This window comes from Alteromonas sp. KC3, from assembly GCF_016756315.1.
Lineage (GTDB): Bacteria > Pseudomonadota > Gammaproteobacteria > Enterobacterales > Alteromonadaceae > Alteromonas.
The window spans coordinates 1,614,804-1,672,474 of the sequence record NZ_AP024235.1 but is presented as its reverse complement, the minus strand read 5'-3'; the positions used below and the strand labels follow the sequence as shown (position 1 = coordinate 1,672,474).

Below are 57,671 nucleotides of genomic sequence, written 5' to 3'. Positions count from 1 at the left end.
CATCGACAAGGCATTGTGCACCGTGATATTCGACCAGAGAATATTATTATCAACCCAGAAGGCCATTGCACACTTATCGACCTCGGTGCAGCCTGCCTATTGCAAGCCCCGTCTCTTTATCATAGGCAAGGCATTCCTGGTACAGCACTATATGCTGCCCCCGAGTATTTTTTGGGGGAAGCGGGCTCAGTACAGTCTGATCAATATTCACTCGCGGTGCTTTGCTACGTAATGCTTTGTGGCCGCTATCCGTACAATAACAAGGTTGCCCATGGCAATACCTATGCAGCCCAATACAAATTGAAGTACCAAAGTGTGCTAGACGCAAAGCGCCCTATTCCTAATTGGGTCGATATGACACTTCGCCGCGCGTTGCACATCAACCCTACGAAACGCTTTGCTGCACTATCAGAATTTGTACATGCCCTTCGCTACCCCACCGTTAATCAACAGTCTCAACCTGTACCATTAGTAAGACGCAGCCCATTAGCGTTTTATCAGGCCCTTTCACTTGCACTTGTAATAAGCAACTTAATTACGCTTGTTCTTATTTATTCAACTTAACAGAGGAATCAACATGATTACATCTCGCACTCAAGTTACAGACATGATCCAATCGTCAAAAATTTTAAAAGGTATCTCATGGCGACAAATCGCTGAAGTTATTGGCCAATCTAAAGAGTGGAGTACCGCAGCGTGTTTAGGCCAAATGGCCATGACCAAGCAACAAGCTGAAAACGTCGGTTCACTGCTCGAACTCAGTGATGAAGCCATTGCATGGTTGCAAATTGTACCCTACAAAGGCTCACTCCCGACTGAAGTACCAACCGACCCACTTATTTACCGTTGGTATGAGTTGGTAAGCGTGTACGGTACAACACTTAAAGAACTCATCCATGAGGAATTTGGTGATGGCATTATGAGCGCCATCGACTTTTCTATGGACTTACAACGTGAAAACGATCCCAAAGGCGACAGAGTTAGCGTTGTTATGTCAGGTAAGTTTTTGCCCTACAAAATGTATTAATGGTATTTGAGATGGTCGGTAAATAACTTACCGACCACTAATGATAAACCTTCACCTTCCATTCACCTTAACCACTTTACCCTTTCTCGCATACACAGTTCGTTTTTTTAACATTACGTAAGAGAGGGATATATGAACAAGGCAATATTATCGCGACTTGGATTGTCACTATTAGCTGCATCAGTCATTGCAGGTTGCGGTTCAAGCAACGATCCAATTAACATTAATCCTACAGCATCGCTCGAAGATCCCATTTCTGAGGAATATCAGGGGAATTGGATTGCACCTGGCTATGGTCTTAGCATTGCAATAGGTAACGATTCAGCAGCAATTTATCAATATACCAGCGACTACTGTTTTGTTATGGGCATAGAAACTGAAGTTGACACCCTGTCTCTTGAGCGACTTTTGAGAAAAACGGACAGTGCAAATACGCTTGAATGGTATTCAGGTACCGGTACGGATACTTTTGGCCCTCCTGGCTATCGGTTTAATAAAGCCGACTCATTGCCGCAAGCATGTGAAACAGGCCCAATCACCATTGATGAGAATTACGAAAGTAGTTTCGATAGCGTAGAGCTATTTGCTATGTACACCCAGATCTTTGAAGAATATTACGTAGATTTCGAACGTATGGGGGTTAATTGGTCCGATGTTGTTCAAACGACAGGCGCTGAGTTAACAACAAATTCAAATAGTGAAGCGCTGTTCACGGCAATGGCCTACGCCCTTGAGCCACTGGCCGACGGCCATAACTATGTGATTTCGCCACAAGGTTTAGAGTACAAAGTTACTACCAAGCAAACTATGCTTGAACGTCTTGTTGAAGAGTTCGCCAATGACAATAGCTTAAGCTATCCCATTTCTGGCGATGACGTGACCACTGCACTATTGGAACAGCTTGAAAGCTACATTCTGAATAATTTAACACTACAGTGGCAAATAGTGACTAACTACGCACAAGACTCAAGTGATGTTAAGTCTACTGAAAACGATGCCATCCGATGGTTTCAAAACGAAGGATTAGGGTATCTTTTTATTGGCTCTATGCACGGATTTGCTGAAAGTACCGATGACGAGCTCACCTTTAATCGCAATACACTTGCAGCTGTAGATGCGGCGTTAGATGAAGCCCTAACCGATCTCAAAGATGTTGAAGGTCTAATCATTGATGTGAGAACCAATGACGGTGGATTCGATTATGTTAGCATGGCTATCGCCAGTCGTTTTGCTCAAGAAGAGTTTCACGCGTTTAGCAAACAAGCTCGTGATGGCAATAATAGGACTGAACTATTGGACATCATTATAGCGCCCCGCTCAGAGATTAATTACCTTGGACCTATTGTTGTTTTAACAAGTGCTAGTACGGTATCGGCAGCAGAAACGTTTACGATGATTATGGACGAAATGCCAAACGTTACACTTATTGGTGAAGCGACACATGGTGCATTTTCAAACGTATTGGAGTGGACGCTTCCCAACGGTTTCAATATCGGTATGTCAAATGAGTTTTACCTTACACCAAACGGCGTATGGTATGAGGGAGAAGGCATTCCGGTTGATATCGAGGTCCCATTCTTTACGCGTGAACAGCGCGAACAAGGAGTTGATTTAGGTATCGAAGCTGCCGCGGCTTATCTACTAAACTAAGTAGTGTTTACACTTTCGCCGCTTTGTGTGCTAACTGCACAAAGTGGCGCTTTAACTCCAACGCTTAATTGCATCTAGTGAATCATAAGGTAAGGAGTTAAATGCAATTTTTGCTTTAGGTGCATTGGCATGAACAATATTTATTACCTGTTCAAACAAAAGGAAATGGTCTGGGTCCGTTCTTACACCTGCGCCAATTAAAACGATATCCGGCTTTTCCTTTGCTAATGCCTCTTCCACCTGCTGCGCAGCGGTCTCCCCTTGGTCGGTTAAGCACCACAATGAATCATAGCCATTATTGTTTAATTCGCTTACCACTTGTTCGAAAGCCGCATCGAGTTTTTCCTTCGATAACTGAGGCCATTTTTCATAGTTTACGCTGTCTGACCGCAGTCCGATTAACAAAACCTTTTTAGACATCGATTTATTCCCTCTGTGTTTCTTCTATCGATACTCTTTCATTGTAGACTAAAACGATAAACATCTGAGCATTTACTCTTAGTGGCACAGCGTATTGTTTTGACAGGCACAAAAAAGCCGGTCATTAAGACCGGCTTTTAAATTTCGAAGCTGTTAGTTAACTAACAGTCACGCAAGCGTCAATTACTTAGCTGCTTTACGTGCTTTTGCTTCTTCAATTACTTTGTCAGCTACGTTCTGAGGACATGCTGAGTAGTGGCTGAATTCCATAGAGAACTGACCACGACCAGATGTAATAGTACGTAGGTGACCGATGTAACCAAACATCTCAGATAGAGGTACGTCAGCCTTGATGCGAACGCCAGTAGCGCCAGCTTCTTGGTCTTTGATCATACCACGACGACGGTTAAGGTCACCGATTACGTCACCAACGTTGTCTTCTGGGCTGAATACGTCAACTTTCATCACAGGCTCAAGAATCTGAGGACCTGCTTTTGGCATTGACTGACGGAATGCACCTTTCGCTGCAATTTCGAACGCGATTGCTGATGAGTCAACTGCGTGGAAACCACCGTCGAATAGTTCAACTTCAACGTCTAGTACTGGGTAACCAGCAAGAGGACCTACTTCCATCATACCTGCGAAACCTTTTTCGATTGCAGGGAAGAATTCTTTAGGTACGTTACCGCCCACAACAGTAGATGTGAACTTGAAGCCAGAGTTAGTTTCGCCCGGACGGATGCGGTAATCAATCTTACCGAACTGACCAGAACCACCAGACTGCTTCTTGTGCGTGTAGCTGTCTTCAACCGCTTGCGTGATAGTTTCACGGTACGCAACCTGAGGCTGACCAACTTCTAGCTCAACGCCGTATGTACGCTTCAAGATATCAACTTTGATGTCTAGGTGAAGCTCACCCATACCTTTAAGGATGGTTTCGCCTGAATCTTCGTCAGTTTCAACTTGGAAAGATGGATCTTCTGCTACTAGTTTACCGATAGCGATAGACATCTTTTCGTTAGCGCCTTTATCTTTTGGCTTAACAGCAATCGAGATTACTGGCTCAGGGAAGATCATTGGCTCTAGTGTACAAGGGTGCTTAGGATCACATAGCGTGTGACCTGTTTGAACGTTCTTCATACCAACAACAGCTAGGATATCACCCGCTTGTGCTGAAGTAAGTTCAGTACGTTCGTCAGCGTGCATCTCAACCATACGGCCGATACGCTCAGTCTTACCAGTTGCACTGTTAAGAATAGTGTCGCCTTTGTTAAGTTTACCAGAGTAAATACGGATAAACGTAAGGGCACCGAAACGGTCGTCCATGATTTTGAACGCAAGCGCACGGAACGGCTCGTCAACAGATACTGTTGCAACTTCACCTGTAGGCTCACCAGTTTCTTCGTCAGTTAGATCTTGTGGATCAACTTCTGTAGGAGAAGGTAGGAAGTCTACAACTGCGTCAAGAACTAGCTGAATACCTTTGTTCTTAAATGCAGAACCACAGTATGTTGGGAAGAACGCTAGGTCACGAGTACCTTTACGGATACAACGCTTGATGTCTTCTAGAGACGGCTCTTCACCATCCATGTAAGCCATCATTAGGTCGTCGTCTTGCTCAACAGCAGTTTCGATTAGTTGCTCACGGTACTCGTTAGCCTTTTCAACCATATCTGCTGGAATATCTACAACTTCGTAGTTCTCAGGAAGACCTGAATCGTCCCAGATGTACGCTTTCATGTCTAGAAGGTTAACAACACCTTTGAAGTCGTCTTCGATACCGATTGGAAGTGTCATTACTAGTGGGTTAGCAGCAAGTACTTTCTTAACTTGGCCAACAACACGGTAGAAGTCTGCACCCATGCGGTCTAGTTTGTTTACGAAGATTACACGTGCAACTTCTGATTCGTTAGCATAACGCCAGTTAGTTTCTGACTGAGGTTCAACACCGCCAGAACCACAGAATACACCGATACCGCCGTCTAGTACTTTAAGTGAACGATATACTTCAACTGTAAAGTCAACGTGTCCCGGAGTATCGATGATGTTCATGCGGTGATCTTTCCAGAAACAGGTAGTAGCCGCTGACTGGATAGTAATACCACGTTCAGCTTCCTGCTCCATGAAGTCAGTAGTTGATTCACCATCGTGAACCTCACCAGTTTTATGGATTTTACCAGTAAGCTTCAAGATACGTTCTGTTGTGGTAGTTTTACCCGCGTCTACGTGGGCGAAAATACCAATGTTTCTGTATAAAGATAAGTCTGACATTAGTTCACTTTCATTGGTTCAGAGTAAAAAAACGGCCGGATTATAAAGGATTTTTGTACCAGATTTACACCTTTTTTAGCATAAACCTCAAATTCGTTTGCTAAAATCCGCACCACCATCAATTCTTTTCTATAAGTATCAACAACTTAAAAGCTTATGACACTTTTTTGAAAAATAACAAAATCACACCTCATCTTTTGAAGTGCGAACAATTGTTACTGTAACTTCATCTCTGTCGTGGTAGAGATGCCTCACCTTTACCGCAAATGCATCTTCTAACGCATTTAAACGGCTTTTTAGCAACGTCATGGCTTCAATCACAGTTTCATAACGCTGTTTCATAGGTAGCTTCAAGTTGAAAATCGCGTGCGTTGCCCAGTGTTTAACCAGCCAGTCACCCATCAACTTTGCTACCCTATCGGGTTGCTCTATCATATCACATACAAGTAAATCTACACGACCAAATTGTGGCCGATATGTAAATCCGTCTGCTGCATGATGCTCAACTAACCCTGTACTCATTAAACTGTCTGCCACAAGACCATTATCGATAGCCTCTACGTACATTCCACGCTTAACGAGTTGATAGGTCCACCCGCCCGGGCACGCCCCTAAGTCAACCGCACGTCCGCCCGTTCGAAGCACTTGTTCCTGCTGTTTTGCGCTTAGCATATTCACTAATGCGTCTTCGAGTTTAAGGGTAGACCGACTTGGCGCATCACTTGGAAATTTTAGACGACAAATTCCCAGATGATCAGTACTGCCATAATCGGGCAATGTATAGCCAATATGGCAAATTTCAAATGATTCAAAGAAAATATGTAGTTTGGGCTTTCCTGCGTTTTCCTTTGCAGTGAGCCAATTGGCTTTTCGAAGCGCTTGTCGCAAAGGAACCGTAAACTTTCTACAAAACTTTGCTAGGGTCTTCCCTTCTTCGGTATCAGGATATTCAACATCGACTGCGCCAAATATTGCAAACGGCTTTTCTATGTCGCTCAGCGCATCTAATACCTGCCCTACTCTATCCTCTTTTTCGATGTCCACCATGTTTGCAAACACCGCAACAAGTTGTCGGGGAAAAATACTCTCACTAACCGCGAACTGACTCACTGTGTCCTCTAGCTGAGCAGCATCGTATAAATGATAGTGAACAAAGCCATTATTTTTCTTCGATACTGGGTAACCATAGCACCCTGCTTCACCATAACGCGTTGTTAATTCGTTGGCGGTGTCACTCTCATAACCCGGCCTACAATACGCTAAAATACTAGTTGTCATTACTTACCTTAATGGCGCGCTGGCCACGTACTAGAGTGAAAGCAAGCACTGCCCACCCCATAATGAAGAGTAGGCCGCCCAAAGGTGTTACCGGCCCAAACCATTTTATGCCAGTGAGGGCCAATGCATATAAACTTCCCGAAAACAAAACGCCGCCCACCACGAAACACATCGCTGCGCGATTAAGCCATTTAACTTCTGCATAATTGGATAAAGCTGGCAGTACTAGGATAGCAAGGCCATGATACATTTGGTAACGAACGCCAATCTCAAAAGTATTTAGCATCTGAGCAGATAAAAAGCTTTTTAGTCCGTGAGCCCCAAATGCGCCAAGCATAACACTTGTTCCGGCAAATATAGCACCAGCTGCAAGCAGCATGGGAGCCATGGACGATGTATTGTAATTTGTTGAACTCATTTGACACTCTTTTAGCGCTAAACGCTAACGTTTACTCGGTAAAGAATAATGTTGTAAGGCGATGACAGCGTTAATGTTAAATCGTATTTTTGATAAAGGCTTCTATCAGCGTTGAAGCACGCTCAATGTGTTCTTGATGTGTTTTTCCACTGGCCTTTCGCGGTTTTAGACTATGGTCACCGTCTACAAGAAACTCACATTGAATCGAAGATGAAAGCGTATACGCTTCTACTTCGTTTTGTGTACCAAATGTGTCGCGCTCTCCTTGCACAATCAGTATGGGTTTCGCGGTTGTTTCGAGGTGCTCTGTTCTTGTCTTTTCCGGTTTTCCTGGCGGATGAAAAGGGTAACCAAGAATTGCCGCACCTTTTACGCTTTCAATGTCGTCTACCAACATTGTGGCCATTCGCCCACCCATCGACTTCCCACCAATAAAAGTAGGCAGTGATTGACGCGTTTGAGAAACGTGATCAATAACGTCTGAAAAATGCGCGAGCAGCTTTTCAGCTTTATCCGGCGGGCGACGCTTTCCTGTCTCTTTAATAACTTGCATATAGGGGAAGTTAAACAAAACAACCTCGATACTATGTGCATTTAACGCTTGTGTCACTGCCTGCATAAACTCATGCTCTTTGCCCGCACCTGCACCATGAGCCAGTATAAGCCTAGCCGCTGGGTTGGTGGCACTGTGCACTTCAATATCAAACATCGTCTTGCTCTTCCTCGACTAACGCTAAAATCCAATCTCTAAAGGCGGCAATTTTGCCTAACTCTGCTTGTGATTCCTCGCACACTAAATAGAAAGCATCCCGACTTTCTACACGCTCTTCAAATGGCATCACGAGTCGCCCTGCTTCAATCTCAGGACGCGCAAGCACAGTATTGCCCAAGGCAATACCCTGCCCCAGTGCAGCAGCTTGAAGCACTAACATTGAGTGACTAAATACCGGCCCCTGATTTACATTCACGCCCACAACACCAACCGTTTTAAGCCAGTTTTTCCACGCTGCCCGACTGAGATCGTGAAGCAATACATGATGACGCAAATCAGATAAATCATTTAGCGGTTTAGGTCCTTGGAACAACAATGGCGAGCACAAAGGCGTAAGAAACTCTCGATGTAATTGGTCGGCTTGTAACCCCGCCCATCGCCCTTTTCCGTAATAAATAGCAACGTCCACGTCGTCTTCTAAAAAGCCTTCGTCAAAATCCACCGCTTTGATTCGAACATCGATATCTGGGTGCGCAAGACTAAATTTATGAATACGGGGTACCAGCCATTGGCTTGCAAAACTCGGTGGCATCGCCACGGTAATTGCGCCTTTGCTCCCCTTTGCTAATAACCGCTCTGTCGCTTCTTGGAGATGCTTAAATATATCTTTAAGCTCCAAAAAATACGCCTGTCCTTCTTCAGTCAGCAGCAAAGTTCGATTTCGACGAAGAAACAACTTCATCGATAAAAAATCTTCTAACGCTTTTATCTGGTGACTCACCGCAGCTTGAGTCACAAAAAGCTCATCGGCGGCTTTTGTAAAACTCAAGTGTCTCGCTGCTGCCTCAAAGGCTTTGAGCGCATTTAAGGGGGGTAAACGTCGATGCATATAAACTTTTCAACCCAGTGTGACCAAAGCATGACAAAAGCATTAGTTTTTCTAATGACCACCCATACTTTAACTCGTTTTATTTTTAACCCAATACTGACTACTATTTACCCGAAATTTAAAAAGAACTTTGAATTTCAGCGTTTTATACAGCTTACTTGTTAATCATTTTAACAAAAAGCAACATATTTTTAATTATTTTTATTAGGTGTGAAAATGAAAAAACTACTACTAGCTAGCGTGTCTGTAATGGCATTCGCAAGTGCCGCTGCAAATGCTAACGCACAACCAGAAAAGATCAATCTTCAATCATTAATTAACACTGCAATGACCAGCGTTAAAATGGCAGATGTACTGCCTGAAAATGACGCACACATTCTTGTTAGAAAGCAGTCAAAAGCAATTTTGGCAGAAGCTGTGCAGATAAAACTGCATGAAAATCTAATTGCTATGAGCAAACGTGAAGAGCGCGTGACCGTCGCAGAAAGCGAATAAGCCACTCTCACACCTGATACGCATGCCGGTGCACGCACCGGCATACGCCATCAACCTTACAAGATAACTAACGTCACTTATCGCTTAGGTATTACTGGTATCTAACGCATCAAAGCCTTTTACAAGTTCATCTAACGCTTTCATTTGCTGTAAATAAGGCTCTAGCTTAGCCAACGGCAATGCACACGGTCCATCGCATTTTGCCTCGTCTGGATTAGGATGTGCTTCAATGAACAAACCTGCAAGGCCAAGTGCCATGCCACTTCTAGCTAATTGCGCAGCCTGTGCTCGACGGCCGTCAGCTGATGTTGCACGCCCACCAGGCATTTGTAATGCGTGAGTTGCATCAAATATAACTGGCGCATATTCCTTCATCGCGTCCATACCCAGCATGTCTACCACAAGGTTGTTATATCCAAAGCAACTGCCGCGCTCGCATAAAATAACATTGTCGTTACCCGCCTCGCTTAGCTTGCCCATTATATGTCGCATCTCATGAGGGGCTAAAAACTGAGGCTTCTTAACATTAATTACATTACCGGTTTTCGCCATAGCAACCACCAAATCTGTTTGACGTGCTAAGAAAGCCGGAAGCTGAATAACGTCTACCACTTCTGCCACTGGGGCTGCTTGATGGGGCTCATGAACGTCAGTAATTAACGGGACGTTAAACGTCGACTTAATTTCTTCGAAAATGCGCAAGCCTTCTTCCATTCCTGGTCCGCGATAAGACGTTACCGAAGAACGATTCGCTTTGTCGAAAGACGCTTTAAATACATAAGGAATATTCAGCTTTTGCGTAACTTCAACATAATGTTCTGCAATACGCATTGCTAAGTCTCTCGACTCTAAAACGTTCATTCCGCCAAACAATACAAAAGGAAGATGGTTAGCGACTTCAACGTCACCAACGCGAATAATCTGTTGAGATTCAGACATGTTTATATCCAATATTAACTAAAAGAGGGGTTGCTTGGTGACTGCCACCATCGCTGTCGCCATAAGCACAGCTAACGCAGCAACAAAAAAGCACCAACGTGCGACAGAGGTCTTGGCTTTCTTTAGCGCAAATAGGCCGAACACAATATAAAGCACAACGCCTATGACTTTGAATGTTAGCCATGCATTAACCAAGGGGTATTGAGATAGAATAACACAAAGCCAAATTGCACTTGCAAGTAATACTGTATCGATAATGTGGGGCAGAATTTTTACCCATTTTTTGGTGAGCGCATTTGCATCAAACTGAAACCAAATAAATCTAAAAACGAAAAAAAGGATACTTAGTGCAACAGCCGTCAAATGAAGATGTTTTGCCATCATGTACATGGTCAATGTCTCGCTTATTGTTGTTATGGTTGTAAAAAAATACAGGTGCAAAAGCACCTGTAATTATCGTTGATTTAATTCGAAAAGTGTTACGCTTTTATGTGATATTCAAACTAAATGCCCAAATATCAATCACGACAGCTTCGCTGAATTATTTTGTGTCATCAGGGTATTGCGCCTGAATCGCTAAAAATGCAGGTAAGTCGCTTAAAAGCAAAGACACTAACTCAGGGTCGAAATGCTTCCCACTTTCTTCGCGGATCACCGCTTCCACTTTATCGATAGTCCATGCTGGCTTGTACGGACGTTCGTTAATCAATGCATCAAACACGTCTACAAGCGTTGCTATGCGGCTTTCGATTTGAATGCCATCTTGCGCTTTACCATCAGGATAACCGCGCCCATCCCAGCGCTCATGATGCTCTTTGGCCAATGTTGCAGCTAACTGAATAGTGGGTCGACTTGAATTCTTCAGTATTTGGTAACCGAACTCGGCGTGTTTTCGAATTTCAAAAATCTCATCTTCAGTGAGAGGCGTAGATTTGTGCAAAATCGATTTTGGCACAAAAGAGGTACCGATATCATGAAGAGGAATGGCGAGTTTAAGCGCGTTAACATCTTTTTCTTTTAGCCCTGCTTTTTGCGCAAGCAGTACTGACATCTCAATCATGCGTTTAATGTGATTTGATGACTCGTTTTCGTGCTCAAGCACCTTACCAAGTCGCTCAATAATTTCACGCTGAGTTGCTTCGACATCTACCGTTTTAAGTACATTATCAAACGCGAGTTGTACACTATCAGAAAAACGCTTTACGAGGTGTCTATCGCTCTCGCCGATTCTTCTAGGTAAACCAGAAAGATATAACAACGCCCCTTTATGTGACTTGCTATTACAATAGGCTACGACATGGTCTTCAGCGTAAACTATTTGTTTTTCGCGCATAGCTTTGGCGCACAAAGCGTATTCTTGGGGGCTGATTGCCTCTTTTAGCGCTACACCTTCCTTACTTGCATACTCGCCGTTGCCAGCAAAAACATAGAGCTCGTCTTTACCCATTGAGGATTTGACATTGCTTGGTGAATTAACCGTGTTTAACGTACGTGACGTTGTCGCTACCGCTGTCGTAATGTAGGCTGCATCTTTAGAGCACCCTAATATTGAGGCTAGCTGCTGGATTATGCCCTGCATAAATTTTTCAAGGGAACGAGAGGAAAACAAGTCAACCGAGGCGTCAATTATCTTTTCTAAGCCACGTCGGTTTTCTTCGATAACGATAATGTCTCTGTAGGAACGTAGCGCAGCGATGATAACGGTAAACAGTTTTTGAGCCGTTAATTCAGTTTTTGATTTATAGTCGTTTATATCGTAATTGATAATAACGTCTTTCTCTGGGGCTTGACCGGGTTGCCCTGTGCGCAGAATAATGCGGGTGAAGTGGTTATCGAGTTCGTTGCGAATATACTCGGCCACTTTTAACCCAGCGTCATCCGTTTCCATTACGACATCAAGTAAAACTACTGCAATATCGTCGTGGTCTCTAAAGCAATTTTTGGCTTCCTCACCGCTGTAAGCACTGACAAATTCAAGGGTTTTACCATTTAAGCTAAAGTCGTTCAGTGCAAGTTTGGTAACGGCATGTACTTCAGGTTCATCGTCAACAATAAGTACTTTCCAACTACCCAGATCGTCATATTCATTTTCGTCATCGTCTTCTGCGAATAGAAAGTCGTCATTCATCTGGTACATCCTGTAAGGTAAAAGATTGTTAAGCTTTACACTTTTTATTTTTATAGTGCGTCACAAAGATACTAATGCAAAACAGAATATAAGCAAACTTGCACGTTTTTCAACCACTAATTACACCAAATGTCACTCTGTCGTTTCCTCCGTAATCTTTAACCGATTTAACATCGCTAAATCCAGCTTCAAGCAGCAATGCTTGTATACGAGAAGCTTGATCAAACCCGTGTTCAAAGGCCAATAGTCCCTGTGCCTTTAAGTAATGAGGTGCATGTTTGATGATATGCTTGATATCGTCTAAACCGTCTTGACCTGCAATAAGGGCTGACTTAGGTTCAAAACGCACATCACCTTGAGCTAAATAAGGGCTTGTATCTTCGATATAGGGTGGGTTTGACACAATAACGTCAAACCTCAGATCGCCAAGGTCGCTAAACCAGTCGCTTTGTTTGAAGGTCGCATTTGAAATGGCATTTAACTTGGCATTCGACGTGGCCAAAGTCACCGCTTCTAAAAGAAAGTCGACACCAAAAACTTTGCTATCTTTGAGCTCTGAAGCGACAGCCAACGCAATTGCGCCGGTCCCCGTGCCAAGGTCACAAATATCAAGTGGAATGTCGGGCGCGGTCTTTAGGCGTTGATGAGCCCAATGCAGTACTTGCTCTACCAGTATTTCGGTATCAGGGCGAGGTATTAACGTGTGCGGTGACGTTTTAAGCGAAAGCGTCCAAAAGTCTCGCTGCCCAATAATGTAAGCGACAGGCTCACCTGATTGCCTTCTTTTCACTGCAACCTCGTACTGCGATTGCTCAATCGGGCTTATTGTTTTATCCGGCCAAGTGAATAAGTAGGTTTGTGTTTTATTTAACACATGAGCCAATAATACTTTGGCATCAACCGAGGGCGATTCACCGCCCTCGAGTTGTTTTATTGCCCAATTGAGGGCGGTGTCAATTCGCATCGTTATTCGTCAGAAAGCGACGCCAATAAGTCAGCTTGGTGCTCTTGTAATATAGGGTCAATTAGCTGCTTTAAATCACCCTCTACAACTTCATCAAGTCGATAGATTGTCAGGTTGATACGGTGATCTGTAACGCGACCTTGCGGGAAGTTGTATGTGCGAATGCGCTCTGAGCGATCGCCACTACCCACCAAGCTTTTGCGGGTGGAGGCCTCTTCAGCGGCACGTTTTTCTTCTTCAATCTGATTCAAACGCGCTTGCAATACAGACATCGCTTTCGCTCTGTTTTTATGCTGTGAACGCTCGTCCTGACATTCAACCACTAAGCCTGATGGCAAGTGGGTTATACGAATAGCAGAATCAGTTTTGTTTACGTGCTGACCACCCGCACCTGATGCGCGGAACGTATCAATTCGAAGTTCAGCTGGATTAATCTCAATGGCTTCTGACTCAGGAATTTCCGGTAATACCGCAACAGTACATGCAGAAGTGTGGATACGTCCTTGCGATTCCGTTTCAGGCACTCGCTGAACGCGGTGACCGCCTGACTCGAATTTCATAACGCCATAAACCCCGTCACCGCTAATATTAGCAATAACTTCTTTATAACCACCATGTTCGCCTTCATTGGCATTGACCAATTCAACACGCCAGCCTCTGCTCTCTGCATAACGACTGTACATACGGAATAAGTCGCCAGCAAAAATGGCAGCTTCATCACCACCAGCGCCTGCTCGAATCTCTAAGAAACAGTTATTGTCGTCGTTAGGATCTTTAGGCAGTAACAGCACTTGAAGCTCTGTTTCTAAGCGTTCAATATCCGCTTTCGCTTCTTTCATCTCTTCTTGCGCCATTTCACGCATTTCTACATCATCTTCGTTTAGCATTTCTAATGCAGACGCAAGATTTTCTTGGGCTTGCTGATAGGCATTAAAGCCAGCAACGACGTCTTCAAGCTGGCTAAACTCTTTTGATAGATTGCGAAACTTCTCTTGATCGCCGATAACATCAGGGTCACCTAACAGGGCCTGAACTTCTTCGAAACGCTCAACAAGATGCTCGAGCTTCCTAACTACCGACTCTTTCATATGCTTCTTATTACCTTATTTATTCTCTTCTGACGTATAGTCAGACAATGCTAATGCTTGCCCTAGCCAACGACTTAACGCTGGATCATCGTGCATGGCGGCTTCGCGTAACGCCAATGTGGTAGGATGCAATAGCGCATTGGTTAACTTATACGCCATTTCTTCTAATACCGCTTCAGCTTCTTTTCCTTCTGCCAATTGTGCTTTGGCTTTTTCAACAATATCGTCACGCTGCGCCATGCCTTTTTGGCGATACTGTCTCACTAAATCGATTGATTGCTGCGACTGTTTCCATGTCATGTAGTCGCCAGCTTGCTTATCTATAAGCTTTTCAGCTTCGATTGCTGCCTGTTCTCGGTTTTCTAAATTCTTTTGAACAATATGCTGTAAATCGTCAACGGTATAAAGGTAAGCATCACCTAAGTCATTGACTTCTGACTCTATATCTCTTGGAACTGCGAGGTCTACAAGAAACATGGGCATGTTCTTTCGCTGCTTTAAAGCTTTTTCGACCATGCCTTTACCTATTAAAGGTAGTTGACTGGCCGTAGAACTGATCACTATATCGAAATCTTTTAGGTGTTCTGGCACCTGGGAAAGTGTATAAACACTTGCTCCGAGGGTTTCAGCCAATGCTTCGGCGCGCGCTACAGTTCTATTCGCAACCGCTATCTTGCTTACACCCTGCTCTTTTAAATGCTGCGCGACCAATTCAATCGTCTCGCCGGCCCCTACTAGCAGCACTGAGCGCTTGGGTAACTCGGCGAATATATGCTTGGCCAGCTGAACAGCTGCATAGGCAACACTTACTGCGTTAGCACCTATATCGGTTTCGCTTCTCACGCGTTTTGCAACAGAGAATGTATGTTGAAATAACTTATCAAACTCGCTGTTGATCATTCCTGAGTGTTTTGCGTCACCAAAAGCTTGTTTTACTTGTCCAAGAATTTGCGGCTCACCCAGTATTAGTGAATCTAAGCCGCTTGCCACACGCATGATATGCTTTACCGCTTCATCCTGCGTTAACACATAACTGTTGTTTGAAATTTCCTGTACATTTAAATGATGAAAATCACTGAGCCATTGCAGCAGTTTCTGGCCACTTTCATCTTGGGTATTCACATACAGTTCTGTGCGATTACACGTAGACACAATCACTGACTCGTCTACACCTTCAAGCTTTTTTAAGCTCGCAAGTGCTTCCACCAATGAGTCAGGTGTAAAGGCCACTTTTTCACGTAATGCGACTGGGGCTGTTTTGTGGTTAATACCGAGGGCGAGTAAAGTCATTAAAATCTGTGCTGGCAACGTCGGAGCGGCATTGTACGAAAAAGCCAAAATGATTGAAAGTGTTGGTGAAACTGTGTTCCCATATTGTTACTACTATTTGTATTAATATTAATCAGGCGCATTTACTGAAATGATTCGCATTCTATTTTTATGTATCAGCACGGTTATTATGCTAAGTGCGTGTACCACTGCACCAAAAGGGCCACAGCACACGGTAAACCTTACTGCACAACTACAAAAAGTTGCCGAAGTTAACAAATGGCAAATGCGTGGCAAAATTGCATTTCGTCAGGGTAAAGAAGCGGCGAGTTTAAATCTAGTTTGGAAAAACGATTCTGGTAATTTCGAATTTCGATTAGCAAATTTTCTTGGCGTCACCATGGTCGACCTTAATGTTACCGATAATAAATCCGTGTTAGAGGCCGATGGTGAAACTTACATTGACGCTCAACCAGAACCGCTTATATATAATATTACTGGCATGATCATTCCAGTAGACTCTCTGCTCTCTTGGGTCAAAGGCCTTCCTCTTGAAAACGATTCTTATACGCTTACTGAAAAAGGCTTAGTTAATACTTTAGAAAGTACGTGCACCTTATGCCGAAACTGGAAAGTAAGTTATGGCAACTATGGAAGCGTTAAAACAGCAACCAGTGACAACGTTTGGCTTCCACATAGTATTACACTTACACAAGAACAAACTGAAAACACACCGAAAACACAACTTAAAATAAAAATTTACGAGTGGACGCTCAATTGAAAACACAAGTAAACACAAAAGACTGGTGGCCTTCACCTGCCAAGCTCAATCTTTTTCTCCATATTCTTGGTCGCTACGAAAATGGCTATCATCAGCTACAAAGCTTATTTCAAATGCTCGACTACGGTGACAAGCTCGCCTTTACTATCGCTCAAAATTCAACCACAAAAATGGCCACACCGTTACAAGGCGTTGCCGATGACGACAACCTTATTATAAAAGCAGCACGTTTATTGGCAGAAACAACTCAATGCAAGCTGGGCGCAACAATAACACTTGATAAATGTCTCCCAATGGGCGGTGGCATTGGAGGTGGTTCATCAAATGCAGCGACCACCTTAGTTGCACTCAACCACTTGTGGAACACGGGTTTAAGTGAAGATGAGCTGGCAGCTCTGGGATTATCACTTGGTGCCGATGTACCTATTTTTGTAAGAGGGTTAACGGCATTTGCTGGCGGTGTTGGAGAGGAAATTACCCCTGCACCACAACCTGAGATGTACTATTTAGTTGCCAACCCTAATGTGCATGTGAGCACGGCACAAGTGTTCACAGCACCTGAATTGCCAAGAAATACCCCTGCAATACAATGGCAAGATTATAAATTCGAAAAAACTCACAATGATTGTCAGCAATTAGTCGAGAATCGCTATCCTGAAGTTGCAAAATTATTACAGTGGTTGGTACACTACGCACCGTCGCGAATGACGGGCACAGGTGCCTGCGTGTTTGCCACTTTTTCTGACCGCGCTTTAGCCGAGCAAGTTCAAGCAGAAATGCCTGATAATTGGCAGAGCTTTGTCGCAAAAGGTGTGAACCGCTCACCACTATTAGATAAATTAGAACAACAAAAATAGCGTGTACGCCACATCGGACAAGAACTTAAAAATTGGGGTATAGCCAAGTTGGTAAGGCAGCGGGTTTTGATCCCGCCATTCGTAGGTTCGAGTCCTGCTACCCCAGCCAAACCTCTTTTATCAACGCACTGAGGAACCACTTGTGCCAGATATGAAGCTCTTTGCAGGTAATGCCGTACCAGAACTTGCCCAGAAAGTTGCCGATCGCCTCTATACCAAACTTGGAAATGCCAAAGTTGGCCGTTTCAGTGACGGTGAAATCAGCGTAGAAATTCATGAAAACGTCCGTGGCTCGGACGTTTTTATTATTCAGTCTACCTGTGCACCTACTAACGATAACCTGATGGAATTGATCGTGATGATCGACGCATTGCGTCGCGCATCAGCTGGTCGTATCACGGCAGTGATCCCTTATTTTGGTTATGCACGCCAAGACCGTCGTGTTCGTTCAGCTAGGGTACCAATCACTGCGAAAGTAGTGGCTGACTTCCTGTCTAATGTTGGTGTTGACCGCGTTCTTACTATCGACCTCCACGCCGAGCAGATTCAAGGGTTCTTTGACGTTCCTGTAGATAATGCGTTCGGTACGCCTATCCTTCTTGCTGATATGGTAAGAAGAGATTTTGTAGACCCGGTTGTTGTATCACCTGATATTGGTGGTGTTGTACGCGCTCGTGCAACGGCTAAGCTACTTAACGATACTGATCTTGCCATTATTGATAAGCGTCGCCCTAAAGCGAACGTCGCTCAGGTAATGAACATCATTGGTGATGTGAAAGACCGCGACTGTATTATTGTCGACGACATGATTGACACAGGCGGTACGCTGGCAAAAGCAGCGGAAGCGTTGAAAGCGCATGGTGCTCGAAAAGTATATGCTTATGCTACTCACGCTATCTTCTCTGGAAATGCTGTAAACAATCTTAAAGAGTCTGTGATCGATGAAATTATTGTGACTGACTCTATCCCACTAAGTGCAGAAATGCAGAAAATGGGTAAAGTTAAGCAACTTACGTTGTCTGAGATGCTTGCAGAAACCATTCGACGTATTAGCAACGAAGAATCTATTTCAGCGATGTTTGAGTACTAATTGCACTTGATGTAAGCAAACAGCAAAAAGGCGAGCATGGCTCGCCTTTTTTAATTGCATTCGCGAATGCAGCCCATTAGTTATCGTCGGTATCGTCATCTTCTTCGGGCATTTCAACATCAACTACCGGAACTTCCACTTCTTTAGTAACAGTACGCACTTCAACATCAGCTGTTTCTACTTCGTACTCGGGAAGTTCACCACCATCGACATCGACCGTTGGCATTTCTCCGTCCTCTGTTTTAACGACTTCATACTCAGGAATTTCGCCTGCATCAACGTCAACATCTGGCATCTCACCATCTTTCGTTTTATTTACATCGCACGCGCCCAGAGTAAGCGCAAAACTTGAGATTGCTAGAATTTTACCTAAATGTTTCATCATTTTCTCCTTACCGTATTGTTTCGCTGCGCTTATACATCCATGCACAGAAAATAAGGTATTGTGCTAAATAGCCCTTGAACCCAAAAACATATTTTGGGTTTAACACGGTTGTGCGACCTTAAAGACACCCTACCTTTCTTTGACAAAACGATTGTTGCAGTCATTATACCAAAGTGAATTACGTCTCGATTCTTATGAGATTCAAACGAATCTCGCCTGCTAAAAAATTTGCATTCAAAAAAGTGATAAAGAAGAATACTTTTTCTATGTATTACTCGCGTGCATCACAACGCTAACCTACTGATTAAATTGCGTTTAAACCCTTCCCCGTCAATTAGATAGCGACGACTTCAACGTTACAAAAGACACAATAATACAGACTTTATTTTGTGACCTGCATCAGGCAAATAGAGGTTAGTGACAAGATAATACAGGTGTGATTTGAAGTGATTTTAACCGGCTGTTAAGAAATGGTTAAGGTCACAAGTGTATAATATGGTGTTAATAAATGTAGAAATTACTCAAGCTGAAAAAGAAGGAATGGCGTTTTACTCAATGCTTATCGCGCTAAACATATTTTGCCTCCACCTTCACTTTCTGCTAACACTATAGCCAAATAGTAGGTAAACACCTACCAGCTCGGTTGTTAATGTGTACAGCCGTAATTCTATTTACAAAAGGAAGAGAAATGAAAATATCCTCGCTATGTCTAATTACTGTAGCGACATCAACTCTGCTACTGTCTGGTTGCAATAATAAAGAAGAGAATGGAGACGCTACTGTGGCTGATAAAAAAGAGATGCAGAGTAATGCCGAAAGCGCCAAACCTAAAGCGCTAGAAGCAGAACTCGTCAAGCAAAGTGCGGCAATAGAATCGTCAAAAACGCAATCTGTCACACTCACAGGCTCTATTATATATAAAGAGCTGGAAGGCGGTTTTTATGCCTTTATTGCCGAAAACGGCGACCGCTATACCCTACATGGGCTAGACGAAACCTATCAAAAGAATGGGTTAATTGTCGAAGTTAATGGTGTTACTAAGCCCGATGTAATGACATTCACTCAATTCGGTACCGTATTGCAAGTAAACACTATCAAGGTACTTGATACCAGTAAGGTAATTGATAACATTCAAACACAATAAACACATTATATAATGTTGCATCCGCATGAATAGTGCGATGACAAGCGCCTTAGTAGGCGCTTTTTGTTTGCTAGCAATTGTATGTTTGTAGTTGTGGTGTTAGAATTCGCCGCCCTTGAAATTCGAGGGGGTGTAATGACGTGCTTTTTGAGTACGGATAAACACAATTTAACAGTAGGTTTTGGTCGCAAAAACCTACACCATTAGACTTTATAATTGGAGACAGACAATGTCTGAAGCAATTTTTAACCTAGACGCATCTGTTCGTACAGACCTAGGGAAAGGTGCGAGCCGCCGCCTACGTCGCGAAGATAAGCTTCCAGGTATCATTTACGGTGGTGAAGAAGCGCCAGTTTCTATCACGCTTGCACACAACAAAGTATTTCAAGCTTCTGAATTTGAAGCGTTTTACTCACACGTTCTTACTTTGAATGTAGACGGTAAAGCAACTGAAGTTCTTGTTAAAGATATGCAACGCCACCCGTACAAGCCTAAGATCACTCACATCGATTTCCAACGTGTAATCGCTGGTCAAGCTGTACACACTAACGTTCCAGTTCACTTCATCAACGAAGAAAAATCTGCAGCGGTTAAAGCTGGCGGTGTTGCTGAGCATCACCTAACAGAAATCGAAGTGACTTGTCAGCCTAAAGATCTACCAGAGTTCATCGAAGTAGACATGGCAGGCGTTGAAATGGGTCAAACACTACACTTGTCTGACCTTACACTTCCAGCTGGCGTATCTTCTGTTGAACTTGCTAAGAACGACGAAGCTCACGACCTAGCGGTTGTAACTGTTAAGCCTGCTAAAGGCGCAGCAGCTGAAGACAGCGAAGAAGAAGCTACTGAGGAATAATCCTCTTGGCTGATATTCGCCTTATCGTGGGTCTGGGTAATCCAGGCCCCGAATACGACAATACCCGACACAATGCCGGTGAATGGTTTCTAAACCAACTTGCCGACACCTATAACGCCTCGCTAAAACCAGAAACAAAATTCTTCGGTAAAACAGCTCGTATTACGATTGCTGGCAAAGATATTCGTTTGCTCTACCCCACTACCTTTATGAATAAAAGTGGACAGGCGGTTGCAGCACTTGCAAACTTTTACCGAATAGAACCAGAACAAATACTAGTAGCGTTTGACGAACTCGATTTACCACCCGGTGTAGCAAAGTACAAAGTAGGTGGTAGCTCTAGTCAAAATGGCGTGCGTGACATTGTGGCTAAAATGGGTAACAACAAGAATTTTTTGCGCTTGCGTATTGGTATTGGTCACCCAGGACATAAAAGCCGAGTTACAGGCCACGTGCTAGGTAAGCCGCCAGCAGATGAGAAAGCAGCCATTGACAGCGCCATTGATGAAGCGGTTCGCTGCACCGAAATTCTGCTTAAAGAAGACCTAAAGCAAGCGCAGAACAGGTTACACTCGCATAAAGCGTAACCGATTAACAGTGATTACTTTTCCAGACAAGGATCCATACCATGGGTTTTAAATGCGGTATTGTTGGCCTACCGAACGTAGGTAAATCAACACTTTTCAATGCATTAACTAAAGCGGGTATTGAAGCGGCTAACTTTCCCTTCTGTACCATCGAACCGAACACTGGTGTAGTACCTGTACCAGACCTTCGTTTGGACAAGCTAGCTGAAATTGTAAATCCTCAGCGCGTTATTCCTACCACGATGGAATTCGTAGACATTGCTGGGTTAGTTGAAGGCGCGTCTAAAGGTGAAGGTCTTGGTAACAAGTTCTTGGCTAACATTCGTGAAACTGACGCCATTGGCCATGTAGTTCGCTGCTTTGACGATGAAAACATCGTGCACGTTGCTGGTCGCGTTAGTCCGAAGGACGACATTGACGTTATCAATACCGAGTTAGCACTTGCTGACCTTGAAACAACTGAAAAAGCGCTTCACCGTGTAGCAAAACGTGCTAAAGGTGGTGACGCAGACGCCAAGTACGAAATGAAAGTACTTGAGAAGATTAAGCCGCATCTTGACGAAGGCTTATTGCTTCGTTCACTTGAGCTTTCAAAAGAAGAACTGGCAGCTATTAGCTACATGAACATGCTTACGCTTAAGCCTACCATGTATGTAGCGAACGTTAACGAAGACGGTTTTGAAAACAACCCATATCTTGATCAAGTTCGCGAAATTGCAGCAGGTGAAAATGCGACTGTAGTGGCAGTGTGTGCTGCTATTGAAGCAGACATTGCTGAACTTGAAGATGACGAGCGTGAAGAATTCATGCAAGACATGGGTTTAGAAGAGCCAGGCCTTAACCGCGTTATTCGCGCAGGCTACAGCCTACTTACGCTGCAAACCTACTTTACTGCTGGTGTAAAAGAAGTGCGCGCATGGACCTTCCCTGAAGGCTCAACTGCACCACAGGCAGCAGGTAAAATTCACACCGATTTCGAAAAAGGCTTTATTCGTGCGGAAATCGTAAGCTACGACCACTTCGTAGAATTTAACGGTGAGCAAGGAGCCAAAGACGCGGGTAAATGGCGTTTAGAAGGTAAAGACTACATTGTAAAAGACGGCGATGTTATCCACTTCCGCTTTAATGTATAAAAGCGTTACCTTGATGTGTGAACATCAATAAAGCAGTATTTTTAAAGCCACCTGTTAAGGTGGCTTTTTTGTTTTAAGTTTGAGCAAACCTAAACACCCTGATATAAAAGTGTTTTCACGTCTCATCAACGGAAGCGAAATGAGTAGAAACACCGTATCTGACAAAAAAGCAGTCACCATTAAGCGTTTTACGCTAAAAACACTTATTATGATGTCGTTGGGCATGTCATTAGCAACGCTACCCGCGCTTGCTTCTGAACCTAGCGAGAAGTTGGCAAAAACAAGCCAATCCACTGTGAACAGCAACACCGGTAAGTGGTTTGAAGTCGCTCAACAACAAACCGTCACGTTTACTACACCATTAGGTGATGTGGTTATCGCGCTACACCCTGCCCTTGCACCTAAACATGTCGCTCGATTTAAAGCGCTGATTAACGCTAAGTTTTACGATAATCAACATTTTTACCGCGTTGTTGATGGCTTTGTCGCACAAGCAGGAAGTAATGACAGTCATGATGCGACTAAATTCGACCCTGCACTTTTGTCCAATATTGACGCCGAATTTACGCAACCCCTTTCTGGGAATGTAGTATCGATTGAAAACAAAGATATGTTTGCCCCTGAGACCGGTTTTTTGGACGGGTTTGCTGTGGGCATCGACAAAAATAAGCAGCAAATGTGGGGGCTGCACTGTCCTGGAGTCGTTGCATTTGCGCGTAACAGCGAAAAAAATACCGCGAGTACTGAGTTTTATATTGTGATTGGTCAAGCGCCGCGACATTTAGACCGAAACATGTCTGTGGTAGGCCGCGTTGTTAAAGGCATGGATGTATTGCAAAAACTGCCGAGAGGAAACCTTGCAAATGGCGGCGTACTCGATACATTGGTGGAAAACAGCACTATCCTTAGCGCAAAAGTACATGGACTTCAGGATTCCCCGTACTTTATACAGACCACAAACAATGAAGAATTTAAACAGCGCACCCACATAGGCAGAACGCTCGACAACCCGTTTTTTCACGATAACAGTTACGGCCCTCGCCCAATTGACGTGTGCTATCACCAAACCAAAGCGACAACGACACCATAAACGTAATTATTTTGATGAGCATAGAATTGCAATACGGCTTCAATAATACGAGGCCGCATTTTAACCTAGTGGTTTAGCACTCATATATTGTATAAAAGTCAGCCGACAAGCTTTGTAGGTTATGCCAGCCACTGCGCTTTTGGCAATTCACGAACTGCATTATTTTGCGGTAAGAATCTCTCAAGTTGTTCAAATTCGCCACTTTTTGAGTGATATTCATACCCCAGCGAACACTTAATAAGCATTTAGAAAAAGTTAGTAAAAAAGGGGTTGACGGTTGCCAGTCATATACGCATAATACGCGCCACTTCCTGAGAGGGAAGAGAAGTAAAGAGGCTACGTAGCTCAGTTGGTTAGAGCACATCACTCATAATGATGGGGTCGCAAGTTCGAATCTCGCCGTAGCCACCACTTCTCTATTATTTCTTAGGAAAGTTTAGCTGCGCGGAAGTGGTGGAATTGGTAGACACGCTGGATTTAGGTTCCAGTGCTTCACGGCGTGAGAGTTCAAGTCTCTCCTTCCGCACCAATTGGGGTATAGCCAAGTTGGTAAGGCAGCGGGTTTTGATCCCGCCATTCATAGGTTCGAGTCCTGTTACCCCAGCCATTCTTTTTTAAAAGAATATTACAGCTAACGTCTACGCGGAAGTGGTGGAATTGGTAGACACGCTGGATTTAGGTTCCAGTGCTTCACGGCGTGAGAGTTCAAGTCTCTCCTTCCGCACCAATTGGGGTATAGCCAAGTTGGTAAGGCAGCGGGTTTTGATCCCGCCATTCATAGGTTCGAGTCCTGTTACCCCAGCCAAATTCTTGAGAAGCCGCTCTGTGAGCGGCTTTTTATTGAAAATAAAAGTTTTAGGCTACGTAGCTCAGTTGGTTAGAGCACATCACTCATAATGATGGGGTCGCAAGTTCGAATCTCGCCGTAGCCACCACTTCTCTATTATTTCTTAGGAAAGTTTAGCTGCGCGGAAGTGGTGGAATTGGTAGACACGCTGGATTTAGGTTCCAGTGCTTCACGGCGTGAGAGTTCAAGTCTCTCCTTCCGCACCAATTGGGGTATAGCCAAGTTGGTAAGGCAGCGGGTTTTGATCCCGCCATTCATAGGTTCGAGTCCTGTTACCCCAGCCATATTCTTGAAAAGCCGCTCTTTTGAGCGGTTTTTTATTTTTTGCTATAAACAAGTTCAAAACTTAATAGCCACTCGTTTTTTTCTTCCCCCATTTTGCATTTTGTCATGCTAGTATTGAGTTTTTATGACTAATGGACCTTCTCTTTTCCATACTAAGTCTCTGGTAAACACTTTCTAAATACACGCTTCGTAAAGGAATAGTGTAACGAAAACGCCATTGAATAGTATCTGAGTCCTAATAACAATAACGAAGGAAAGTGCGTGATCAACGAACTCGTTTCTATTGTAAACAACGTGTTGTGGGGAGATGGCCAAGTACTTATTATCATGCTTCTGGCATGTGGTATTTGGTTTACGGTAAAGCTTGGCGGCGTGCAACTGCGACACTTTGGCCATATGTTTTCCCTGCTAAAAGGCAGTAATACAGCAACGAAAGACGGCATAAGCTCGTTTCAGGCACTCTGTACAAGTTTATCCGCTCGCGTCGGAACCGGTAACTTAGCGGGTGTCGCTGTTGCCATATCTTTAGGTGGCTCTGGCGCCATATTCTGGATGTGGATGATCGCACTTTTAGGTATGGCAACGGGCTTTGCCGAAAGTGTGCTAGGCCAACTTTACAAAGTACGCGATGAAAACGGCGAGTTTCGTGGCGGCCCCGCCTATTATATCAAGCAGGGCTTAAATAAAACCTGGCTTGCTGTTGCATTTTCTTTGTGTCTTTTCTTCGGCTATGGGTTTGTATTTAGCGCCGTACAGGCCAATACCATTACAGATGCACTTAACAACGCTTATGCATTTCCAAGTGAATACGTAGGTGTTGCTATTATTGCCTTAGCAGCACTTATCGTTGTCGGTGGTTTACGCGGTATCGCGCGCTTTGCAGAGTATGTTGTGCCTTTCATGGGTATAGGTTACGTATTAGTGGCACTTGCTATTACCTTTATCAATATTTCAGAACTGCCTGCTATGCTTCTCGATATCGTTAAATCAGCATTTGGTTTACAAGAAGCCGGCGCTGGTGCACTTGGCGCGGCGATTAAAAATGGTATTCAGCGCGGTTTGTACTCTAACGAAGCCGGAAGCGGCTCTGTACCTCATGCTGCAGCCAGTGCAGTGCCTAACCCTAACCACCCTGTTTCTCAGGGTTACATTCAAATGCTAGGCGTATTTTTGGACACCATGGTGCTGTGTACCGCCACCGCATTTATTATTTTACTTGCTGGCGGCTCAAGCTCAGAGCAAATGGAAGGTATTCGCCTAACGCAAGACGCCATGAGCAGTCATTTGGGTGAAGGGGGAACAGACTTTGTTGCCGCTGCCATTAGCTTATTTGCCTTTACTTCTGTGGTAGCAAACTACGCCTATGGCGAAAGTAATCTGCACATGTTTAAGCTAGATAACCGCGCTGGGCGCGCTGCTTATACCATTGGTTATTTAGGAATGATTTATTGGGGTGCGCAGGCAGCACTGCCACAAGTGTGGGCAATGGCAGATATGGCGCTAGGCTTAATGACGGTGATTAACATTATCGCTATCGTGTGGATGACGCCGACTATTGTTTCTATCAGTAAAGACTACTTCAAGAAAAAAGACAGTGGCGAGAAAGTGGAATACAAAGCGGGTGACTGTGAAATACAGGGCAAGTCTGAAGATGGAGTGTGGGACTAACACGCTCTAGTTAACGACTAGAAAAGGAGGCGAAGGCCTCCTTTTTTTGTTTTAGGTACTTGCCGTAATAGACAAGGCGGAATTTCACAACGCGACTGGCAAGTGTCCAGTCTTAACCCAAATCACTGTTTCTTCCTCAACGAAGGGGTGGTGTTGACTCATATGAGGGCTTCGAAGCCAAGTACCTTGAGGATAGCTACCATGTTCATCTTTAAACGTGCCAGACAGCACAAAGATTTCTTCGCCACCAAAATGTCGGTGAGGTTTAAACACTTCATTCGCTGGCCATTTTACCAACGCTACACTTTCATGCTCAAACTGATGCAAAGGCATCACCTGTAAACCACCCTGCCCCTGAAGCCATGGTGTCGTGTTCGTATTGACTCTCACCTCTTCAAGGTCGCGCTTATCAAACTGGTTTAGCTTCACCAAAATTACGCACCCTTCTTTACTAAAAGGGCTGTGCTTGCTCCCAGGCGGGTTGCGAATATAAGTCCCTGCGGGATAGTCGCCATGTTCGTCAGAAAACACGCCTTCAAGTACAAAGATTTCTTCCCCTAACGGATGGCTGTGTTGTTTAAAACTGGCTCCTGCTTCGTACTTCACTACGCTGGTTGTATGGCCTGACTCTTTCGCTTCACGCTCAAGGGGCTTACGCCAAACCGTGCTTGACGGCGACGCCTGCCATGGCTCACTTTGCGTTTCAATAGCGAGTCGTATGTCAAAATTCATGTTTAGCATAAGCTACCTTCTTGTTTATATTACTTCGCTTAATTTCTACCGGCCATCACGCCGCCATCTACATCGATAATGGCACCAGTTGTCCAACTTGCTTGGTCAGACAGTAGAAAAGCAATACTGCTGGCGACATCGTCTGGTGTACCTATACGTCCAATTGGATGAAAAGCATCAAAAGAAGCAAGTACTTCATCTGTTTCATTTGCTGGAATAAAGGCATTGTAAATGGGTGTTTTTACCACCGCTGGCGAAACAGCGTTAACTCGAATATTATCGTCAGCAAGCTCCATAGCAAGGTGTTGCGTCATCGCATGTAAACCTGCTTTTGCCATTGAGTACGCAGACGATGGCGTAGCTTTAACCGCTTGTTTTGCCCACATAGAGCCGACATTAACGATATTACCGCCACCCGCATTTTGCATAGCAATAGCTACCGCTTGCGTAATGAAAAACACGCTCTTATTAAGTGTATGGTATTGATCATAGTCACTTGGGGTATGTTGCGTAAAGGCTGTCGGATTAAAATAGCCAGCTGCATTAACCAAATACTGATACGGTGTAGCTTGCGCTTTTACGTGTGTAACTAACGCTTCCACATCGCTATCTTTATATAAATCAGCGCTCAATGAATCTACAACCACTCGACTATCTTGAACTGCGTCTTTAAGCGTTGCGACAGCACGCTCAAGCTTTTCGGTATTTTTACCTACTATGGTCACACTTACGCCGCTACTCACTAAACTGACAGCTGTTGCTAAACCGATACCACTTGAACCACCTACAATTAAAGCTTTACCACTAAATGAAAACGTCATAATAACTTTCCTTCAAATTGAAAATTCGTGGTAACCTTACGCTTCAGATAAGCCAATGAATAGTAAGTATAATTTGGTACGGTAGGTACTTTTTGGTACATCTTTATGAATACTAAAGAAAAACAAATTGAAAGAAAGTTGCCGCCTCAAGACAGCGCGCGCATGGTCGAAACCATTTACGGCTGCAAATGGTCGCTTACGGTGTATCAATTGTTGGCTAATGGCGTCAATCGGCCTGGGGAAATGGTACGCTCGGTTGAAGGGTTAAGTACAAAAGTGCTCAATCAGTGTCTAAAGCGCAATGTGGATTTTGGCATACTTAAAAAACAGGTCTACCACGAATTACCGCCTAGAGTGGAATATGAAGTTACGCCTTTTGGTGAACGCTTTTTATCAGTACTAGAACAGATTGAGGCCTTACAAGAAGACCTCACGAGCACTGCCGAAAATTAGGCGTCTTTGCCTATTGTAACGCTATTATTGTGGCCTCAGCATTTCAAAGTAATCTGCTTCACTGATGCTATAGTAGTCACCTGCACCACCACCGCGCATAACAGGCTCGCCTTTTAGCGTTTTATACACGCCGTTTTCAATCAGCGATTTATCAATATGCACGCCCACCACTTCCCCCATAATAAACCAGCTATTTACGGCATCTCCTTGTGCATCTTTTAGTTGAACAATGTCAGTCAACTTACATTCCATGCTCACAAGGCTCTCTTTTACGCGGGGTACGGATACGACTTTACTGTTGACAGTTTTAAGCCCTGAAATTGCAAATTCACTTTCTTCAGGGGGTACGGGCTTGCTTGTTTGATTCATTGCCTGTGCCAGCGGCTTTGACACCAAGTTCCAACAAAATTCACTGGTTTCTTGCACATTGACTAAAGAGTCTTTTTTTCCACCTACGCAAGAAAAACCAATAATAGGGGGCGTATAATTAAGGGCATTAAAAAAACTGTATGGCGCCAGGTTAAGCACGCCTGCTTTGGACTGTGTTGAAATCCAGCCAATTGGACGCGGCGCAATGATGGCGTTAAATGGATCATGGGCTAAGCCATGTCCATGCTGCGGTTCATAAAAGTGAAAATTAGCCAAGAAAACTCCTTATTGATAAATGCAGCATAAAATAGGATGCAACGTCGTCAATTTACGTTACTTGCAAACATATCGCATGTCGTGCTTACTGTAATACTATACTGAACTTATATGTACGCTAATTCATTTAAATTCAAGGTGATCAATGAACGCAAGAACCGTCGCATTTTCACGAACTCGTCTTACCGAGCTCATGGTCCCCTCTTTCGCTAATTTTGGTGGCAAAGTACATGGCGGCGTTATTCTTTCGCTAATGGATAAAGTCGCCTATGCATGTGCTAGCAAACATGCGGGAGCGTATTGTGTAACGGTTACCGTTGATGGCGTCGAATTCTTGCAGCCTGTGGAGGTCGGCGACCTTTTGCACTTAGACGCAACCGTTCACTACGTGGGTAACACCTCGTTAGTGGTAGGTATAAAAGTAACCACTGAGAGCATCAAAAGTAATGAAGTTAAACATACTAATAATAGCTTTTTTACCATGGTGGCTAAAAACGACACTGGCGAGCCTGTAACGGTGCCAGAACTTGAACTTTCTACGCAACAGGAGATTCGCCACTTTGTGACAGCGATACGTAGAAGTAAGATGCGAAAAGAATCACAAGCTCGTCTTCAGCAAGACTACGACGCTTTTATCCCTGACGATGATGTTGCTCTTTTAGCGACACACCGCTGCTTAATTAACCTTAACCAGTAAAAGCCGCAATGAAAAAAGGCCGATACAAGGTATCGGCCTTTAGCGTGCTGCACGTGTTGTTTAGAAAGCGTAGTTCACTTTTGTGTAAACAAAACGACCTGTGAACCCATAAGGTGAAAAACCTGAATACGGGAAGATGTTTGAGAATGTAGTCACATCGTCAACGAGATTTCTTGTCGCTTCTGGATATACATCAAATAGGTTATTCGCCCCTACTGAAACGCTCAAACCATCGGTGATTGCAACGCGAACATCAAGATCAGTGATCCATTCTGATGGAATAATCTCGTTGCGCGCTTCAATTGAGCTAGGATCTTCAACCTCACCATAGCGCGTAGTGCGCAAGGTAGCGTTATAACGGTCATATGACCATGTTACCCCAAGGTTTACCTTACTCTCCGGTGACGCTGTTTCAAAGCGACGAAGCTCAACATCATTGAACAAATTGCTTTGGTCGAAACCTGCACCTTGCAATACTTCTGGTGCATCAAGAATGTCAGTTACTTCATTATCATTGAAGTTAATACCTACGTTAAAATTAAACGCACCTAGATTTGATGTATTCAACGTATAGGTCGACACAATATCAACACCTTCGGTACGTGAATTAATCGCATTTAGGAAGAAACGCGCACGGTTAGCGCCAGTACCCGCCAACAATGCTTCAATAGCATCACCTGATAGGTTATTAGACAGTACAATTCTATCGTCAATATCAATACGATAAAAATCAACCGTTAAGTTAAAGTCTGGTGTCGGAGAGTAAGTAAAACCGGCACTGAAGTTATCTGATTCTTCCGCATCCAAGCCCGGGCTACCTAACGCTTGCGCAACATCGCTTGACGGTGCAAATGTACCGGTTTCAGTGGGTACGCCATCAACAAATACCGTAGCAATAGAAGTGAAGTATTGCTGTTGCAGTGATGGTGCTCTAAACCCTGTCGAGACAGATGCGCGCAGTGCAAATGCATCGGTTAACGTTACACGGTGAGACATTTTCCAATTAAACGTACTACCAAAGTCAGAATAATCTTCGTAGCGCCCAGCCATTGCGACATTCCAATTTTCAACAACATCGGCTTCTAGGTCTACGTAAAAACTGTAATTATGACGACTATTGTCGCCCGCAGACGCTGGCGTGAACCCTGGGAATACCTGAGAACCCGCGGCACCAAATGGGCCATTTACAGGGTCAGTTACCGCCCCGCCTGGGCCAAACGTACCACGAATGTAAGAGTTTTCTTCACCTGCAGTAATGTCGTAGCTTTCTCGACGATATTCAGCGCCCATTGCAAAGTTCATCTCGCTGTAGAAATATCCGGTATCAAGCAAGCGAGATGCATCAGCATTAACAATTGTAGTGGTATATTCTAAAGCCCCTGCGTCGAAACGGGTTTGGCTACTTGGGCCTAATGAGGTGTTTAAGCTGTTGACCACACTGTACTCAAGCTCATTGCCGCCATGAGTAAGCGACAAATCATAATTCCATACATTGCCATAGCCCTTAATGCCGGCAAGCACTGACATGTCTGTAATATCAGTTTGAATGGATGGCAAGAAACCGTTTGGATAGATATCGAGTACATTTCGGCTATCTTGGGCACGACGATAAAAGCCGCCACCGATAGAATCGCGAGTACTCACCCCCGCTGTGGCATAGAATTCAGCATTGTTAGACACGGCTTTACCTGCATTAACAAATAGCGCGTAGTCTTCAACTTCACCATTGCCATACACATGGTTATAGCGATTTACTGTAAGCTCTCGTTCATCCAGCGCGCCGTTTTCATCACGGGCGTAATTTTCCCTAGGGTCAAAGTCTGCGCGGTTTGATTGGCCTCGGTCGCGGTACTCCGCCGAAATATTAACAAAGCCGTCATCACCCCATTCAAACCCCATATTGCCACGCAATGTAAATGTTTGGCCATCAGTGAGGTCACGGTCTGAACCGGTGTTAAATGCTAAATTCCCCTCTGTGTCAACACTGACACTCTCTAAATTCGCAACCCCATCCATAGACGTAACATTCGCGCCGTAGGTCGCAGATACGTCACCGCCTTCGCTGGCATCCTTTAATACGATATTAATAACACCTGCAATGGCGTCTGAACCGTATTGTGCGGCAGCACCATCACGCAATACTTCAATGCGCTTAATCGCGTTAGCTGGAATGGCGTTTAAATCAACCGCAGACGAGCCACGCCCCACTGAACCATTTAGATTTAGCAATGCAGAAGTATGGCGTCGTTTTCCATTCACCAACACGAGTGTGTGATCAGGCGCCAAGCCTCGAAGCTGAGCAGGACGCACGTGGTCGGTACCATCAGTAATTGAGGGTTGAGGAAAGTTAAAACTTGGCAGTAATGTATTGAGGATCATGTTGGTCTCTGTGAGACCTGTTGCCTCAATAGAAGACGAATCGATGATATCAATTGGAACTGGTGAGTCGTTAACCGTACGACCTACACGACGTGAACCGACAATTTGTATTTGTTCGACGTCTTGTTCATCAATGGAGGTTTGCTCCTGTGCGAACGCACTAGAAGAAAACGGCATGCCTGCCATTGCACCAGCAATTAAGGAAAACTTGAAAACCGAAGCGTTAAATTTTGCCTGTTGCATTGTGATGTTCCTGAATGTTGTGAATTTTATTCAAAGCGCAGTGTGTTTTCACGCTTGCACATGATCAACTTTCCCTTTCGGCTACTTGTTAAAGTAGCCACTACAAAGTGGTCAAAGCTGATTTCTTTTTTCTGTCGTTGGAGTACTGTTAAATGCTAGGCGCGTCTGAACAGACTTATTATTGTTAGAAGTGAGGAGTCACTAGCATTAGCGTGAGTAAATCATAAATCAAATTACACATACAAGACTAAAGTTGTAATAAATTCTTAACTTCTGCTTACACTGAAACACACCGCACGGTAATATTGTAAAAATGTGGGAGTTATTGTCTATTTTTCAGCATCTTCATGCATTTTGAGATCGGCTTAAAATAAACACTACATCAGTAAAATCAATCAACTTGGAAAAGTGGCAGCATCAATCAATTATGAAAGCACTCGTGCTAACAGGGCAAAATCAATATCAGGTCGTTTCTTACTTTTTAGACGGTATCGCCCACGATTTAACGTTACTTGGCTATGATGTTGATTTTCTCAATGTGCAAAGCGAGTCGACAATCAAAGATGGTCTAGTTCACATATTACCTTTGAATGACTATGACATGATCTTCAGCTTCAATGGTGTTGGCCTTGGGGAAGTTTCTGAAAACTACAACACATTAGACTACGCAAAAGAAAAGCCCCTCTACGTATTCTGTGTCGACAACCCAATTCATTTAATGTTGAGATTTTTTGGTCAACCGGTAAAGGTGCTGTGCGTGGCGCAGGAGCACGAAGCTTTCCTACGCGCATGTGGTGTCGAGGCATATTACTTTCCTCATGCAGTACCATCCAATTTTACAGTTCCATCTAGTCAGCCTGCTTCTGATACTTGTGCTATACCTCTTCTTTTCCCAGTGTCCTTTATAGACAAAAAGGCGTTTAAGAAGGAATTAGCACCTGTATGGGGTAAACTTGGGCAGGTCATTGAAGCCAGCCATACTGTCACTGACTTTCTTCAATTTATTGGTGTTATGCCCTCACCACAGGGTCCAGCCCGAACGCAGCTAAATGAAATGATTTTGCGGATTTCGGCAACGGTAGATAAATACCTGCGCGCCAAACAGCGAGAGGCCTGCCTTATTGACTGTGCAAATCAGAATCGAAGACTAACGGTAATTGGGAGAGATGTTACACGCTACAGTGAAGTATGTGACTTTCATCAATACAAAGATAGTGTGTCGTTTTCTGAACTCCTGTCTTTAATAGCACAATCTGATTTTGTTGTGCATCAATCACCAGGTTTTGAAAGAGGTTTGCATGAAAGAGTGCTTTATGCGCTAGCCTCTGGCACGGGTGTATTGTCGTATCACGCGCAATTTGCTGAGTCTATATTTGCAAACAAGGGCGTTTTTGGCTTCGAACACACCTTACCCATGGCAACAGATAGCACTTATTTAGAAGCAGTAAAAAAAGGACAAGAAACCGTGCTAACACAACACACGTGGCACAATCATCTTGCGCTTTTACTAAAATGACAGATTGATAATAAAAAGAGCGCCCATCGCGCTCTTCAAAACTAATAAGCTCAAGTCGTTTCGGCAATAAAGGGGTAGCCGAAAAAATTGACTGCCTATTTCGCCTTTTTTAATTTCTTTTTCAATTTCTTAAGCTTCCCTTCTTGCTTTGAAATTTTCGCTTTTGTCACTTTAATCTCTTTCTTAAGCTTTTTAACTTTAGCCATTGTTCTATCCTTATTTTCAGTGTTTTGCTGACTTACAGCGTGTTTTGTTCATTGTGTTTAGCAATGAACTCGCGAATAAAGCGGCGTACTTCACGTGCAGCTGACGTATCGAGATCTTCGCATAACGAAATAAACTCAGCGCGTTCTTGATCATTGATGCGAATAATCATCTGACTATTCTTTTTCTTCTTTTTGCTATTTTTATCAGGCACTGACCACTCCACGCGCTATACACCATCCATTCGGTATACAAAACATATATGCAACGTATATACATTTCAAGTGTTGATTTTGTATTGTGTTTTCGCTATTCATAAAAAAGTAACACTCATGTAATGAGATTGTCTTTTCGATTCGACAAAGTGAAAACCCAATAAGCAGTAAAAGAAGCGCTTTATGATTAATACCGAATCTTCCTCTCACCTTTCTTGTTTCATTGAAGCAATCGCTATTGCAAAGCACACAGCATGCACAAGTTGTGAAGACCTAGTGCAACAGCTTCAAGAAAAAGGTTATGAGGACATTGTTACTGTAGATACAGTCAATGAATTACGCTCACAGCTAGCTTGGGTGACACAGTAAGCTAAGGAGCTATCGTGTGACGCAGTTTATACCTCACGGTGAAGTCGCTGTAACCCGTGACGGAAGAATTATGACGGTAGAAGGCCGCGGGCCTTGGAATTTAGAAGCAGTGAAACGCTCCGAGCAGGCTGCACAAACTATTCTGCAAGATTTGTCGGATGGACCTTGGGGGGTGGTTATCGTAATTTACGGTGAACCTATTCATGTTCCAGATGCAAAAAATCGTCTAGTAGAATTAGTCAAACAAGATATCGAAAACGGTCGAGTGGCCACGGCATTGGTTGTTGGAGAATGTGACTCTCCAAACTTTGCCAAAAATCATTTAGGCAGCATATACCAAGACGCCGGTGACAACTTGGCATTCTTTGAAGATGTAACACAGGCGAGAAGCTGGGTACAAAAACAAATCGAAGAGACTGGCGGTAAAAAGCTAATTACTAAAAACGGAAGCTAGGCTTCCGTTTTCACTTAGTAAACTTCTTACTTCGGTGACCAATCGAACTTTTTAAACGGCTCATCCACTGGCGTATCGGCCAGGTGATTCGTGTAATTACTCATTACCTTCTGTGCAAGAATAAGGATAATTTCTAGCAACTGTTGATGAGAATAGCCCGCATCATAAAATGCGCTCAATTGAGCTTGGTCTATATGTCCTCTCCCTCGCGTTACAGCAAGAACAGTTTCTTTTAGCGTATTAAGTTTTGTATCAGACAAGGTTTCGTCATTGCGAAGCTCTTCAATAAGGTCATCGCGCACCTTCATGCTTTTTGCAATGCCAGTATGGGCAGGCACGCAATAATGACAAGCATGCTCTACATTTACCACCTGCCAAACAACGGTTAGTTCTTCTGCGTTAAACGACGTTTCTTGTGCAAGCTTATGAAGTACTTGATAGCCTTCTAGCAACGTTGGAGCCTCTGCCATTACCGCATGCAAATTAGGAATCATGCCAAACGCTTTCTGCGAATTATCAAGTAGCGGCTTTGCTGCTTCAGGGGCTGTTTCTTTTTTATGTAACGTAAAATCGCTCATGTCACTCTCCTATCGATGTGAACAAAAAATCGAGATGCCGGTATGTACCACCACTCTTCTATACTGTACTGATGACAATAATAGGTTTACTTGAACGATCGTTCAAGTAATAATTGAACACATGTTCAAAACTTTCGTGAATAAGGTATGCGCCAATGAAATATGACCAAGACGATATTATCGAAAAGGCTACTGCTCTTTTTTGGAAACGAGGTTTCCAAGCAGCCGGAATGCGTGATATTCAGCAAGCTTTGGACATGAGACCAGGCAGCATATACGCGCGTTTTCAAAGCAAAGAAGGCCTTTTCAAATTGGTCGTCGATAAGTATGCGCAAGTAAGCCAGCAAAAGCTTAATGCTGTCGCTGAATCATCTTCGCCGCTTCAAGCGCTTCGCTCTTTTTTTGAAGATTCACTTGTTCATCCAAATGAGCAGCGCTATATGCGCCAATGTCTTTTAGTGAAATCTATCGCTGAACTCGACTTAATTGGTGAGATGGCCAAAAAGGCCGTACTGGAGGGCATGGAGAATGCAAAGGTCTGTTTCGAGAACGTAGTGGCCTCAGCGATAGATAAAGAGGAACTGCCTGCACATACGCCAGTTAAGCTCGCTGCAGACTGGTTACAAAATCAGTTTGTCGGCCTACGAGCATTTGCACTGATGCAAGAAGACACTGACAAGATCCAATCAATGATCGACAAAGTGCTGCTCGATCTTAAAGGTCAATGGCCCTCTAGTATTGAATCTAGCCATTAAGCAAACCTAAACCGATACATTTAGCACCACAAACTAGGTGACAAAACACACTTTTGGACTATACTTGAACTTCATTCGAACATTATTCGAATGGTACTCAAGTGTATCTCAAGGCATAAGTCACAAGACTATGCTTATCATTATTTAGTTCAAAAAGTGATTTAGTCATGGCACCAGCCCCCAAATTTAGCGTTGAAGAACAACAAGTAAAAATAGTAAACGCTGCTATAGAATGTATTCTGACGTCCTCTGTTACCAGCTTTACAATGGCAAACGTTGCCGCAAAAGCAGAATTATCTATGGGTTCTGTCTACAAACACTTTCAGTGTAAAGAAGATATTGTCATGGCGCTTGCACACCAATCTTTTTCTCATATTTCTTCCGTCTTTCAACGCGTTTTTGATCTTGCTCTTACTACTCCTGAGAAAGTCATTGCTATTTGCTTGCTCTCTCCAGAAAAAATGCAGTGCTTCCCATTTGCTAATGAACTCGAGTCTTTTGCTACCAATGATGCGGTCATCCAAAAAGCTTCAGCGCAATGGACTCAAAAAATGATAGATGCAGGTGCGCGATGCGAGCAGACGTTTAAAGCGCGTTTATCAGAGGGCATTACGGCTGACGAGTTTAAAGACGCGGTTAATGTTGAAGAGTTTATAGAAGAAATAACCGTTAGTGGGTGGGCAATGAACGTTGGTTACGAGCAAGTATTACGCGTTCAACAGTCGCGACAGATTGTCGAGGGCACAGCATCAATTATGGCGCCCCTTTCTCCTTCAGACCCACTTATTCGCAGTATGATACGCCTCATAAATAGTTACCCATGGCGTCACCCGCTCACACAAGACGCTGTAACTCGCGTCGTGAATCTGCTTACAGAATTACATTTTCGCTAATTGAGACCACTATTATGAATATTAAACGCTGGCTTATCAGTATCGCGCTTATCTTTGTTGTGATTGCCTCTTTGGGGTTTGTGAAGTTTCAACAAATTCAGGCAGCCATTGCTTTTGGAGAATCGTTCCCCGAACCATCGGGAAGTGTACAAAGTGCCTTTGCAAAAATTATGGAAATTGAAAATAGCTACGAGGTCATCGGTGAAGCAAAAGCGCCTAAATCGCTGCGGATAACCACAGAATATGCAGGCCCTATTATTTACGTTGGTTTTGCGCCAGGCGATAAGGTAACACAAGGACAAATACTGCTGCGTCAAGATAGCCAGATTGAACGCGCTAACTTAAAGGCAGCGAAAGCAAGATTAGCGTTAGCAGAAGCGCAGTTTAAACGGCAGGCCACACTACTTGCCCAAAATCGCACAAGTCAAAATGACGTTGATATGGCACAAGCCGATAAGTCTATCGCAGAAGCGGAAGTGGAAAATCTTTCTTCTGTTATTCAAAAGAAAACCCTTGTAGCGACTTTTGACGGAATGGTAGGGCTTGAAGACTATCAGGTTGGCCAGATGCTTGATGCTAACACGCAAATAACCGAGATTGTAGGCACTAGCGATAAGATATGGATAGATTTTGCTTTGCCCCAAACCGCGCTGCAGCCAAGCATTGGCGATATGATAACCGTGTCGACCATAGGCCAATCAAGTACTGCATTGACTGCCAGAATTATTGCGAGAACCCCGACAGTTAACAGTACATCGCGACAAATTGTGTACCGAGCACTTCTGGATAATAGCAATAATGCGCTAAGCCCCAATCAAATGGTTAGCGTTACAGTGATCGGCGCGCCGGGCAAGCATGTTATTGTGCCTACCACATCCATTTATCGCGACCACACAGGCAACTATGTTTATGCGTTAAAGCGTGATAGCAACAATGATTGGCGTGCCCACCCTATTAAAGTGCAACTTGGTCAAAGAATAAAAGACAGTCAGGTCATATTAAGCGGCCTTGCCGGTAATGAGTTTATTGCAACAGAGGGCGCATTCAAACTTTCAGAAGGCCTATTGGTTTACACGCAAGCGACCAAAGCCGAGAGCGAAAGTGGAGAATAACCATGAGTATGCCCAACGATAATAAGCCCTCAATAATGGACGCCTTTGTAACGCGACCAGTGCTTGCCATTGTCCTTTCGATATTGATTTTATTAGCGGGGCTTAATGCCGCGAATACAATTTCAGTACAACAATATCCCAAGATAAAAAGTGCATCACTGGTTATCAATACGGTCTATACCGGCGCGTCTGCAGAAGTGGTTAAAGGCTATGTAACCGAGCCCATCGAACGTGTTACCTCAACCGTACCGGGTGTTGACTACGTTGATTCTGTGACAACCGCAGGATTAAGCAAAGTTACCGCGTGGCTAGAGCTTAATCATGACACTACAGATGCACTGTCAGATCTGACAACGAAACTTAATCAGATTAAATTCGAGCTTCCCACTGGTGCAGAGGATCCTGCTATCGATATTGTTCGAGCAGACAGTCCTTATGCCGTGTTTTATCTCGATGTGGAAGCAACCAATGAAACTCGCAGTGAAGTCAGTGACTATCTAATCCGCAATGTTGTACCGGTACTTAACGATATCAATGGCGTACAAAAGGTAACACTTGAAGGTGGTCGTAATCCGGCAATGCGAGTGTTGCTAGACCCCAACAAATTAGCTGTGTACGGGTTGAGTGCAAATGAAGTTTTCAGTGCTCTACAATCCAATAATACGATAGCTACCTTGGGCTACAGCGAAAATAATCAGCAACGCATTGATTTAATGGCTAATACTAACCTTGCGTCTGTTGAAGACTTTGAGAGATTGATCATACGAGACGATGCGGGTAGCCAGTTAACGCTTAGCGATGTCGCAGATGTCACGCTAGGTGAAGCCGAGGGTATAGTCACCGCGCGTTTAGACGACAGAACAACGGTATTTCTTGCTGTTTGGGCACTGCCAGGCGCTAATGAAATAGATATTGGTGACGCCTTGTACAAAAAGCTTGATGCCGTTAACGCCACACTACCTGAAGGAATGCACATCACTACGGGCTACGATGGTACGCTTTACATGCGAGATTCCATCAAAGAGATATTTACAACCCTTATTGAGACAGTACTGCTAGTGGGAATTGTAATTCTGTTAATGATGGGCTCATTTCGAACAGCATTGGTACCATTGGTCACTATTCCTATTTCTGTTTTAGGCGCAATTGCTGTCATCTCAGCAATTGGTTTTTCACTAAACCTGTTGACCATCCTTGCAATTGTTCTATCGGTTGGCCTTGTTGTTGATGACGCTATTGTTGTGGTTGAGAACGTCGCACGTCACATGCGCGAGGGAAAACCTCGAATTCAAGCAGCGCTGATTAGTTCACGACAGTTATTAATCCCCGTGATCGCAATGACATTAACCCTAGCCGCAGTCTATGCGCCTATTGGATTTTTAACGGGCCTTACCGGTTTCTTATTTAGAGAGTTTGCGTTCACCTTAGCCATTGCCGTGTTAATTTCCGGTGTAGTTGCAGTAACCTTGTCACCTATTATGAGTGCATACGTAAACCCTGAAGGCGGCAAAGAAGGCCCGTTTACCAGAAAGGTCAATAGCTATTTCGACAGTTTACAACGTGGCTATCAACGCGTACTCGCTCACTGCTTTAATTGGCGTGCTCAAATTACCTTAATTGCTATTGTATTTTCGTTGTTGAGCGTCCCCTTTTATATGCTGTCACAAAAGGAACTCGCGCCCACAGAAGATCAAAGCGCCATCAATGTAGTGGTAGAGGCCCCACCAGAATCATCTCAGCAATATACTTCACAGAGAATGAATGACACCGTTGAAGTGTTAAACGCATCTGAGGGCGCAAAATTTACGTGGCAAATACTTACTGCATCAGCAGGGTTTGGTGGTGTTGAACTCGCTCCATTTGAGGAAAGAGAGCACTCCGTTCACGATATGATTTACGACCTTTACGGTCGATTAGGAAGCGTAACCGGGCTTACCTTGTTTCCCATATTACCCGCCTCACTGCCGACCGCCGGGCAATTTGATGTTGAAGTAGTATTTCGCACTACTGACGACCCTGTCACAATGAAAGAGTATGCAGATAAAATTATCAGCCAAGCAAACGCTTCGGGTAACTACCTGTTTGTTAATACCGACTTAAAAATCGATTTACCTCAGGCCGAACTCAAAATTAACAAAGCCCTACTAGCCGATTTGGGCCTATCGGTTCAAGAGGTCAATGACCAACTCAGCGTATTGATGTCGACCAACTTTGTTAATTACTTCAACAAGGAAGGAAAGGCATATCGAGTAATTCCCATTGTTAATGATGACAGTCGCTATAATCCTGAATTGGTACTTGATATGAAAGTACGTACTGACTCAGGTGCACTCGTACCGGTTTCGTCATTTGCTTCTCTGGACACCTTTACCAGCCCGCGCGTTCTGGGCTCATTTAACCAGCAAAGTTCATTCAGAATACTGGCAGGTGTCTTGCCTCACATCACCAAAGAGCAAGGGCTTAGCACCATAGAATCTATCGCCGTAGATATTCTCCCCCCCTCTTATTCAATAGACTACGCGGGAGAATCTAGGCAGTTGCGCAAGGAAGGCAACACCATGTTAGGGGTGTTGGGCGTTGCGCTGATCATTGTTTACTTCTTACTAACCATTCAGTTTAACAGCTTCAGAGATCCCCTTGTTGTTCTGCTTGGTTGCGCACCACTAGCACTTGCTGGCGCATTAATGCTGCCATTTTTGTCACTCACAACCATTAATATTTACAGCCAAATTGGTCTGGTCACGCTAATTGGTCTTATAGCCAAAAACGGTATCTTAATTGTTGAGTTTGCCAATCAATTACAGCTAACGGGCAAAAGTAAACTTGATGCTGTTAAAGACGCTGCAGCTACTCGACTCCGTCCCATTTTAATGACAACGGGCGCCACTGTATTAGGTCACTTCCCGTTGGTATTGGTAACAGGTGCGGGGGCCGAGGCACGAAACAGCATCGGTATCATACTTGTTGCGGGCATGCTGATTGGTACGTTCTTTACACTAATCGTGTTACCGCTACTTTATGAAAAGCTGGCTACTAATCACCAGCAAGCTCCTCATATTGCCGAGCCGCAACTACGACAGGCAGCCTAACACTCCATTTCAAGTGCTCAGCATTCGCTGAGCACTTTGTTTTAAATCTGCTGTCCTCACCGGTCCAACATCGCGGTTACTTGCTCTGCCGATGAGTATCTAGAAGTTCATCGCGCCGAAGGTACCAGACATAAAGTAGTGCTCACGTTTATTTCAGCTTATACTTACGAATTCGTTCTTGTATTCGCGGTGTCATGAAGTTGCTTTTACGCGTTGCTATTACACTTACCTTTCTTTTGCTGGGAACACTACCGGCTTTCGCGTTGCCCACCGACGATATTGTGCAATTACGCGAAGCGGGCAAGCTAGACGAGGCGCAGCAACAAGCCATAGCATTGCTTCAACGAGCCGAGCAACAAAGCGACACGCAACTTGAGGCCGACACGTTATTCCAACTCGGCAAAATTGCTATGGAACGCAACGACTACAAAGACGCACAACAATGGCTCAACCGCGCTCTTGCCCTGTACCAAGATACCAATAATGAGCTAGCTGCCGCGAAAACCTATCGCCAAATAGGGCTAACCTACCGCTACCAATCTAATTACACTGTTGCACTTGAATATCTTTATATGGCATTAGCGGTTTTCCAATCAAACGGCTCAGAACAGGATATGGCCAGCATCAATAATAGTCTTGGGGTTGTTCTTGAGAAAATGGGGCAATTTAACGAGGCTGTTGATTATCATCAAAAAGCACTTGAGTCGAATTATGCATCTGGCAATCAACAAGGCATTGCATCTGCGGTATATAACCTTGGGGATATTCGGCGTGTTATGGGCGATTACGAACAAGCACTTAGCTATTTTGAACAAGCGCTTACCATCGATGAAGCCAGTGGTAACAAGAAAGACATTGCCTACAGTAGTTACAAAATTGGCTATGTGAATATGCAAATAGGCAATTACGACATTGCTTCACACTACATGCAACGTGCTCACTCCCTCTTTGTCGAAATAGGTGCTAAACGAGACATCGACTGGGCGCTTTCTGGCTTAAGTGACTTGGCAGTTAAACAAGGCAACTTACTTGACGCTGAAGTCATGGTAAAGGGAGTCATTGAGCGCGCTGAACACGGGCAATACAAAAGTTTACTGCTAGACGGATATCAAACGCTTATTGAAATTTATACTCAGCAAGAACGCTATAACAACGCGTTAGCCCTTATCGAACAGGCGATTCCCCTTGCTGAAGAAATGGGCGAACTGCACCAAGTGTCACAACTATTGGCGCTAAAAGTTACCACGCTAGAAACGTTAGAAGAGGTCAATAAAGCCTACCAGGCATTAAAACAGCAAAAGCAATTAGACGAATCGCTGTTCAATCAAAAAAGACTTGATGCGCTTGCTTCTACTCAAGCCCAAACCGAGTTCATTCGTCGTGCGAACGAAATTGAGCTGTTAAAACAACAGCAAGCTACCCAGCAGGTTCAGGCTCAAAGCGAAAGAGAAAGCCGACAAACTCTCTTTCTAATTGTGCTTCTGTTAGGGCTTTTAGCATTTTTGATTTACTCTCGTCGAGCTCAGTCGAAATACACTAAACAATTAAAACAAGAAGTAAGTGCACGAACTGCAGAGCTCAAAAAAGCGAATGAAGAGCTTGCAGCAATGAGCCTTACTGATAAGTTAACTTCTTTACATAACCGACGCTTTCTTGAAAGCCACATAGATGCCGACATCACTACTGCATTGCGCAAATATCAACATAGCAACAATGTACGACCGCAAGAAGCCGATTTATGCTTTTTTGTCATCGATTTGGACAATTTTAAACAGATCAACGATACCTATGGTCATATCGCTGGCGACAAGGTATTACAACAAACGGCAAAACGACTTAAAGCGATATTTCGAGGGTCAGATTATCTTATTCGCTGGGGCGGTGAAGAATTTGTTGCAGTAGCACGGTTTATCGACCGGCAAAACGCCACTTTATTAGCAGAGCGCGTAGTCAGCGACATCAAACAAATACCATTTGTACTCGATGAAGGACAAACTAAGTCAGTCACCTGTAGTGTTGGGTTTGCCTGCTTTCCCTTTGCTTGTGAAAGTGAGCAAAAGCGCCAGCTTGTAAGCCCACTAGATACCATTTTTCACGCTGCCGATCAGTGCCTATACGCAGCGAAAACTTCAGGTAAAGCGACATGGGTAGGAGTGACTGATATTGTTGAACGCACAGCATTGCCATTACCTTCATCAGTAGCTGATTTAACTGCACTGGAGAACGAAGGCATGATCACTTTATCAAGAGAAAATAAGCCTTAATAACTGGGCAATGAGTAAAATCCCCATTAGCGGCCAAATCCACTTTGCCCACTTCGCTGCATCCTCATTACTCACGCGCATTTTAGAGCGCTCAATCAAAGGTATTACTACGGCCAATGCACCAAAGAGCACTGCCAACAAAATTAATACTTCCATTATCGTATTCCTATCGCGTACTTAAGTACTTGCTTCTTTGCAGGCTCAATGGTTTGCGCTACTGAAAGAAGCTGATTTCTTATCCATTTAATGGGGGCTATATCATTACTGAACAAGGTATAAAAGCCATCCATTGCAGTCATCATTACAAGGTTATCGCGCCGCCTTGGTGATTCGAAATCTCGCGAGAGCGCCTTTGCAAACTCCAAAGAATCTAATGGTGCATGATTTGCGGTAACCGACAAGAAAGCTTCTACATCTTTAAAGCCCAAGTTTACCCCCTGCCCGGCCAAAGGGTTAATCGTATGTGCCGCATCGCCAAGTAGCACACAACAGCCCTTTACATAACTATTTGCATGAGAACGGGTTAGTGGAAAGATAGCTTTATCGACAATAGTGAATCGATTGTCGTTTTGGGTTAATTCGTGGGGAAATGCATTGATGACTTCTTGTGAAAGCTGCGTATTGTTCAAACTTTTAAGACGTTTAAGCTCATCAGCATTGTCATACCACACAAGAGACGCATAATTATCGAACATGGGCAAAAACGCTTTCGGCCCGCTAGGGGTAAATTGCTGCCATGTGATTGCGTCAACGGGTTTGTCTAACTTTATGGTAATCCCCATCGCTTGCTGTGCGTATTGCCACCCTGTGCTGCCGATGCCTGCCGCTTGTCTCACTTGAGAATTAGCGCCATCTGCTCCTATAAGCCACTGAGCTTCAATACTACTGCCATTATTTAAAGTGACATATGCGGTGTCGCCGAGCGACAGTGATTGTACTTTAGTGCCGCTAATCACGGTGACATTGTCGTAATGCTCAAGGGCTTCAAGACAGCCTAACTGCAACAACCTATTTTCGACAAAATAGCCAAGTTGCTCTACATCAATGCTGTCTGCTGTGAAGTCAGTACGATGTTGTGGGTCATCCCATACACTTAAACCAATATAGGGCTTTACACGCTTAACCTTAATGTAATCCCACGCGCCTAGTGCTTTAAGAAGTGTGACAGACGATTCACTAATGGCCGAAACGCGAAGATCTGGACCGTCACTTTCGTTAAAAGCACTTGGCAAGTACGGCTCTATTACCACTACCTTGTATTGTTGCTGAGCAAGACCAAGCGCTAGTGCAGCACCTACCATACCACCGCCGTTGATACAAAAATCGACCATTTACACTCCTTAAATCACACACTTGCATTATGTCGTAAAACACTTTGCTGTGTGAAGTAAAACGTAGAATTGGTTTGCCTTAGATCAAATCTCAATGAATCATCGCATTACACTGGGAATATGCGTGCATAACAGGTAAAATATGCGGCTATTTTGAACATCTTCCAGCAACTGGGGCTGTGCGAAGCAAGTGTTAACTTGCCAATAAAGCACGACCACTTGTTGGAACTCTATCAGGTTAACGAATAGTTGTTATGACTAAAAAGCTGTATATCAAAACCTGGGGCTGCCAAATGAACGAGTACGACTCGGAAAAAATGGCAGACTTACTCGACTCAACGCATGGCTACAGTGCTGCAGAAAGTGCTGAAGAAGCCGATGTAATCTTACTTAATACCTGCTCTATTCGTGAGAAAGCGCAGGAAAAGGTGTTTCACCAACTAGGCCGTTGGAAGACGCTAAAACAAGATAAGCCAGAACTTATTATTGGTGTGGGCGGCTGTGTAGCCTCACAAGAAGGCGATACTATTCGCCAGCGTGCACCTTTTGTTGATTTGGTATTTGGGCCGCAAACACTGCACCGTCTACCTGAAATGATCAATCAATTACAAGGTGGCGCAAAGTCAGTTATTGATGTGAGCTTCCCTGAGATTGAAAAATTCGACCGTTTACCCGAGCCTCGTGCTGAGGGCCCTACGGCGTTTGTTTCAATTATGGAAGGTTGCTCAAAATACTGTACGTTCTGTGTGGTACCGTATACGCGTGGCGAAGAAGTCAGTCGCCCTGTGGACGATGTGTTACTTGAAATAGCACAACTTGCCGGCCAAGGTGTACGCGAAGTGAACTTGTTGGGTCAAAATGTAAACGCCTATCGCGGCGAGCACTTCGATGGCACTATTTGTCGCTTCTCTGAACTACTTGAACTTGTGGCCGCGATTGATGGTATTGACCGCATTCGTTACACCACGTCTCACCCGGTAGAGTTTACAGACGATATTATCGAAGCGTATGCGTCTATTCCCGAGTTGGTTGACCACCTGCATTTGCCAGTTCAAAGCGGTTCAGATCGTATTTTGAATTTGATGAAGCGTGGACACACATCGCTGGAATACAAATCTAAGATGCGTAAACTGAAAAAGATTCGTCCAAACATCAGCTTATCTAGCGACTTCATCATCGGCTTTCCGGGTGAAACTGACGCTGACTTTGAAGCAACGATGGATTTAATTCAGGCCGTTGATTACGACCTGAGCTTCAGCTTTATCTACAGCGCTCGCCCTGGAACACCAGCAGCTGATGCAGTTGATGATGTAAGTGAAGAAACCAAAAAGCAGCGTCTGCACCTTCTTCAACAACGCATCACGCAACAAGCTTTGCGTATTGCGCGTCATATGGTAGGTACCGAGCAACGTATTTTAGTAGAAGGCCCTTCTAAGAAGAACCCAATGGAGCTTTCTGGACGTACAGAGAACAACCGTGTAGTGAACTTCGAAGGTACACCTGACATGATTGGCGAATTCGTCGATGTGAATATCACCGATGTTTTCACAAACTCACTACGTGGTGAAGTTGTGCGCAGAGAGAGCGAAATGGGCTTGCGTGTTGCAGTTTCGCCCCAATCTATTATGGCAAAGCATCAGGCAGACCTGCCAGATGAGCTAGGTGTGGGCCAATTTAACCCTGCCTAACAACACAATATTGAGTAAAGCGAGGAATAAAGTAGCTTGAGTACATTGGTAAGTAATGAATTTGATTTAGAACCGGCAGATACAAAACGTTTGTCCAGTTTATGTGGTCCCTTTGATGATAATATCAAACAGATTGAACGTAGGTTAGGCGTAGAAATTACCTACCGCAATAACGCGTTTAAAGTGTTAGGAGAACCACAGCAAATAAAAAGCGCCAGCGAACTTCTAAAGCTACTTTATATTGAAACGCAACCTGTCAAAGGTCGCGTTCCTGATTTGGAAGCTGAACAGGTTCACCTAGCCATTCAAGAAGCCCGCGTCATTGAGAAAGACGCGACTGGCGGTTACGGCAAAGAGGTGAACATCAAGACTAAGCGCGGTGTTATTAAGCCGCGCAATCCAAACCAAGCGCAGTACGTGGCAAACATTGTTAACCACGACATAACATTTGGTATCGGCCCTGCTGGAACAGGTAAAACCTATCTAGCAGTAGCCGCTGCCGTTGATGCACTGGAACGTCAGGAAATTCGTCGTATTTTGCTAACTCGCCCTGCAGTTGAAGCAGGTGAGAAGCTAGGTTTCTTACCTGGTGACCTTTCACAAAAAGTCGATCCTTATTTGCGTCCACTCTACGATGCCCTGTTTGAAATGCTGGGCTTCGAGAAAGTGGAAAAACTTATGGAACGCAACGTCATTGAGGTTGCTCCGTTAGCCTACATGCGCGGTCGTACACTTAACGACGCTTTTATTATTTTAGACGAAAGCCAAAATACCACGGTAGAACAGATGAAGATGTTCTTAACGCGTATTGGTTTTAATTCAAAAGCCGTAATTACGGGTGATATCACACAGGTGGATTTACCGCGCGGCGCAAAATCAGGGCTTCGCCACGCCATTGAAGTGCTTAGCGAAGTAGATGATATTTCATTTAACTTCTTTAACGCCGAAGACGTTGTTCGACACCCCGTGGTCGCTCGCATAGTACGCGCTTATGAAATTCATGATGCAGAGCAAGAGCGCTTGCGCAAAGAGCGTAAAGAAGAAGCGTTAAGATTGCAGCGTGAGCAGGCGGCAAGTGAAGCTAAGCCAGAGACACCTGCTTCGACGCCGGCCTCAAATGCGAGCACCACAAAAAAAGACGATAGCCAATCGTGACCGCTATTATCGATTATCAACAAGCGTACGAAGGTGAAGAAAGCGTGCTAAACGCTATTCCTTCACCAGAACAGCTTACAATTTGGGCTAATGCCGTACTCGCTTTCGAAGGGCTAACTGAGCAAGAAATAACAGTCCGCTTTACAGACGAAGATGAAAGCCAAAGCTTGAATTATGAATATCGCGGAAAAGACAAGCCAACGAATGTGTTGTCTTTTCCCTTTGAAGCGCCGCCTGGCGTCGAAATGGACCTGCTAGGCGACCTTGTAATTTGCGCCCCTGTTATTAGCCGCGAAGCGGTAGAGCAAGAAAAGCACGTTAGCCACCACTACGCACACATGACTGTGCATGGCATCTTGCATTTAATGGGTTATGACCATATAGACGATATCGAAGCCGAAGAAATGGAAAGCAAAGAAATTGCAATCCTTGCCGGTTTGGGTATTGAAAACCCCTACGAGGTTTAAGCGCAAACGCTTCATATAAGCCCTTGTAAAGCTTAACCATTTATACTTAATAACAATAAATCATTGACGACCAGCACGAAGCATTTTAACGTTGGCGTTGAACTAACTAGTAAACGGACATTATGAGCGACGATAATCCTCACTCTACCAACGGCTCATCAGGCAAGAGTTGGTTAGATAAACTAAAAAATTCAATTTCTGGCGAGCCGAGAAGTAAAGAAGAGTTAGTATCAGTCATTACTGATGCTGAACAAAACGAAATCATCGACCCTCAAACCCGCGAGATGATCGAAGGGGTAATTGGGGTAAATGAAATGCGAGTTAGGGACATCATGATCCCGCGCGCTCAAATGACCACTATAGATGTTGAGCAAAAGGTAGAAGAATTTTTACCTGTTATGCTTGAGTCTGCCCACTCTCGCTTCCCTGTTATCAGTGAAGACAAAGACCATATCGAAGGCATACTGTTAGCGAAAGACTTACTCGCATTTGCTTTTAACGCCGAAAAAGAATTTAACCTTCGCGATATTCTTCGCCCAGCGGTTATCGTACCTGAAAGTAAACGTGTTGATGTGTTACTTAAAGAGTTTCGTCAGCAGCGCTATCACATGGCCATTGTTGTTGATGAATACGGTGGCGTATCTGGTTTGGTCACCATCGAAGATATCCTTGAAATCATCGTAGGCGAGATTGAAGACGAATACGATACCGAAGAAGACGGTACAGATGACATTCGCCCATTAAATAAATCTACCTATTCCGTTAAGGCCTTAACGCCTGTTGATGATTTCAATGAGTTTTTTGAGACCAAATTCAGTGAAGAAGAAGCTGATACCATTGGCGGCATTGTGTTGAAAGCATTCGGGCATATGCCAGAAACGAATGACGAAATCACCATAAATGATATTCAGTTTAAGGTGACAAACTCTGACAAACGCCGACTAATACAGCTAAAAGTGTCAGTGCCATCACTAGAATAAGTTGACGGTATTCAAATGAAGAAAGCAGGTGTTTAATGGCACCTGTTTTTTTTGGCTTAGTGTCTTTACAGGCACTTTTTTGTGTAAACAGTATACGCCATTAACAACAATAAACACGGTTGCTTTTTTACTATCATGTTAAAGCCCTATATTCCCCATTTCCTACTTGTCCTTAGCGGCGCAAGCTTAACACTCGCTTTTGCCCCATTTAATTTGTGGTTGATCACCATTCCAGCATTGGCCTTAGCACTTCGCCAAGTCATTAAATTAAAACACAAACCATTTTTGGCTGGCTGGTTGTTTGGCGCCGGTTGGTTCGGTGCAGGGGTAAGTTGGGTGCACGTTAGTATTGCGGATTTTGGTGGCTTGCCACTTATTGCCTCAGTGGGCTTAATGGCATTATTGTGCGGATATTTGGCCCTATACCCTGCCCTTGCTACAAAACTGACAGCAAAGTACTTTTCGCCAACGCTATGGCCAATGACTTTGCCCTTTTTCTGGGTACTGGCTGAGTGGTTAAGAAGTTGGATGCTCTCTGGCTTTCCTTGGCTTTCACTTGGCTATAGCCAACTCGACAGTCCACTTAGCGGCTTTGCACCCATTATTGGTGAGACAGGTATCTCTGCGCTTTTGGTATTGAGTGCAGCCATGCTTGCATTGGTAAAAAACAGGCGCTCACTTGCTAACGCCACCATCGTTATTTCATGTTTATTTGTAAGTGGTTATGTGCTTAGCCAACACGTTTGGGTGCAACCTAAACACACTTACCGCATAGGGATGGTACAAGGAAATATTGCGCAAAGTTTGCGCTGGGTGCCAGAACAGGACGCCCCTACCATGCAAACTTATTGGGAGTTAACGCAAGGTTTGTGGGACAACGACTTAATCATCTGGCCAGAGGCAGCCGTGCCCAAGTTAGAACCACTCGCGCAGCCATATCTTGCTAAAGTCAATGAACGGGCGTTTAATGAAGGGACAGCCCTTATCACCGGGATTGTAAACTATAATTGGGAAACTGATGAAGCGTGGAACAACCTGATTGTCTTGGGTAAACGCACTGCCGATTCTGCAAGTCCAGACTATCACTATTTTCATAATAACCGCTTTTCCAAACACCACCTTTTACCTGTTGGCGAGTTTGTTCCTCTTGAAGACTTTCTTCGCCCCCTTGCGCCGTTATTCGACTTACCCATGTCGTCGTTTTCACGCGGCGAATTTGAGCAACCGAACTTAGAAGCAAACGGCATTAAGCTAGCGCCCGCAATTTGTTTTGAAATTGCATTTCCACGGCAAGTGTTAGCCAATATCCACGCTGATACCGATATGATAATAACCGTAAGCAATGATGCATGGTTTGGTCGCTCACACGGCCCCGCTCAGCATTTACAAATAGCCCGAATGCGTGCACTTGAACTAGGCCGTCCTGTGTTAAGAGCCACCAATAATGGCATTACTGCCTTTATAAACTATAAGGGGCAAGTAACTTCGGTACTTCCTCAATTTGAAACGGCAAGTATTACGGCACCAGTTATCGCAACAACCGGCTTTACACCGTATTACCACCTGCAAGATTTAGGTGTTTGGTTTATAGTTTTAACGCTTTTAGTTGGGGCGGTTTATATCAAACGAAACGATTCTAAAAATTAACGTACGCCCTAACAGGCTCTATTAACTACTGTTATTGAAGGAATATGTCGTGACTTGGGCTACCCGTTTTACTAAATTATCATTCGCTGCAGCGTTTGCCGCAATAGCTTCTACTTCTGCAGCGTTAGCGCAAACGCTCGTCATAACGGCTGATCGCATGGTTGATGTTACAAAAGGCCGCATTGTTGAGCGCGCAGCAATTGTTGTTACTGGCAATGTTATTAGTGCATCAGGACAACTCGATTCACTCACCCTACCAAGCGATGCCAAGCGCATCGACTTAGGCGATGCTACATTAATGCCAGGCCTGATGGATATGCATGTTCATTTAACAAGCGATGCAACACGTCATGGCTATAAACGTTTAGAAGTGTCTCTTCCTCGCGCTGCGATTACGGGTGTAAAACACGCCAAAGCAACTATCGAAGCGGGGTTCACCACCGTTCGAAATGTCGGAGCACCGGGTTTTGCCGACGTTGCACTACGCGATGCCATTAATGCAGGCGATGTAGAAGGCCCACGTATGTTTGTGGCAGGCCCTAGCTTGGGCGTTACCGGTGGTCACTGTGATAGCAACCTTCTTCCCTACGAATATAACAATTACAGTGAAGGCGTCGCTGATGGCCCTTGGGAAGTTAGAAAAATGGTGCGTCGCAATATCAAATATGGCGCAACTGTTATTAAATTTTGTGCCACTGGTGGTGTATTGTCGAAAGGTACAAAAGTAGGCGCACAACAATATACCTTTGAAGAAATGAAAGCGTTAGTGGATGAAGCCCATTTACGCGGTTTAACTGTGGCGACACATGCCCATGGAACAAGTGGTATCAAAGCCGCAATTAAAGCAGGCGTCGACTCAGTAGAGCATGTGAGTTTACTAGACGATGAAGCAATTAGTTTGGCAAAAGAGCATGGTACGTATTTTTCGATGGATATTTACGTTACTGAGTACATCTTAGGCGAAGGCGAGAAAGCCGGAATTTTACAAGAGAGCTTGGACAAAGAGCGAGTTGTAGGCAAAACCCAGCGCCAAAACTTCGAGAAAGCCGTTAAGGCAGGCGTAAACATGGTATTTGGCTCTGATGCTGGCGTTTATCCTCATGGCGATAACCCAAAACAGTTTGCACGCATGGTGCAATTTGGCATGACACCAATGCAAGCCATTCAAGCCGCTACCATCAATCCAGCGCGTTTATTAAAACAAGACGCAACACTTGGCAGTTTAGATGAAGGGAAGCTTGCAGATATTGTTGCTGTCCCGGGCAACCCGATGAAAGACATGAGCCTTATGGAGAACGTAGGGTTCGTTATGAAAGATGGGCGCATAGTAAAACAGTACGCGATGTAACTACTTAATAAGACAATGCCATTTAATAAGACATTGGAAAAATGGCGCTCTAATATTACATGAGCGCCATTTTTTTACTTGAGACTTTACAGCCTATTGGCTGCCTGCCGCTTGGATTGCCGTCAGAGCAATAGTAAACACGATATCGTCCACCAGTGCACCACGACTCAAGTCGTTTACTGGCTTTCTCATCCCTTGAAGCATTGGCCCAATACATACCAAATCAAAGCTACGCTGTACTGCCTTATAAGTGGTATTGCCGGTGTTAAGGTCAGGAAATACAAACACATTTGCCTTGCCAGCTACCGGGCTATTAGGCGCTTTGCTCTTGCCAACACTTTCAATTGCAGCGGCATCGTACTGAAGTGGGCCGTCAATAAGTAAATCAGGACGTAATTCTTGCGCTATTCTTGTCGCTTCACGCACTTTTTCTACATCGCTACCAGCACCTGATGTTCCCGTACTATAGCTAATCATTGCAACACGAGGCTCGATACCAAACATTTGAGCAGAAGTCGCAGACTGAATCGCAATATCTGCTAACTGCTTAGCGTCTGGATCAGGGTTAATAGCACAGTCACCGTAAACGAGTACCTGATCAGGCAATAACATAAAGAAAACCGATGACACTAACGATGCGTTTTCCGCAGTTTTAATAAGCTGCAGTGCAGGCCTTATGGTATTTGCAGTGGTGTTCACAGCGCCTGAGACCAAGCCATCCACATGATTTTGCTGCAACATCATTGTGCCTAGCGTAACGTTATCGTCTAATAACTCTTTGGCAACGACTTCCGTAACCCCTTTGTGACCGCGAAGCGCAACCAAGCCAGAGATATAGTCTTGTTTAATCTCACTGGGTGACAGAATTTCAACACCATCTCCCAACATTACACCTTGTTGCTCTGCAACGCGCCTAATTTCTGTTTCATCACCTAGTAGGACAGGACGAGCCAAACCACGTTTAGCACAAATTGACGCAGCAACTACGGTGCGTGGCTCATTTCCTTCTGGCAGCACAATACGCTTATTAACCTGTCTTGCACGATTAGTAAGATAAAAGCGGAACGCTGAGGGCGATAGTTTCTTCTGACGCGATATTTTTTGCGTTAGCGAGGTTACCCATTTTGCATCTAAACTTTCAGCCGTATGTACCATCACTTTTTCAATGCGCTGACTATCATCAACAGGGACTTCTTGATTAAACGCATGAAGATTTTGTGCGGTTTGCCAGGTATTAGTGTTCACCAGCATTACCGGCAAGCCGGTTTCCATCGCCTGGCTGCATAGTGCCATAATGTTTTCATCAGGCTCGTAGCCGCCGGTTAAAAGCAGTGCACCTAGCTTAGTGCCATTTAAGGCCGCTAAACAACACGAAACAAACACATCGCCGCGATCACCAGACATCACAAGTAATGCGCCAGGCTTTAGAGTGTGCGTCATATTGTGAATTTCACGGGCACAAAAGGTCACACTACTCAAGCGACGAATAGCCAAGTCACCTTCATTTAACAGTGTGGCATTTAAGTGCTTTGCAACATCAGTTGCACGAGGCGAAACAAGATCTGCACTCCAGTCAATCGTGCCGAGTAAACTCAACCCTTTCTTAAAAATGGGAAGTTCGCGAAGTGCCTGTGTACGTGCTTCATCATGCTCAGGCGCCTCTATAGCACCAATGTCGGCTCTAAGTCGCCCATGTTCATCAAACGGCGCATTAACCTTGTTGAAAATACATCCCACCACTTTTTGACTTTTGTGGCCGCCATAGGTGTCGACTACAATTTCAAGACGATGATTGAGATCGGTTACCGAGTCGTTACCCGGCACTGCAACAAAGACAATATCGGCATCAAGCGCGCGGCTTATTTCCAAATTCAGGCGCTCTGCATAGGGGTGATGTCGTGTAGTAACCAACCCTTCTATAACAGTGACAGCTTCTTGCTCAGAGTTATCTTCAAAGCGTTCAATAATTTCTTCAAGTAGTTCGTCAGTATTATCGTTACTGATCATGCGCTCTACATAGTCTAGCGAGAAGGGAGTAATCGGCGATACGCTAGCGTGGTGCGCGATAATAGCAGTGGAACGCTCTTCCCCGTTGTCGCCTTTCCTCGGCTGCGCAACAGGTTTAAAAAAGTTTAGTTTAATACCTTGCTCTTCGATAGCACGAACAAGACCCATGCTGACAGTAGTAAGACCGACACTGGTTCCTACTGGGATCAACATAATTCGGCGAGACATAGCGACTCCTGTGCATGCCGTTAGTATTTAACGGCAGTTTCTCTTGATAAAAATTAAGCGAACTTAGCCGCTTCGGCGGCAATAACCCACTCTTCGTTAGTGGGCACTACAAAAACTGATGTAGTAGATGAAGGCGTGGAGATCTCTCCCCCTTTTCCAAATCGAGCATCAAGGTTCTTTTGTTCATCAACTGAGATGCCAAAATGTTTAAAATAGCCCATAGTGGTTTCGCGAATAAGTGATGAGTTCTCACCGATGCCACCCGTAAACACAATGGCGTCTAAACTTGGAACACTGACCATGTAACCAGAGATATATTTAGCAAGGCGATAACAAAAAATCTCAATTGCAAGCTGCGCACCTTCATGGCCTTTAAGCGCTTCATCTTCCAACGTTCTGCAATCATTGCTAAGCGCTGATATGCCAAGCAATCCAGACTGCTTGTTGAGTAGGTCATTAATTTCGTCAGCCGTTTTGCCAAGCTTTTTCTGTAACGTACCCGGTAATGAAGGGTCGAGGTCACCACAACGTGTGCCCATAACTAGCCCTTCAAGCGGTGTAAACCCTAGGCTAGTATCAACCGCTTCCCCCTGCTCAATAGCAGATACACTGCATCCGTTGCCCAAGTGCGCGCTGATAATACTGGTTTGTGACACAGGCTTATTGAGCAAACCAGCAGTGCTATCTAGAATAAATTTGTGACTGGTGCCGTGGAATCCATAACGTCTGATGCCATGTTCTTTATACAATTCAATGGGCAGTGCATAAATAAACGCCTTTTGCGGCATACTTTGAAAGAAAGAAGTATCAAATACTGCAACATGCGGTAAATCTGGATAAGCCATTTGGGCTGTGACTATGCCTTTATGATTTGCCATATTGTGCAGTGGCGCCATGCTGGCATAGGCTTCAATGGCCGAAAGAACGTCTTCATTCACCAAGGCGGCTTGTTTGAATTTTTCACCACCGTGAACCACGCGATGTCCAATTGCAATAGGCTGCACACCGGTTTTTGCAATGACCTCTTGAATGGCATTAAGTGCTTCTGTGTGGCCTGCATTTTCACCTAAGCGCTGTTTAGATTTTTCACCATTAAGCTTATATGACAAACTCGCGTCACTGTTACCTAGACTTTCTGCAATGCCAGATAACCCCGCTACGCCAGTATCAGCATCTAAAATGGCAAACTTCACCGATGAGCTGCCGCAATTCAATACAATAACTTCTTTTTTCATTTGGCTTTTTAAGTAAAATTGTTGAGATATCGAGTCAGATCAAATTGTAGCATTTATAATCAGCAGCGTTGGTTAACGTTATGCTAAATATTCTATAAAAATTATCGCATACACTTGTTTTTGCTAAGGTCTTTGACTTTATTTATGAATAATGACTTCGCCGTTGCTTTCATGGTAAGGAAGGTAATGGCGAGTAAAAAAGGTAAAATCAGCAATGCGAGTTGTCCTCATCGTTTTCTTTTTCATAGCTATAAGCACCAACAGTCTTGCTCAAGAAACCACTTTTGAAGATGTTTCTGACTATTTTGAAAGCGATATTCCCTATGAACAGAAACTACAGTTTCTAAAACAACATGAAACGATAAGTAAGCAGTGGACGTCTCTGCATCAAGGTGTCTTTCAGCAATTTATAGGGACGACCTATGGCGAGATGGCAATGCTGGAAGAGGCGGAAGTACATCTAACCGCTTCTATCGACATTTTAACGTCGCTGCCTGAAAGTAAACACTTGGTTCACAGTCTATTAGAGCGGTCTTATTTTCAATATGTTGCTACCAACGATACCGCGGTGTACTGCCCTGACAGATACCGCGCACTCGAGATTGCCCGTGTGGTGAATGACCCTGAACAACTAGTACAGGCTCTCACTTCAGCGGCGTTTTGCGCCAGTGACACCCGTGATTTTGCGAGAGGCATGGGACTCTTGCAGGAAGCCATTTCACTACACGATACTTACCAGTTTCCACCTTCACAAGAAGCGCTTATCTATAACGCAACAGGCAATATCTACAAACTCAACGGACTATATCAAGACGCGTACCACTACATTGGTAAAGCATTGGCTGCATGGGAGAGCATCAATAGCACAGAAAGTACTTTCAATATGCGCTTTACACTCACAGACCTTGCACTGCAGCTTGAAAAATTCGGCGAAGCACAACAACACGTGAATAACATGTTTTCTATGGCCAACGCAGCCAATGCCAATCAAGACTTTTTGTTCTTCAGCCATATAAGCCAAGGCAACGTTTATGAAAAACAAGGTTATATCGAACAAGCCTATCAGCAATTTCAAAAGGCACTTGCGCTAAAAGATACCACTGTAGAGGCAGGTTACATCAACCTGTTGTTTTTCAAACTTAGCATTAGCGCTTTTAAATTAAAGAAATTCGAACTGGCGAAGCAGTACATTAATAACGTCGCCAACAACCTCGATAACTTACCGCGTTATAAATATGTAGTCGATGTACTTCAAACAGGGCTTGCGCAATCGCCCGATGTCATTGAAGTGGTTGATAAAGCGTTAGCATTAGACCATTTTCACGCACAAAGCATAAATGAGCTCATTGAAGGTCAGGTCATTTTAACGGCCTATACCCATAATGCCACCATCAATAGAATGGAAACTCAAATACTACAGCAACAGTTAGCCGTTACTCAGCTCGAACTAGAAAATCAGTTAGCACGTGAACGCTACAATACGCTGGTCGTTTATGTCTTCATTTGCATTACGCTAGCGCTATCCATTGCTGCTTATTTTCTTTTACGAGGCAGAAATTATTATAGAAAAGCAGCGAATACAGACTTTCTTACCAAATGCTTTAACCGTCGCTGGGCATTCGAACAAGGCGAAAAGCGCTTTAAAGAGGCCAAACTCAACAATTCCTCAATGTCGGTTGTCGTATTAGATGTCGACTATTTTAAACATATAAACGACCGATACGGTCACGATGTTGGCGATAAGGTATTGAAGTTTATTGTAAGAACGTTAAGTGCTCAACTTAAAACGCACGACATACTTGCTCGCTTAGGCGGTGAAGAATTTGTCGTTATCTTGCCTAAGTCTAACCTTGAAAATGCGTCACAGTTTGCAGAGAAATTACGCTTGTCACTGT

Annotated in this window: 53 protein-coding genes and 9 tRNA genes (2 of these 62 cut by a window edge); 39 read left to right on the top strand and 23 right to left on the bottom strand. The window is 44.2% G+C overall.

Features of this window, described 5'->3' with window-relative positions; all coding sequences use genetic code 11:
* The 3 genes from JN178_RS07530 to JN178_RS07520 all read left to right on the top strand — a co-directional run.
* Nucleotides 1-564 carry the 3' portion of a bifunctional protein-serine/threonine kinase/phosphatase gene (locus JN178_RS07530; RefSeq protein WP_202264935.1) on the top strand. Its footprint begins 1,257 nt before the window's first position, so only the last 564 of its 1,821 coding nucleotides appear in the window; its start codon lies beyond the left edge, outside the window; the stop codon is at nt 562-564.
* 13 nt (nt 565-577) lie between these two features.
* Nucleotides 578-1,027: a cyanase gene (cynS, locus tag JN178_RS07525; RefSeq protein WP_202264933.1), complete on the top strand. Its 450-nt coding sequence runs from the start codon at nt 578-580 to the stop codon at nt 1,025-1,027.
* A 132-nt stretch (nt 1,028-1,159) separates the two neighbouring features.
* A complete protein-coding gene (locus JN178_RS07520; protein ID WP_202264931.1) occupies nt 1,160-2,677 on the top strand; it encodes a S41 family peptidase in 1,518 nt (505 codons plus the stop codon).
* A gap of 51 nt (nt 2,678-2,728) precedes the next feature.
* Here JN178_RS07520 and JN178_RS07515 read toward each other — a convergent pair whose 3' ends face one another.
* From JN178_RS07515 to JN178_RS07490, 6 genes are all read right to left on the bottom strand, one after another.
* Complete coding sequence (locus tag JN178_RS07515; RefSeq protein ID WP_202264929.1) at nt 2,729-3,097, bottom strand: SGNH/GDSL hydrolase family protein; 369 nt, start codon at nt 3,095-3,097, stop codon at nt 2,729-2,731.
* A gap of 183 nt (nt 3,098-3,280) precedes the next feature.
* Nucleotides 3,281-5,368 carry an elongation factor G gene (gene fusA / locus JN178_RS07510; RefSeq protein ID WP_202264927.1) on the bottom strand — a complete coding sequence of 696 codons (2,088 nt, stop codon included), beginning with the start codon at nt 5,366-5,368 and terminating at the stop codon, nt 3,281-3,283.
* Between the two features lie 183 nt (nt 5,369-5,551).
* Nucleotides 5,552-6,646: a 23S rRNA (cytidine(2498)-2'-O)-methyltransferase RlmM gene (gene rlmM / locus JN178_RS07505; RefSeq protein ID WP_202264925.1), complete on the bottom strand. Its 1,095-nt coding sequence runs from the start codon at nt 6,644-6,646 to the stop codon at nt 5,552-5,554.
* Nucleotides 6,636-7,064 (bottom strand): DUF423 domain-containing protein, encoded by a 429-nt coding sequence (locus JN178_RS07500; protein WP_232369718.1) that lies wholly within the window; start codon nt 7,062-7,064, stop codon nt 6,636-6,638. The genes rlmM and JN178_RS07500 overlap by 11 nt, the downstream gene beginning before the upstream one ends.
* A gap of 76 nt (nt 7,065-7,140) precedes the next feature.
* Nucleotides 7,141-7,773, bottom strand: coding sequence for an alpha/beta family hydrolase (locus JN178_RS07495; protein ID WP_202264923.1), 633 nt, complete (start codon nt 7,771-7,773; stop codon nt 7,141-7,143).
* Entirely contained in the window at nt 7,766-8,665 is a 900-nt protein-coding gene (locus JN178_RS07490; protein ID WP_202264921.1) for a transcriptional regulator GcvA, read from the bottom strand. Before JN178_RS07490 ends, JN178_RS07495 begins: the two co-directional genes overlap by 8 nt.
* A gap of 216 nt (nt 8,666-8,881) precedes the next feature.
* Between JN178_RS07490 and JN178_RS07485 the strand changes: the two genes are divergently transcribed.
* Nucleotides 8,882-9,160: a hypothetical protein gene (locus JN178_RS07485; protein WP_159625326.1), complete on the top strand. Its 279-nt coding sequence runs from the start codon at nt 8,882-8,884 to the stop codon at nt 9,158-9,160.
* An 84-nt stretch (nt 9,161-9,244) separates the two neighbouring features.
* Here JN178_RS07485 and kdsA read toward each other — a convergent pair whose 3' ends face one another.
* The 6 genes from kdsA to hemA form a co-directional block, all read right to left on the bottom strand.
* Nucleotides 9,245-10,099 (bottom strand): 3-deoxy-8-phosphooctulonate synthase, encoded by an 855-nt coding sequence (kdsA, locus tag JN178_RS07480; protein ID WP_159625328.1) that lies wholly within the window; start codon nt 10,097-10,099, stop codon nt 9,245-9,247.
* A gap of 18 nt (nt 10,100-10,117) precedes the next feature.
* Nucleotides 10,118-10,489: a SirB2 family protein gene (locus tag JN178_RS07475; protein WP_202264919.1), complete on the bottom strand. Its 372-nt coding sequence runs from the start codon at nt 10,487-10,489 to the stop codon at nt 10,118-10,120.
* Nucleotides 10,490-10,640: 151 nt separating this feature from the next.
* A complete protein-coding gene (locus JN178_RS07470) occupies nt 10,641-12,227 on the bottom strand; it encodes a response regulator (RefSeq protein WP_202264917.1) in 1,587 nt (528 codons plus the stop codon).
* A gap of 109 nt (nt 12,228-12,336) precedes the next feature.
* A complete protein-coding gene (gene prmC, locus JN178_RS07465) occupies nt 12,337-13,191 on the bottom strand; it encodes a peptide chain release factor N(5)-glutamine methyltransferase (RefSeq protein ID WP_202264915.1) in 855 nt (284 codons plus the stop codon).
* 2 nt (nt 13,192-13,193) lie between these two features.
* Nucleotides 13,194-14,279 (bottom strand): peptide chain release factor 1, encoded by a 1,086-nt coding sequence (gene prfA, locus JN178_RS07460; RefSeq protein ID WP_202264913.1) that lies wholly within the window; start codon nt 14,277-14,279, stop codon nt 13,194-13,196.
* A 15-nt stretch (nt 14,280-14,294) separates the two neighbouring features.
* Nucleotides 14,295-15,569, bottom strand: coding sequence for a glutamyl-tRNA reductase (gene hemA / locus JN178_RS07455; RefSeq protein ID WP_202264911.1), 1,275 nt, complete (start codon nt 15,567-15,569; stop codon nt 14,295-14,297).
* Nucleotides 15,570-15,699: 130 nt separating this feature from the next.
* On the opposite strand from hemA, the gene lolB reads away from it, so the two are divergent.
* The 4 genes from lolB (at nt 15,700) to JN178_RS07435 (ending at nt 18,276) form a co-directional block, all read left to right on the top strand.
* Nucleotides 15,700-16,329: a lipoprotein insertase outer membrane protein LolB gene (lolB, locus tag JN178_RS07450; RefSeq protein WP_202264909.1), complete on the top strand. Its 630-nt coding sequence runs from the start codon at nt 15,700-15,702 to the stop codon at nt 16,327-16,329.
* A complete protein-coding gene (gene ispE / locus JN178_RS07445) occupies nt 16,326-17,186 on the top strand; it encodes a 4-(cytidine 5'-diphospho)-2-C-methyl-D-erythritol kinase (RefSeq protein ID WP_202264907.1) in 861 nt (286 codons plus the stop codon). The genes lolB and ispE overlap by 4 nt, the downstream gene beginning before the upstream one ends.
* 33 nt (nt 17,187-17,219) lie before the next feature.
* Nucleotides 17,220-17,295 (top strand) — tRNA-Gln (locus tag JN178_RS07440).
* A gap of 33 nt (nt 17,296-17,328) precedes the next feature.
* The gene (locus tag JN178_RS07435; RefSeq protein ID WP_159625344.1) at nt 17,329-18,276 is read left to right on the top strand and encodes a ribose-phosphate pyrophosphokinase; all 948 of its coding nucleotides are present in this window, start codon (nt 17,329-17,331) and stop codon (nt 18,274-18,276) included.
* A 76-nt stretch (nt 18,277-18,352) separates the two neighbouring features.
* On the opposite strand, the gene JN178_RS07430 is transcribed toward JN178_RS07435, so the two are convergent.
* Nucleotides 18,353-18,661 (bottom strand): hypothetical protein, encoded by a 309-nt coding sequence (locus JN178_RS07430; protein WP_201283861.1) that lies wholly within the window; start codon nt 18,659-18,661, stop codon nt 18,353-18,355.
* A 688-nt stretch (nt 18,662-19,349) separates the two neighbouring features.
* Here JN178_RS07430 and JN178_RS07425 point away from each other — a divergent pair.
* The 14 genes from JN178_RS07425 (at nt 19,350) to JN178_RS07360 (ending at nt 26,271) form a co-directional block, all read left to right on the top strand.
* Nucleotides 19,350-19,805, top strand: a complete 456-nt coding sequence (locus JN178_RS07425) for a ribose-phosphate pyrophosphokinase (protein ID WP_202264905.1) — start codon at nt 19,350-19,352, stop codon at nt 19,803-19,805.
* A gap of 229 nt (nt 19,806-20,034) precedes the next feature.
* Entirely contained in the window at nt 20,035-20,661 is a 627-nt protein-coding gene (locus JN178_RS07420; protein WP_202264904.1) for a 50S ribosomal protein L25/general stress protein Ctc, read from the top strand.
* A gap of 5 nt (nt 20,662-20,666) precedes the next feature.
* Nucleotides 20,667-21,248, top strand: coding sequence for an aminoacyl-tRNA hydrolase (pth, locus tag JN178_RS07415; protein WP_202264902.1), 582 nt, complete (start codon nt 20,667-20,669; stop codon nt 21,246-21,248).
* A gap of 41 nt (nt 21,249-21,289) precedes the next feature.
* Entirely contained in the window at nt 21,290-22,381 is a 1,092-nt protein-coding gene (ychF, locus tag JN178_RS07410) for a redox-regulated ATPase YchF (protein WP_202264900.1), read from the top strand.
* A gap of 139 nt (nt 22,382-22,520) precedes the next feature.
* Nucleotides 22,521-23,471 carry a peptidylprolyl isomerase gene (locus JN178_RS07405; RefSeq protein ID WP_232369717.1) on the top strand — a complete coding sequence of 317 codons (951 nt, stop codon included), beginning with the start codon at nt 22,521-22,523 and terminating at the stop codon, nt 23,469-23,471.
* A 334-nt stretch (nt 23,472-23,805) separates the two neighbouring features.
* Nucleotides 23,806-23,882, top strand: a tRNA-Met gene (locus tag JN178_RS07400).
* A 33-nt stretch (nt 23,883-23,915) separates the two neighbouring features.
* Nucleotides 23,916-24,000, top strand: a tRNA-Leu gene (locus tag JN178_RS07395).
* A 2-nt stretch (nt 24,001-24,002) separates the two neighbouring features.
* Nucleotides 24,003-24,078: transfer RNA gene (locus JN178_RS07390), tRNA-Gln, on the top strand.
* A gap of 35 nt (nt 24,079-24,113) precedes the next feature.
* Nucleotides 24,114-24,198, top strand: a tRNA-Leu gene (locus JN178_RS07385).
* A gap of 2 nt (nt 24,199-24,200) precedes the next feature.
* Nucleotides 24,201-24,276 (top strand) — tRNA-Gln (locus JN178_RS07380).
* Nucleotides 24,277-24,329: 53 nt separating this feature from the next.
* Nucleotides 24,330-24,406 (top strand) — tRNA-Met (locus tag JN178_RS07375).
* Nucleotides 24,407-24,439: 33 nt separating this feature from the next.
* Nucleotides 24,440-24,524: transfer RNA gene (locus tag JN178_RS07370), tRNA-Leu, on the top strand.
* Nucleotides 24,525-24,526: 2 nt separating this feature from the next.
* Nucleotides 24,527-24,602: transfer RNA gene (locus tag JN178_RS07365), tRNA-Gln, on the top strand.
* A 262-nt stretch (nt 24,603-24,864) separates the two neighbouring features.
* Complete coding sequence (locus tag JN178_RS07360) at nt 24,865-26,271, top strand: alanine/glycine:cation symporter family protein (protein ID WP_202264898.1); 1,407 nt, start codon at nt 24,865-24,867, stop codon at nt 26,269-26,271.
* A gap of 84 nt (nt 26,272-26,355) precedes the next feature.
* Here the strand turns inward: JN178_RS07360 and JN178_RS07355 are convergent, their stop codons facing one another.
* Nucleotides 26,356-27,012 (bottom strand): cupin domain-containing protein, encoded by a 657-nt coding sequence (locus JN178_RS07355; protein ID WP_202264896.1) that lies wholly within the window; start codon nt 27,010-27,012, stop codon nt 26,356-26,358.
* A 29-nt stretch (nt 27,013-27,041) separates the two neighbouring features.
* On the bottom strand, nt 27,042-27,824 hold the full coding sequence (locus JN178_RS07350) for an SDR family NAD(P)-dependent oxidoreductase (RefSeq protein ID WP_202264894.1): 783 nt from the start codon (nt 27,822-27,824) through the stop codon (nt 27,042-27,044).
* A gap of 105 nt (nt 27,825-27,929) precedes the next feature.
* On the opposite strand from JN178_RS07350, the gene JN178_RS07345 reads away from it, so the two are divergent.
* A complete protein-coding gene (locus tag JN178_RS07345) occupies nt 27,930-28,277 on the top strand; it encodes a winged helix-turn-helix transcriptional regulator (RefSeq protein WP_202264892.1) in 348 nt (115 codons plus the stop codon).
* 24 nt (nt 28,278-28,301) lie between these two features.
* Here JN178_RS07345 and JN178_RS07340 read toward each other — a convergent pair whose 3' ends face one another.
* Complete coding sequence (locus JN178_RS07340; protein ID WP_202264890.1) at nt 28,302-28,922, bottom strand: flavin reductase family protein; 621 nt, start codon at nt 28,920-28,922, stop codon at nt 28,302-28,304.
* 145 nt (nt 28,923-29,067) lie between these two features.
* Between JN178_RS07340 and JN178_RS07335 the strand changes: the two genes are divergently transcribed.
* The gene (locus JN178_RS07335) at nt 29,068-29,619 is read left to right on the top strand and encodes an acyl-CoA thioesterase (RefSeq protein WP_202264888.1); all 552 of its coding nucleotides are present in this window, start codon (nt 29,068-29,070) and stop codon (nt 29,617-29,619) included.
* A gap of 60 nt (nt 29,620-29,679) precedes the next feature.
* On the opposite strand, the gene JN178_RS07330 is transcribed toward JN178_RS07335, so the two are convergent.
* The gene (locus JN178_RS07330) at nt 29,680-32,241 is read right to left on the bottom strand and encodes a TonB-dependent receptor plug domain-containing protein (protein ID WP_202264886.1); all 2,562 of its coding nucleotides are present in this window, start codon (nt 32,239-32,241) and stop codon (nt 29,680-29,682) included.
* A gap of 427 nt (nt 32,242-32,668) precedes the next feature.
* Between JN178_RS07330 and JN178_RS07325 the strand changes: the two genes are divergently transcribed.
* A complete protein-coding gene (locus tag JN178_RS07325; RefSeq protein ID WP_202264884.1) occupies nt 32,669-33,757 on the top strand; it encodes a hypothetical protein in 1,089 nt (362 codons plus the stop codon).
* Nucleotides 33,758-33,995: 238 nt separating this feature from the next.
* On the opposite strand, the gene JN178_RS07320 is transcribed toward JN178_RS07325, so the two are convergent.
* A complete protein-coding gene (locus JN178_RS07320; protein ID WP_202264882.1) occupies nt 33,996-34,175 on the bottom strand; it encodes a hypothetical protein in 180 nt (59 codons plus the stop codon).
* Nucleotides 34,176-34,359: 184 nt separating this feature from the next.
* Between JN178_RS07320 and JN178_RS07315 the strand changes: the two genes are divergently transcribed.
* Both JN178_RS07315 and JN178_RS07310 read left to right on the top strand, forming a co-directional pair.
* Complete coding sequence (locus JN178_RS07315) at nt 34,360-34,545, top strand: hypothetical protein (RefSeq protein WP_202264880.1); 186 nt, start codon at nt 34,360-34,362, stop codon at nt 34,543-34,545.
* A 16-nt stretch (nt 34,546-34,561) separates the two neighbouring features.
* Nucleotides 34,562-34,999, top strand: coding sequence for a hypothetical protein (locus JN178_RS07310; protein ID WP_202264878.1), 438 nt, complete (start codon nt 34,562-34,564; stop codon nt 34,997-34,999).
* A 26-nt stretch (nt 35,000-35,025) separates the two neighbouring features.
* On the opposite strand, the gene JN178_RS07305 is transcribed toward JN178_RS07310, so the two are convergent.
* A complete protein-coding gene (locus JN178_RS07305; protein WP_202264875.1) occupies nt 35,026-35,577 on the bottom strand; it encodes a carboxymuconolactone decarboxylase family protein in 552 nt (183 codons plus the stop codon).
* Between the two features lie 155 nt (nt 35,578-35,732).
* Between JN178_RS07305 and JN178_RS07300 the strand changes: the two genes are divergently transcribed.
* The 5 genes from JN178_RS07300 to JN178_RS07280 all read left to right on the top strand — a co-directional run bounded on the left by JN178_RS07300 (nt 35,733) and on the right by JN178_RS07280 (nt 43,690).
* On the top strand, nt 35,733-36,332 hold the full coding sequence (locus tag JN178_RS07300) for a TetR/AcrR family transcriptional regulator (protein WP_202264873.1): 600 nt from the start codon (nt 35,733-35,735) through the stop codon (nt 36,330-36,332).
* Nucleotides 36,333-36,499: 167 nt separating this feature from the next.
* The gene (locus JN178_RS07295; RefSeq protein WP_202264871.1) at nt 36,500-37,225 is read left to right on the top strand and encodes a TetR/AcrR family transcriptional regulator; all 726 of its coding nucleotides are present in this window, start codon (nt 36,500-36,502) and stop codon (nt 37,223-37,225) included.
* A 14-nt stretch (nt 37,226-37,239) separates the two neighbouring features.
* Nucleotides 37,240-38,337, top strand: coding sequence for an efflux RND transporter periplasmic adaptor subunit (locus JN178_RS07290; protein WP_202264869.1), 1,098 nt, complete (start codon nt 37,240-37,242; stop codon nt 38,335-38,337).
* Between the two features lie 2 nt (nt 38,338-38,339).
* Nucleotides 38,340-41,426 (top strand): efflux RND transporter permease subunit, encoded by a 3,087-nt coding sequence (locus JN178_RS07285; RefSeq protein WP_202264867.1) that lies wholly within the window; start codon nt 38,340-38,342, stop codon nt 41,424-41,426.
* A 194-nt stretch (nt 41,427-41,620) separates the two neighbouring features.
* Nucleotides 41,621-43,690 carry a tetratricopeptide repeat-containing diguanylate cyclase gene (locus JN178_RS07280; protein ID WP_202264865.1) on the top strand — a complete coding sequence of 690 codons (2,070 nt, stop codon included), beginning with the start codon at nt 41,621-41,623 and terminating at the stop codon, nt 43,688-43,690.
* Here JN178_RS07280 and JN178_RS07275 read toward each other — a convergent pair.
* Both JN178_RS07275 and JN178_RS07270 read right to left on the bottom strand, forming a co-directional pair.
* The gene (locus JN178_RS07275) at nt 43,670-43,846 is read right to left on the bottom strand and encodes a hypothetical protein (protein WP_202264864.1); all 177 of its coding nucleotides are present in this window, start codon (nt 43,844-43,846) and stop codon (nt 43,670-43,672) included. The two genes, JN178_RS07280 and JN178_RS07275, sit on opposite strands and share 21 nt — an antisense overlap.
* The gene (locus JN178_RS07270; protein WP_202264863.1) at nt 43,846-45,021 is read right to left on the bottom strand and encodes an FAD-dependent monooxygenase; all 1,176 of its coding nucleotides are present in this window, start codon (nt 45,019-45,021) and stop codon (nt 43,846-43,848) included. Before JN178_RS07270 ends, JN178_RS07275 begins: the two co-directional genes overlap by 1 nt.
* Before the next feature lie 254 nt (nt 45,022-45,275).
* Here JN178_RS07270 and miaB point away from each other — a divergent pair, with 254 nt between their 5' ends.
* From miaB to JN178_RS07240, 6 genes are all read left to right on the top strand, one after another.
* Nucleotides 45,276-46,709, top strand: a complete 1,434-nt coding sequence (gene miaB, locus JN178_RS07265; RefSeq protein ID WP_202264861.1) for a tRNA (N6-isopentenyl adenosine(37)-C2)-methylthiotransferase MiaB — start codon at nt 45,276-45,278, stop codon at nt 46,707-46,709.
* A 36-nt stretch (nt 46,710-46,745) separates the two neighbouring features.
* The gene (locus JN178_RS07260) at nt 46,746-47,864 is read left to right on the top strand and encodes a PhoH family protein (RefSeq protein WP_202264859.1); all 1,119 of its coding nucleotides are present in this window, start codon (nt 46,746-46,748) and stop codon (nt 47,862-47,864) included.
* Nucleotides 47,861-48,331 carry an rRNA maturation RNase YbeY gene (gene ybeY, locus JN178_RS07255; protein WP_202264857.1) on the top strand — a complete coding sequence of 157 codons (471 nt, stop codon included), beginning with the start codon at nt 47,861-47,863 and terminating at the stop codon, nt 48,329-48,331. Before JN178_RS07260 ends, ybeY begins: the two co-directional genes overlap by 4 nt.
* Before the next feature lie 122 nt (nt 48,332-48,453).
* Nucleotides 48,454-49,311, top strand: coding sequence for a CNNM family magnesium/cobalt transport protein CorC (corC, locus tag JN178_RS07250; RefSeq protein ID WP_159628093.1), 858 nt, complete (start codon nt 48,454-48,456; stop codon nt 49,309-49,311).
* 135 nt (nt 49,312-49,446) lie between these two features.
* Nucleotides 49,447-50,958, top strand: a complete 1,512-nt coding sequence (gene lnt, locus JN178_RS07245) for an apolipoprotein N-acyltransferase (protein WP_202264855.1) — start codon at nt 49,447-49,449, stop codon at nt 50,956-50,958.
* 103 nt (nt 50,959-51,061) lie between these two features.
* Nucleotides 51,062-52,306, top strand: coding sequence for a Xaa-Pro dipeptidase (locus JN178_RS07240; RefSeq protein WP_442859703.1), 1,245 nt, complete (start codon nt 51,062-51,064; stop codon nt 52,304-52,306).
* A 93-nt stretch (nt 52,307-52,399) separates the two neighbouring features.
* On the opposite strand, the gene pta is transcribed toward JN178_RS07240, so the two are convergent.
* Together pta and JN178_RS07230 are read right to left on the bottom strand one after the other, a co-directional pair.
* Entirely contained in the window at nt 52,400-54,541 is a 2,142-nt protein-coding gene (gene pta / locus JN178_RS07235) for a phosphate acetyltransferase (protein WP_202264853.1), read from the bottom strand.
* Between the two features lie 53 nt (nt 54,542-54,594).
* Nucleotides 54,595-55,776, bottom strand: a complete 1,182-nt coding sequence (locus tag JN178_RS07230) for an acetate kinase (protein ID WP_202264851.1) — start codon at nt 55,774-55,776, stop codon at nt 54,595-54,597.
* Nucleotides 55,777-55,990: 214 nt separating this feature from the next.
* On the opposite strand from JN178_RS07230, the gene JN178_RS07225 reads away from it, so the two are divergent.
* Nucleotides 55,991-57,671, top strand: partial view of a tetratricopeptide repeat-containing diguanylate cyclase gene (locus JN178_RS07225; protein ID WP_202264849.1) — the 5' portion only. It continues 170 nt past the right edge of the window; the window shows 1,681 of its 1,851 coding nt (coding positions 1-1,681); its start codon is at nt 55,991-55,993; its stop codon lies beyond the right edge, outside the window.

Bases quoted from the DNA above. Each gene is read 5' to 3' on its own strand.
- cynS (WP_202264933.1), top strand. From the start codon at position 578: ATGATTACATCTCGCACTCAAGTTACAGACATGATCCAATCGTCAAAA.
- JN178_RS07520 (WP_202264931.1), top strand. From the start codon at position 1,160: ATGAACAAGGCAATATTATCGCGACTTGGATTGTCACTATTAGCTGCA.
- JN178_RS07515 (WP_202264929.1), bottom strand. From the start codon at position 3,097: ATGTCTAAAAAGGTTTTGTTAATCGGACTGCGGTCAGACAGCGTAAAC.
- fusA (WP_202264927.1), bottom strand. From the start codon at position 5,368: ATGTCAGACTTATCTTTATACAGAAACATTGGTATTTTCGCCCACGTA.
- rlmM (WP_202264925.1), bottom strand. From the start codon at position 6,646: ATGACAACTAGTATTTTAGCGTATTGTAGGCCGGGTTATGAGAGTGAC.
- JN178_RS07500 (WP_232369718.1), bottom strand. From the start codon at position 7,064: ATGAGTTCAACAAATTACAATACATCGTCCATGGCTCCCATGCTGCTT.
- JN178_RS07495 (WP_202264923.1), bottom strand. From the start codon at position 7,773: ATGTTTGATATTGAAGTGCACAGTGCCACCAACCCAGCGGCTAGGCTT.
- JN178_RS07490 (WP_202264921.1), bottom strand. From the start codon at position 8,665: ATGCATCGACGTTTACCCCCCTTAAATGCGCTCAAAGCCTTTGAGGCA.
- JN178_RS07485 (WP_159625326.1), top strand. From the start codon at position 8,882: ATGAAAAAACTACTACTAGCTAGCGTGTCTGTAATGGCATTCGCAAGT.
- kdsA (WP_159625328.1), bottom strand. From the start codon at position 10,099: ATGTCTGAATCTCAACAGATTATTCGCGTTGGTGACGTTGAAGTCGCT.
- JN178_RS07475 (WP_202264919.1), bottom strand. From the start codon at position 10,489: ATGTACATGATGGCAAAACATCTTCATTTGACGGCTGTTGCACTAAGT.
- JN178_RS07470 (WP_202264917.1), bottom strand. From the start codon at position 12,227: ATGAATGACGACTTTCTATTCGCAGAAGACGATGACGAAAATGAATAT.
- prmC (WP_202264915.1), bottom strand. From the start codon at position 13,191: ATGCGAATTGACACCGCCCTCAATTGGGCAATAAAACAACTCGAGGGC.
- prfA (WP_202264913.1), bottom strand. From the start codon at position 14,279: ATGAAAGAGTCGGTAGTTAGGAAGCTCGAGCATCTTGTTGAGCGTTTC.
- hemA (WP_202264911.1), bottom strand. From the start codon at position 15,569: ATGACTTTACTCGCCCTCGGTATTAACCACAAAACAGCCCCAGTCGCA.
- lolB (WP_202264909.1), top strand. From the start codon at position 15,700: ATGATTCGCATTCTATTTTTATGTATCAGCACGGTTATTATGCTAAGT.
- JN178_RS07430 (WP_201283861.1), bottom strand. From the start codon at position 18,661: ATGATGAAACATTTAGGTAAAATTCTAGCAATCTCAAGTTTTGCGCTT.
- JN178_RS07425 (WP_202264905.1), top strand. From the start codon at position 19,350: ATGAAAATATCCTCGCTATGTCTAATTACTGTAGCGACATCAACTCTG.
- JN178_RS07420 (WP_202264904.1), top strand. From the start codon at position 20,035: ATGTCTGAAGCAATTTTTAACCTAGACGCATCTGTTCGTACAGACCTA.
- ychF (WP_202264900.1), top strand. From the start codon at position 21,290: ATGGGTTTTAAATGCGGTATTGTTGGCCTACCGAACGTAGGTAAATCA.
- JN178_RS07405 (WP_232369717.1), top strand. From the start codon at position 22,521: ATGAGTAGAAACACCGTATCTGACAAAAAAGCAGTCACCATTAAGCGT.
- JN178_RS07355 (WP_202264896.1), bottom strand. From the start codon at position 27,012: ATGCTAAACATGAATTTTGACATACGACTCGCTATTGAAACGCAAAGT.
- JN178_RS07350 (WP_202264894.1), bottom strand. From the start codon at position 27,824: ATGACGTTTTCATTTAGTGGTAAAGCTTTAATTGTAGGTGGTTCAAGT.
- JN178_RS07345 (WP_202264892.1), top strand. From the start codon at position 27,930: ATGAATACTAAAGAAAAACAAATTGAAAGAAAGTTGCCGCCTCAAGAC.
- JN178_RS07335 (WP_202264888.1), top strand. From the start codon at position 29,068: ATGAACGCAAGAACCGTCGCATTTTCACGAACTCGTCTTACCGAGCTC.
- JN178_RS07330 (WP_202264886.1), bottom strand. From the start codon at position 32,241: ATGCAACAGGCAAAATTTAACGCTTCGGTTTTCAAGTTTTCCTTAATT.
- JN178_RS07325 (WP_202264884.1), top strand. From the start codon at position 32,669: ATGAAAGCACTCGTGCTAACAGGGCAAAATCAATATCAGGTCGTTTCT.
- JN178_RS07315 (WP_202264880.1), top strand. From the start codon at position 34,360: ATGATTAATACCGAATCTTCCTCTCACCTTTCTTGTTTCATTGAAGCA.
- JN178_RS07305 (WP_202264875.1), bottom strand. From the start codon at position 35,577: ATGAGCGATTTTACGTTACATAAAAAAGAAACAGCCCCTGAAGCAGCA.
- JN178_RS07300 (WP_202264873.1), top strand. From the start codon at position 35,733: ATGAAATATGACCAAGACGATATTATCGAAAAGGCTACTGCTCTTTTT.
- JN178_RS07295 (WP_202264871.1), top strand. From the start codon at position 36,500: ATGGCACCAGCCCCCAAATTTAGCGTTGAAGAACAACAAGTAAAAATA.
- JN178_RS07290 (WP_202264869.1), top strand. From the start codon at position 37,240: ATGAATATTAAACGCTGGCTTATCAGTATCGCGCTTATCTTTGTTGTG.
- JN178_RS07285 (WP_202264867.1), top strand. From the start codon at position 38,340: ATGAGTATGCCCAACGATAATAAGCCCTCAATAATGGACGCCTTTGTA.
- JN178_RS07280 (WP_202264865.1), top strand. From the start codon at position 41,621: ATGAAGTTGCTTTTACGCGTTGCTATTACACTTACCTTTCTTTTGCTG.
- JN178_RS07275 (WP_202264864.1), bottom strand. From the start codon at position 43,846: ATGGAAGTATTAATTTTGTTGGCAGTGCTCTTTGGTGCATTGGCCGTA.
- JN178_RS07270 (WP_202264863.1), bottom strand. From the start codon at position 45,021: ATGGTCGATTTTTGTATCAACGGCGGTGGTATGGTAGGTGCTGCACTA.
- miaB (WP_202264861.1), top strand. From the start codon at position 45,276: ATGACTAAAAAGCTGTATATCAAAACCTGGGGCTGCCAAATGAACGAG.
- corC (WP_159628093.1), top strand. From the start codon at position 48,454: ATGAGCGACGATAATCCTCACTCTACCAACGGCTCATCAGGCAAGAGT.
- lnt (WP_202264855.1), top strand. From the start codon at position 49,447: ATGTTAAAGCCCTATATTCCCCATTTCCTACTTGTCCTTAGCGGCGCA.
- pta (WP_202264853.1), bottom strand. From the start codon at position 54,541: ATGTCTCGCCGAATTATGTTGATCCCAGTAGGAACCAGTGTCGGTCTT.
- JN178_RS07230 (WP_202264851.1), bottom strand. From the start codon at position 55,776: ATGAAAAAAGAAGTTATTGTATTGAATTGCGGCAGCTCATCGGTGAAG.